This is a genomic window from Bacteroides sp. 51, from assembly GCF_010500965.1.
GTDB lineage: Bacteria > Bacteroidota > Bacteroidia > Bacteroidales > Bacteroidaceae > Bacteroides.
The window spans coordinates 1-57,671 of sequence record NZ_QVMI01000021.1; the positions used below are offsets into that span (position 1 = coordinate 1).

At 41.4% G+C, this 57,671-nt stretch carries 38 protein-coding genes and 1 pseudogene (1 of these 39 running past the window's edge); 16 read left to right on the top strand and 23 right to left on the bottom strand.

Features of this window, described 5'->3' with window-relative positions:
• Positions 1–201: 201 nt before the first annotated feature.
• The 3 genes from D0T87_RS15680 to D0T87_RS15690 all read right to left on the bottom strand — a co-directional run bounded on the left by D0T87_RS15680 (position 202) and on the right by D0T87_RS15690 (position 2,371).
• A complete protein-coding gene (locus D0T87_RS15680; RefSeq protein ID WP_163176088.1) occupies positions 202–873 on the bottom strand; it encodes a bifunctional 4-hydroxy-2-oxoglutarate aldolase/2-dehydro-3-deoxy-phosphogluconate aldolase in 672 nt (223 codons plus the stop codon).
• 61 nt (positions 874–934) lie between these two features.
• A complete protein-coding gene (locus D0T87_RS15685) occupies positions 935–1,294 on the bottom strand; it encodes a four helix bundle protein (protein WP_163176089.1) in 360 nt (119 codons plus the stop codon).
• Positions 1,295–1,327: 33 nt separating this feature from the next.
• Positions 1,328–2,371, bottom strand: coding sequence for a sugar kinase (locus D0T87_RS15690; protein ID WP_163176090.1), 1,044 nt, complete (start codon positions 2,369–2,371; stop codon positions 1,328–1,330).
• 356 nt (positions 2,372–2,727) lie between these two features.
• Between D0T87_RS15690 and D0T87_RS15695 the strand changes: the two genes are divergently transcribed.
• The 3 genes from D0T87_RS15695 (at position 2,728) to pelA (ending at position 7,687) form a co-directional block, all read left to right on the top strand.
• Positions 2,728–3,795, top strand: coding sequence for a LacI family DNA-binding transcriptional regulator (locus D0T87_RS15695; RefSeq protein WP_163176091.1), 1,068 nt, complete (start codon positions 2,728–2,730; stop codon positions 3,793–3,795).
• A gap of 15 nt (positions 3,796–3,810) precedes the next feature.
• Entirely contained in the window at positions 3,811–5,301 is a 1,491-nt protein-coding gene (locus D0T87_RS15700; RefSeq protein ID WP_163176092.1) for a UxaA family hydrolase, read from the top strand.
• A 340-nt stretch (positions 5,302–5,641) separates the two neighbouring features.
• Positions 5,642–7,687, top strand: coding sequence for a pectate lyase (gene pelA / locus D0T87_RS15705; RefSeq protein WP_239063712.1), 2,046 nt, complete (start codon positions 5,642–5,644; stop codon positions 7,685–7,687).
• Between the two features lie 158 nt (positions 7,688–7,845).
• On the opposite strand, the gene D0T87_RS15710 is transcribed toward pelA, so the two are convergent.
• From D0T87_RS15710 to D0T87_RS15745, 8 genes are all read right to left on the bottom strand, one after another.
• Positions 7,846–11,877 (bottom strand): hybrid sensor histidine kinase/response regulator transcription factor, encoded by a 4,032-nt coding sequence (locus D0T87_RS15710; protein ID WP_239063707.1) that lies wholly within the window; start codon positions 11,875–11,877, stop codon positions 7,846–7,848.
• A 112-nt stretch (positions 11,878–11,989) separates the two neighbouring features.
• Positions 11,990–13,165: an Ig-like domain-containing protein gene (locus D0T87_RS15715; RefSeq protein WP_163176094.1), complete on the bottom strand. Its 1,176-nt coding sequence runs from the start codon at positions 13,163–13,165 to the stop codon at positions 11,990–11,992.
• Positions 13,166–13,187: 22 nt separating this feature from the next.
• The gene (locus D0T87_RS15720; RefSeq protein ID WP_239063709.1) at positions 13,188–15,158 is read right to left on the bottom strand and encodes a RagB/SusD family nutrient uptake outer membrane protein; all 1,971 of its coding nucleotides are present in this window, start codon (positions 15,156–15,158) and stop codon (positions 13,188–13,190) included.
• A 42-nt stretch (positions 15,159–15,200) separates the two neighbouring features.
• Entirely contained in the window at positions 15,201–18,506 is a 3,306-nt protein-coding gene (locus D0T87_RS15725) for a TonB-dependent receptor (protein ID WP_163176095.1), read from the bottom strand.
• A 573-nt stretch (positions 18,507–19,079) separates the two neighbouring features.
• Positions 19,080–20,474: a Gfo/Idh/MocA family protein gene (locus D0T87_RS15730; protein ID WP_163176096.1), complete on the bottom strand. Its 1,395-nt coding sequence runs from the start codon at positions 20,472–20,474 to the stop codon at positions 19,080–19,082.
• 77 nt (positions 20,475–20,551) lie between these two features.
• Complete coding sequence (locus tag D0T87_RS15735; protein ID WP_163176097.1) at positions 20,552–21,994, bottom strand: alpha-L-fucosidase; 1,443 nt, start codon at positions 21,992–21,994, stop codon at positions 20,552–20,554.
• Between the two features lie 90 nt (positions 21,995–22,084).
• Entirely contained in the window at positions 22,085–24,208 is a 2,124-nt protein-coding gene (locus D0T87_RS15740; protein ID WP_163176098.1) for a glycoside hydrolase family 2 protein, read from the bottom strand.
• Positions 24,209–24,227: 19 nt separating this feature from the next.
• Positions 24,228–25,385 carry a glycoside hydrolase family 105 protein gene (locus D0T87_RS15745; RefSeq protein ID WP_163176099.1) on the bottom strand — a complete coding sequence of 386 codons (1,158 nt, stop codon included), beginning with the start codon at positions 25,383–25,385 and terminating at the stop codon, positions 24,228–24,230.
• Between the two features lie 163 nt (positions 25,386–25,548).
• Between D0T87_RS15745 and D0T87_RS15750 the strand changes: the two are divergent.
• The 5 genes and pseudogenes from D0T87_RS15750 to D0T87_RS15770 all read left to right on the top strand — a co-directional run.
• A pseudogene (locus D0T87_RS15750) lies at positions 25,549–26,007 on the top strand (Na+/H+ antiporter NhaC family protein); the annotation flags it as partial.
• A 159-nt stretch (positions 26,008–26,166) separates the two neighbouring features.
• Complete coding sequence (locus D0T87_RS15755) at positions 26,167–26,733, top strand: 30S ribosomal protein S16 (RefSeq protein WP_163176100.1); 567 nt, start codon at positions 26,167–26,169, stop codon at positions 26,731–26,733.
• A gap of 433 nt (positions 26,734–27,166) precedes the next feature.
• The gene (gene nhaC, locus D0T87_RS15760) at positions 27,167–28,594 is read left to right on the top strand and encodes a Na+/H+ antiporter NhaC (RefSeq protein WP_163176101.1); all 1,428 of its coding nucleotides are present in this window, start codon (positions 27,167–27,169) and stop codon (positions 28,592–28,594) included.
• A gap of 63 nt (positions 28,595–28,657) precedes the next feature.
• Positions 28,658–29,227, top strand: a complete 570-nt coding sequence (locus tag D0T87_RS15765) for a DUF4251 domain-containing protein (RefSeq protein WP_163176102.1) — start codon at positions 28,658–28,660, stop codon at positions 29,225–29,227.
• Positions 29,228–29,326: 99 nt separating this feature from the next.
• The gene (locus D0T87_RS15770) at positions 29,327–30,700 is read left to right on the top strand and encodes a S41 family peptidase (protein WP_163176103.1); all 1,374 of its coding nucleotides are present in this window, start codon (positions 29,327–29,329) and stop codon (positions 30,698–30,700) included.
• Positions 30,701–30,708: 8 nt separating this feature from the next.
• Here the strand turns inward: D0T87_RS15770 and D0T87_RS15775 are convergent, their stop codons facing one another.
• Complete coding sequence (locus D0T87_RS15775) at positions 30,709–31,518, bottom strand: alpha/beta hydrolase family protein (RefSeq protein WP_163176104.1); 810 nt, start codon at positions 31,516–31,518, stop codon at positions 30,709–30,711.
• A 157-nt stretch (positions 31,519–31,675) separates the two neighbouring features.
• On the opposite strand from D0T87_RS15775, the gene D0T87_RS15780 reads away from it, so the two are divergent.
• From D0T87_RS15780 to D0T87_RS15790, 3 genes are all read left to right on the top strand, one after another.
• Positions 31,676–32,476 (top strand): M48 family metallopeptidase, encoded by an 801-nt coding sequence (locus D0T87_RS15780; RefSeq protein ID WP_163176105.1) that lies wholly within the window; start codon positions 31,676–31,678, stop codon positions 32,474–32,476.
• A gap of 153 nt (positions 32,477–32,629) precedes the next feature.
• Complete coding sequence (locus D0T87_RS15785) at positions 32,630–33,925, top strand: hemolysin family protein (protein ID WP_163176106.1); 1,296 nt, start codon at positions 32,630–32,632, stop codon at positions 33,923–33,925.
• 246 nt (positions 33,926–34,171) lie between these two features.
• On the top strand, positions 34,172–34,726 hold the full coding sequence (locus D0T87_RS15790; RefSeq protein ID WP_163176107.1) for a hypothetical protein: 555 nt from the start codon (positions 34,172–34,174) through the stop codon (positions 34,724–34,726).
• Positions 34,727–34,739: 13 nt separating this feature from the next.
• Here the strand turns inward: D0T87_RS15790 and D0T87_RS15795 are convergent, their stop codons facing one another.
• From D0T87_RS15795 to D0T87_RS15845, 11 genes are all read right to left on the bottom strand, one after another.
• Positions 34,740–35,867 (bottom strand): metallophosphoesterase, encoded by a 1,128-nt coding sequence (locus D0T87_RS15795; RefSeq protein WP_163176108.1) that lies wholly within the window; start codon positions 35,865–35,867, stop codon positions 34,740–34,742.
• Positions 35,868–35,984: 117 nt separating this feature from the next.
• On the bottom strand, positions 35,985–36,911 hold the full coding sequence (locus tag D0T87_RS15800) for a hypothetical protein (protein WP_163176109.1): 927 nt from the start codon (positions 36,909–36,911) through the stop codon (positions 35,985–35,987).
• Between the two features lie 14 nt (positions 36,912–36,925).
• The gene (locus D0T87_RS15805; RefSeq protein WP_163176110.1) at positions 36,926–38,680 is read right to left on the bottom strand and encodes a RagB/SusD family nutrient uptake outer membrane protein; all 1,755 of its coding nucleotides are present in this window, start codon (positions 38,678–38,680) and stop codon (positions 36,926–36,928) included.
• 18 nt (positions 38,681–38,698) lie between these two features.
• A complete protein-coding gene (locus D0T87_RS15810) occupies positions 38,699–42,229 on the bottom strand; it encodes a SusC/RagA family TonB-linked outer membrane protein (protein WP_163176111.1) in 3,531 nt (1,176 codons plus the stop codon).
• Between the two features lie 15 nt (positions 42,230–42,244).
• Positions 42,245–43,429: a FecR family protein gene (locus tag D0T87_RS15815; protein WP_163176112.1), complete on the bottom strand. Its 1,185-nt coding sequence runs from the start codon at positions 43,427–43,429 to the stop codon at positions 42,245–42,247.
• Positions 43,430–43,832: 403 nt separating this feature from the next.
• Positions 43,833–44,378, bottom strand: a complete 546-nt coding sequence (locus D0T87_RS15820; protein ID WP_163176113.1) for an RNA polymerase sigma-70 factor — start codon at positions 44,376–44,378, stop codon at positions 43,833–43,835.
• A gap of 125 nt (positions 44,379–44,503) precedes the next feature.
• Positions 44,504–45,265: a 1-acyl-sn-glycerol-3-phosphate acyltransferase gene (locus D0T87_RS15825; RefSeq protein ID WP_163176114.1), complete on the bottom strand. Its 762-nt coding sequence runs from the start codon at positions 45,263–45,265 to the stop codon at positions 44,504–44,506.
• Between the two features lie 69 nt (positions 45,266–45,334).
• Positions 45,335–46,198, bottom strand: coding sequence for a DUF1573 domain-containing protein (locus D0T87_RS15830; RefSeq protein WP_163176115.1), 864 nt, complete (start codon positions 46,196–46,198; stop codon positions 45,335–45,337).
• Between the two features lie 347 nt (positions 46,199–46,545).
• Positions 46,546–46,920 carry a DUF3244 domain-containing protein gene (locus tag D0T87_RS15835; RefSeq protein WP_163176116.1) on the bottom strand — a complete coding sequence of 125 codons (375 nt, stop codon included), beginning with the start codon at positions 46,918–46,920 and terminating at the stop codon, positions 46,546–46,548.
• Between the two features lie 177 nt (positions 46,921–47,097).
• The gene (locus D0T87_RS15840) at positions 47,098–48,828 is read right to left on the bottom strand and encodes a tetratricopeptide repeat protein (RefSeq protein ID WP_163176117.1); all 1,731 of its coding nucleotides are present in this window, start codon (positions 48,826–48,828) and stop codon (positions 47,098–47,100) included.
• Positions 48,829–49,074: 246 nt separating this feature from the next.
• Positions 49,075–49,830 carry a DUF4369 domain-containing protein gene (locus D0T87_RS15845; RefSeq protein WP_163176118.1) on the bottom strand — a complete coding sequence of 252 codons (756 nt, stop codon included), beginning with the start codon at positions 49,828–49,830 and terminating at the stop codon, positions 49,075–49,077.
• 565 nt (positions 49,831–50,395) lie between these two features.
• Here D0T87_RS15845 and D0T87_RS15850 point away from each other — a divergent pair.
• The 5 genes from D0T87_RS15850 to D0T87_RS15870 all read left to right on the top strand — a co-directional run.
• Positions 50,396–52,561, top strand: coding sequence for a S46 family peptidase (locus D0T87_RS15850; protein WP_163176119.1), 2,166 nt, complete (start codon positions 50,396–50,398; stop codon positions 52,559–52,561).
• A gap of 2 nt (positions 52,562–52,563) precedes the next feature.
• On the top strand, positions 52,564–54,729 hold the full coding sequence (locus D0T87_RS15855; RefSeq protein ID WP_163176120.1) for a S46 family peptidase: 2,166 nt from the start codon (positions 52,564–52,566) through the stop codon (positions 54,727–54,729).
• Between the two features lie 198 nt (positions 54,730–54,927).
• Complete coding sequence (trxA, locus tag D0T87_RS15860) at positions 54,928–55,224, top strand: thioredoxin (RefSeq protein ID WP_163176121.1); 297 nt, start codon at positions 54,928–54,930, stop codon at positions 55,222–55,224.
• Between the two features lie 2 nt (positions 55,225–55,226).
• Complete coding sequence (locus D0T87_RS15865) at positions 55,227–55,694, top strand: co-chaperone YbbN (protein WP_163176122.1); 468 nt, start codon at positions 55,227–55,229, stop codon at positions 55,692–55,694.
• Positions 55,695–55,880: 186 nt separating this feature from the next.
• Positions 55,881–57,671, top strand: partial view of an NAD(+) synthase gene (locus tag D0T87_RS15870; RefSeq protein ID WP_163176123.1) — the 5' portion only. 132 nt of this gene lie beyond the right edge of the window; 1,791 of the gene's 1,923 nt are visible here — the first part of the coding sequence; it begins with the start codon at positions 55,881–55,883; the stop codon falls past the right edge of the window.

Here is a 57,671-nt window from a genome sequence, read left to right on the forward strand (position 1 = left end):
CGCGATGGACACCCTTGCCGAAGGCTAGACACTTCCCGTTGTTAGGGCGTGTGAGGGACTTGCACCCATTAGAAGACACCCATGCTGGGCGAACAAAAAACAAACCACCGGATAAAAATCCGATGGTCTGTCCCCTTTAAACACCTTTAAACAAAAGAGAGCATGCCCCCTTACTAACTAACCCTCTGCGGGGGCATACTTTTATTTTCGAGCTTCGGCAATATAACCGAACGCCTCTTGACATTTAGCAACGATCCAAGCCCAATCTTTAGCTGCAACAATATCGGCAGGGAAAAGGTTAGAGCCCATACCTACACAAGTTACACCGGCTTTAATCCAGGCAGTCAGGTTTTCCTTAGTAGGTTCTACCCCACCGGTAACCATCAACATAGACCAAGGCATCGGAGCTTTCACGTTCTTCACGAATGAAGGTCCACCGACATTTCCAGCAGGGAACACCTTGCAAAGATCACATCCTACTTCCTGAGCGAAACCGATTTCAGAAACCGAACCACATCCCGGAGTATAGGGGATTAAACGACGATTGCAAATCTTAGCGATTTCAGGATTGAACAATGGACCAACAATGAAGTTTGCACCCAACTGAATGTACATAGCAGCAGTAGCGGGGTCTACGATAGAACCAATACCCAGAATCAAATCCGGACATTCTTTTGCTGCCCACTTCACTAATTCTGCAAATACTTCCTGAGCAAAGTCACCACGGTTAGTGAATTCGAATGCACGAACACCACCATCATAGCAAGCCTTTACCACATCCTTTGCTACTTCTACATCTTTATGATAGAAAACGGGAACCATCCCTGTGCTCGACATTGCACCCAGCACTTGTATCTTATTAAATCTTGCCACCTTGAAATTTACAATTTACCATTTACTATTTACCATTTGATAGTATAGTAAATGAGGTTATTTATTTGTTTATCTTATCTCGCATAGTCAATATTGTTTTGACTATGATTCGCAATAGCTCTTTATTTTCTTTATATAAGTCTTGCAATAACTCAGGTTTTACCATTTCCAATTCCATAATAAGCTCTAACCAATATGCAGTTTCATCAAGCTCCTCTTCTACCATTTTTAACTTATTTAGAAAATCCTTATTCGATTTTCCCAATAAAGCAGCTCTGTAATTTGCTCCGGGAGAAGTTCCTGAACGAACAATCTGATTTATTATAGCTCGACTAGCCGGAGTTGAAGGCTTTTTATCTACTAACTTAATAATCCGTATAGCAAATACCTTTAGCCTTTTAGATAACTCATCAGCAGTCATTCAAATGGTAAGTTGTAAATGGTAAATAGTAAATTACCTAGAGACGCGTCCTGAACCATCACCCTTCATCAAATTCTCCACCTCAGCAACAGTAACTAAGTTGAAGTCACCATAAATAGTGTGTTTCAAACAAGAAGCTGCAACAGCAAATTCAAGAGCCTTCTGGTCATCTGATGGATAAGAAATCAAACCATAGATCAAACCACCCATGAAAGAGTCGCCACCACCTACGCGATCAACGATGTGAGTGATATCGTAACGTTGAGACATTTTCAAGGAACCATCAGAATAAAGAACACCACCCCAGGTATTATGATTAGCGTTGATAGCACCACGCAATGTTACAATCATCTTCTTGCAACGTGGGAATCTCTTCATCATCTGAGTACATACCGATTCAAATTCAGCAGCATTCACTTCGCCACCGGTAGCAGTTACGTCGAAACCTTCCGGTTTGATGCCGAATACTTTCTCGCAGTCCTCTTCGTTACCCAGAATCACATCACAACCTTCTACTAAAGCAGGCATTACCTCATCGGCTGTTTTGCCATATTTCCAAAGGTTCTTGCGGTAGTTCAAGTCAGTTGAAACAGTTACACCCATTTCGTTAGCCACTTTGATCGCCTCCAGACAAGCGTCGGCAGCACCTTGCGACAAAGCAGGAGTAATACCCGTCCAGTGGAACCACTGAGCATCTTTAAATACCTCTTTCCAGTTCACCATTCCCGGTTCAATAGTAGAGATAGAAGAATGAGCACGGTCGTAAACCACTTTAGAAGCACGAGCCACAGCACCGGTTTCAAGGAAGTAGATACCTACGCGTTCGCCACCAAAGATAATTTCATTAGTACCTACGTTGTGCGAACGAAGATCCATGATACACGACTGTGCAATATCATTTTTAGGAAGACGGGTTACAAATTCTGTATCCAAACCATAGTTTGCCAGCGATACGGCAACGTTAGCCTCTCCACCGCCAAAGGTTGCAGTAAACTCTTTAGCCTGTGAAAATCTCAAATAACCAGGAGTAGCCAGACGAAGCATAATTTCTCCAAAAGTAACGACCTTTTTTCCCATAATTCTGCGTTTTAATCTAATAAGTTATTAATATTATTAAGTTTCAATTTCTTATTTCAAAGCAAAAACCAGCTTAAACAACTGATTACTTGACACTTAACGGACTTTTATCAAAAACTTGACTAGCTCCGTGTGCGGGCACAAAGATACAATCAATTTTCATAATAACAAAAATTGTTATATATTTGTGCCAAACTTTTTTCATTTACTATTAGACGATTTACTATTTACGATTGAAGTAACTCAGTAAATTTAAACCCGTAATTATAAAACGGTAATTCCAAGTACATTGGTTCGCCTAATAGTAAATATGAAATAGTAATTTCAATCGTAAATAGTAAATCGTCTAATAGTAAATGAACAAGTTGCCTGAAAGAATCAGAATCAAAGATATCGCGCGTCTGGCAGATGTATCTGTCGGAACAGTAGACCGCGTTATTCATGGACGGAGTGGAGTATCAGAGGCGAGTCGCCTGAGAGTGGAAAAGATACTCAAACAGTTGGACTACCATCCAAACATGTACGCCAGTGCATTGGCTTCCAATAAAAAGTATGCATTCGCCTGCCTTCTGCCCATGCATCTGGAAGGCGAGTATTGGACAGATATTGAAAAAGGAATCCATGAAGCGCTCGAGAACTATTCCGATTTCAATATATCCGCTACAATCAGCTATTACGACCCATACGATTATAATGCGTTTGTAAAAGCAAGCCAGGTTATTTTAGACAGTGAGCCCGACGGGGTACTCTTCGCCCCCACTATTGCAGCGTATACGCAAGGCTTTACAGATGAGCTAAAGTCTAAAGATATACCTTATATATATATAGACTCAAATATCAAGGACATTCCTGCCCTCGCCTTCTTCGGACAACATTCCGGACAAAGCGGGTATTTTGCAGCGCGTATGTTGATGATGCTTGCCGGAAATCCGAATGAGATTATGCTCTTCCGCAAAATCAACGAGGGTATTGTTGGGTCAAATCAACAGGAGAACCGGGAAATCGGTTTCCGTAAATATATGCAAGAACACCATCCGGACTGTCAGATTCTGGAACTTAATCTACATGCTAAGCGCCCTGCCGATGACAATAAAATGCTGGATGACTTCTTCCGTGAGCACCCTACAGTAAACAGTGGCATTACATTCAACTCCAAAGTGTACACAGTTGGAGAATATCTTCTGGAAAGAAACAAAAAGCAGTTCAACCTTATTGGCTATGACTTACTGGAACGCAATGTGGCTTGTCTGAAACAAGGTAGTGTCTCTTTCTTGATAGCCCAACAACCGGAGGTACAAGGATTTAACGGTATAAAAACATTATGCGATCACCTCATCTTTAAGAAAGAAGTTACCGCTATAAACTATATGCCAATAGATTTGTTGAATTCAGAAAATATAGATTTTTACTTAAAAATATACTAATAAGATTAGACTATCATGAAAACAAAGTTCTTACAGATAAATCCTGCTGATAACGTAGCAGTAGCTATCGTAGATCTACCTGCAGGAGAACAAGTTACCATTAATGGAGTAACTACTACGCTTAACGAAGATATACCTGCCGGACATAAATTCGCACTGAAAGATTTTGCCGAAGGAGAAGATATAATTAAATACGGTTATCCCATCGGGCATGCTACAACTGCCAAGAAACAGGGTGACTGGATGAACGAGAACAACATCAAGACCAATCTGGCAGGACTTCTGGATTATACATACCACCCGACTTCAGTTTCTTTAGATATCCCACAGGAAAACCTGACATTTAAAGGATATCGCCGGAAGAATGGCGAAGTGGGCATCCGCAACGAAGTTTGGATTATCCCTACCGTAGGTTGCGTAAACGGCATCATTAATCAGTTGGCCGAAGGTCTTCGCCGTGAAACCGAAGGTAAAGGTGTAGATGCTATCGTAGCTTATCCACACAACTATGGCTGTTCGCAATTGGGAGACGACCATGAAAACACCAAGAAAATCTTGCGTGATATGGTGCTTCACCCCAATGCAGGTGCTGTGCTTGTAGTTGGGTTGGGATGTGAAAATAATCAACCGGACGTATTCCGCGAGTTCCTGGGTGATTATGACCAGGATCGCGTATCTTTCATGGTAACCCAGAAAGTAGGTGACGAATACGAAGAAGGAATGAAACTGCTTCGCGAGTTGTACGAAAAAGCCAGCAAGGATGTCCGTACCGATATTCCATTGAGCGAACTGCGTGTTGGTTTGAAGTGTGGTGGTTCCGATGGTTTCTCGGGTATTACAGCCAATCCATTATTGGGTATGTTCTCTGATTTCCTGATTGCACAAGGCGGTACCAGCGTATTGACCGAAGTGCCTGAAATGTTTGGAGCTGAAACAATCCTGATGAATCGTTGTAAGAACGAAGGTTTATTCGACCAAACTGTGCATTTGATTAATGATTTCAAAGAATATTTCCTTTCTCATGGAGAGCCTGTAGGCGAAAACCCATCGCCAGGCAATAAAGCCGGAGGGATCTCTACATTGGAAGAAAAAGCATTGGGATGTACTCAGAAGTGTGGCAAGAGTTATGTATCGGGTGTACTTCCTTATGGAGAACGTATACAGGTAAAAGGTCTTAATTTGTTGTCTGCTCCGGGTAATGACCTGGTAGCCTCAACTACTTTAGCTGCTGCCGGATGCCATATCGTATTATTTACCACTGGTCGCGGAACTCCATTCGGTACTTTCGTTCCAACCATGAAAATTTCAACCAATACGGCTTTGTTCAACATGAAACCCACCTGGATTGATTTCAATGCCGGAGTCATTGTAGATGGTGAACCAATGGAAGAAACCTGCAAACGTTTTATCAGTTACATCATTGGAGTAGCAAGTGGTGAACTTGTTAACAATGAAAAGAAAGGATATCGCGAGATTGCGATATTTAAAACTGGGGTAACGTTGTAGAATTACAACGATATTTGAACTGTCCAAAAATCAATATTGTAGGGGCGGTTCGTGAACCGCCCACGGCAACATGCCACATAAAAATCGGGCGATTCGCGAATCGCCCCTATGGTATCCTCCAACTCTCCCTTTATCAGAAACAAAGAATGCACCCAAACGTATTCTGACTAAAAAGTCCCCCAAAAGCACCAAATATTAGAATACAAAAGCAAAATAAAAGGTTTTATTTGTATCTACAAAATTGTATCTAAAAAGTGGAAGCATGAAACAATTCTTTATTTTCAGAAAGATGTATGGTGTCGTCATCCTGATATGTTGCCTGATGACATCTCTATTAGCAATGGGACAGCAAATGCCGAGAAGAAACCCTTTGCGCGAAACAAACAATGAGTTTTTTAAAACTGAAGAAGCATGTCGTATTGGCGATCAGGTATTGGCCTATCAACGTTGTACAGGTGGATGGCCTAAGAATATAGACATGGCCCGGAAAATGAGTGGTGAAGAATTGGCGCAGGTATTAAAAGATAAATCGCGCCATGACGACTCGACAACCGACAACAATGCAACATCAATACAGATGACCTATCTGGCTCGTCTGTACCAACAAACAAACGATGTACGTTATCGCGACGCTTTCCGGTTGGGGATAGAATATTTATTGAGTGGCCAGTACGAGAATGGCGGCTGGCCTCAATTCTGGCCCGAAACACGCGGTTATCAAACGCATATCACGTTTAATGATAATGCCATGGTGAACACATTGGAGATATTGCAAAACGTAATGGATGCAAAACCTCCCTACGATGGTAACCTGACCGATAAAGCAATGCGTCAACAACTCTCGAAGGCTTTCGACAAAGGGATTGAGTGTATATTAGCCACACAGATTATAGTAGATGGCCAGCGCACCATATGGTGTCAGCAGCACGACCGAGAAACACTGAAACCAGCTCCGGCACGCGCTTTCGAGCTGCCATCGTATTGCCCACCGGAAACTGCTTCTATCATACGCCTGCTTATGAGTTTGCCAAAGCCCAACGCAAATGTAAAACAGGCTATTCACGGAGCGATGAAGTGGTTCGACACTTATAAACTCACCGGTTTACGCTACGAGCGTACGGGACAGACAAGAGAAGAGCGCAACGTCCGTCTGGTGGAAGACCCGCAAGCTGGTCCAATATGGGCCCGGTATTATGATTTGGAATATTGCGAACCATTTGTTTGCGACCGCGATGGTGTGCCACGGCGCAGGTTGGAGGAAATCGGAATAGAACGCCGTACCGGTTATAGTTGGTATAACAGTCGTCCAGCCGAGCTTTTCTCTATGTATGACACCTGGGCGGATAAATATGATCCGAAACATAAAGTGAATATAAATCTCAAGACCAAAGGAGCTAACGAAAATGGACTCATCCAAATGTATCGCCGACCAACTGTTCACCGCACAGACTTTGATGTGGTGGTAAAAACCGGAGAAAGTATACAAGCAGCCATTAGCAAAGCACCTGAAACACCAACCGAGCCTTTCAAAATCTTAATATCAAAAGGTACGTATAACCAAAAGGTCATCATCGACCGCCCCAACATTGTTCTCGTAGGTGAAGATCGCGACAGTACGATAATCGTACTGGCTGAAACGGCAAAAACACGAGCCATTACCGAATATCGCGGACGTCCTGTAGGCAATGGGGTAATCGTATTGCAGGAAGGTGCGGATGACTGTGTTATCAGCGGACTGACGGTGTATAATAACTACGGAACTACGATTGAGAACACCACTACGCACCAGATGTCTATCTTCGGACGCGCCACACGCACCATCGTTATTAACAGCAATGTATGGGCCGATGGAAACGATGCCCTCTCGCTTTGGGCTCCGGGAAGTAACGGAATGTATTATCATGCCGACCTCAATTTGCGTTGCCCGGGTGTAGATTTCCTCTGTCCTCGTGGATGGTGCTACGCCACACGCTGCCACTTCTACGGCGATAGCCGCGCAATGATCTGGCATGACGGCCGAGGCGAAAAGAGCAAGAAACTGGTAGTCACCAACTCATTTTTTGATGCAAAATCTCCTACTCTTCTCGGTCGCTATCATCACGATTCGCAATTCTTTATTCTCCATTGCAAACTATCGGACAAAGTACTTGATAGCAACATCAGTTATGCATACTCGGATAAAGTGCTCGATCCTTGTCCGTGGGGACAACGCACTTACTACTACGATTGCAGCCGCGAGGGAGGTCACAGCGGTTGGCTTAACAATAACCTGCAAGAGGCTGAAAATGCTCCCGAGTTTCATGGTATCACCGCCCGGTGGACATTCAATGGTAAGTGGGACCCAGAACAACGTGTTCGGGATCTTTGGTATGTGTTGGCTTATTAGAAATTTATAGATAAAATAAAGGATATCCAAAAAGTCAATGATATTGTAGGGGCGGTTCGCGAACCGCCCGATAACACACTGAAAGCTATTTCCTCCGGCTTGGGCGGTTCACGAACCGCCCCTACAGCAAATGGGAAACCTTTCTGAGAGAACCTATCTCATTTTTTCTTCTTGTGTTTCGCCGCAAAAGAAGTAGGTGTTTCGCCAAACATTTTCTTGAAAGAATTAGTAAAATAGGGCTGACTTTCTATTCCGATTTGCATCATTATTTCCCTCATAGTCATATTCTCTTCAATAATCAGCCTTGCAGCTTTTCGTAACCGGTAATTTAAAACAAATTCTACGACTGATTTACCTGTGAGTTTTTTTACTTTAGTATATAGTTTACTTCTGCTCATAGAAAGCTCACTGGCAATCAGATTCACATCCATTTCGGATTGGTCCAGATTTCGTTCCAGAAAATCAGTAATATGTTTTAGAAATTTATTGTCCTGCTCGTTAGATGACAGTTCACTGCTATCAGCATAATAATTTTTTGCGTAATGCTCTTTAAGCAGCTGTTGGTTTTTAAATATATTATGTATGGATAATCTAAGATAGTCAAGATCGATTGGTTTTTCAAAATACAGGTCAGCCCCAGAGTCAACCCCTTCAATTCTACTTTCAAGACTGGTTTTTGCAGTGAGCAGAATAAAAGGTATATGGGATGTATGGATATCTTTCTTTACATCATTACATAACGAAACGCCATCCTTATGGGGCATCATGATATCACTGATTATAAGATCAAAGTCTATTTCGGCAATCAGCTTGGAAGCGTCCAATCCATCCGGTGCCTGAAATGTATTAAAATCATCGGACAATGATTCCACAATAAGGGTTCTCAGGTCTTCATTATCTTCTGCTATAAGAATCTTTTTTTTAGTTGAAGTCAAAATATTCTCACCCATTTCCTCCGCATTGATAATTTCCTCGTTTTCAGTTTGATAGTTTATATCCTCTTTTTCGACTTTAAAATCAGACTCGGCAAAAATAGTTGAATCAACAGGCAGATCAATGACAAAATCAGTTCCACAATTTCTTTCACTATAGATGGTTATACTTCCTTTATGCAATAACACCAAACTTTTTACCAGTGCCAATCCGATACCCGTTCCCAGATGCGAATCGGTATTCACCGTATTTACTTTATAGAACCTTTCGAAAACACTACTAATGGATTCTTTTGATATCCCTACCCCGGTATCGCTAACAATCATACTGAATGTTTCATAACCCGAAACGTCTCCTATCTTATAGCTGTTACCATATTTTGAAACATATTTCTCTGCTCCGGACCGGATTTCTATTGTAATACATCCTTTTTCCGGACTGTATTTAAATGCATTATTCAGCAGATTCATAACCACCTTTCCCAGCACATTTTTGTCCAGATAAATATCATTAGGTAACCGGATATCACATTTTACCTTGAAATCAATGTTCCTTTGTTCCGCATAATCGGTAAAGTCGGCAGCTATTTCGGTAATAAAGTTATTGATATTAATAGGTTCCAAAGATAGTTTCATCTTGCCGTTTTCCACTGTTCTGAAATCCATTAATTCATTAACCAAATTTAGTAATCGCTGTGCATTACCATTTAATATCCTGTAATAATATTCTTTAAGCCCCTCTTTCCTCAATTTATCAAGTGCAGCAATAATCAGAGAAAGAGGTGTTCTGAAATCGTGCGAGATATTGGTAAAAAAGCGAAGCTGTGTCTGATGAATCTGCTCTTGTTTGTCTTTCTCTATGGCCTCCAGATAGAGTTGCATCTTGAGTCTCTTTTTTTCGATATAATAGCGGATAATGATAAATGCAATACTTATAACAATCAGGAAATATACAACATATGCGGGCCAGCTAAACCATGGAGCTGGTTTTCTTATTATTTTAAATACACTGGGAGTATCTCCCCATATACCGTCATTATTTGCTGTATAAACTTCAAAAGAATACGTACCTGCAGGTACTTTAGAATACATGGCGGTTCTGTTTGAAGCAGTGGTTTCAATCCAGTTCTCATCATACCCCAGAAGCCTGTATTTGAAAAGATTCTTTTCGGGTATGTGGTAGTTGTCGGAAGAAAACCGGAAACCAAAATTAGACTGATCATAATCTAATGTTATCACCGGAAGGGAATCTTTCAGCGTATAATCGGCATGAACTGATTTATGATCAATATAGAAGTCGGAGATAATTACTTTGGGATTGTATCTATTGCGGGATATTTCGCGGGGTTCAACTATAGTAAACCCGTTTGTTCCGCCAAAGTATAGTTTATTGTCCTGTCCTTTCATCACAGCCAATGGATAGTAAACCTGTCCTTGAGTACCTTCCCGCTTATCAAACTTTTGAAGATTATTTTGGGTTATATTATAGGCATACAGACCATCATCTGTACCCATCCATATAATTTCGTTATCATAACATATACTGTAAATTGAATAGATTGTATTTGATATATAATCTTTCAAGAAAACAAAAGAAGATGTGTTGGTATCAAATTTTATCAATCCATTGGCAATCGTTCCGATCCAGATATTTCCCGAATCATCCAGACAGAATGTATAAAGCCCCATATAGATAGCCCCATTGAGTGCCATTTTTTCTACCTGTTTATCTTTTGTATCTACCCTGTAGAGATGTTTGTTGGTAATTACCCACAAATATTTCTCTCCTTGCTTTAAAATATCGAATATAAAACTATCACTATTATCTTCTATCAGGTTAATGTGTTCGAATGTTTGGGTATCAAATGAAAAATAAGATATTTGAGGCTTGTAGTGTTGATAGGCAATCCATAAGCCTAAATCATTGTCGAGGATAACTTTACGGATATCATTTACCAATAAAGAATTGGGATTATCTTTTATATTCTGGAAATGATGTATGGCATTCGTTTTCGGCTGGTAATAATCCAATCCACCTTTGAACATCCCGATCCATAGATTCTGATGATTATCAACCACCATAGACTTTACATTGTTGTAGCTTAGTCCATTATTTATAGTAAGATGAAAATAACTGCCGGTTTCTTTATCAATACGGTTAATTCCCCCACCTTCTGTGCCTACCCATAAATACTTCCGATCTTCGGCAAATGAGCTTGCCAGTACATGGTTTAATTCACTATTTTGCGGAGTGTACGATTTAAAGGCATGGCTTTCATTGATATTAATATAACAGATTTTCCCCGAATATGTGCCTAACCATACATTACCTTGCCTGTCATCATTAATGCACCAGATGGAATTGTTTGGTAAACTAAACGGATCTGTTTCCGAATGGGTGTAATGAGTAAGTTTTTGGTTTTGGGGGTTCAATATATACAAGCCGTTAATCGTAATGAACCATAAGTTCCCTCTCTTGTCGATAAAAAGATTTCTTCTTCTGGTATTATTGTTCACTTCGGGAATTAATCCATAATAATCTTCTATCTGAAAGGTGGAGAGGTCTATTTTATATAGTCCGTATTTATCGGTGTTTACCCATAATTTCCCTTGATGAGCATAGGCTTGCACAATGCCGGAGTCATCATTGGGTAGCGACTGACATATAGTAAATTCATGTTTTGCCGGATTGTACCTATATATTTTATGTCGAATAAAAGCATATACTTCACTATTGTATATGCAGATGTTGGTGTTCATAAAAGCTACTGAATCGCCGTCAACGAGTGGTTCATCAAAGGTTCCATCTTTTTCCAATAATCCCCATTTGCTGTTTTTCCGCACCCATATGTTACTATTTTTATCAATTTGTATATCTGACACTTTGTCGGATAAGCGTTTAAAAGTATCGGTAATGGGCGTATAACTGTAAATACCATTGTCGGTATTGACATATAAATTACCATATGAATCGGATGCCATAGTATCGAAAACCCATCGAGTAGTATCGCTGATGGCAGCAAAGTAGGGATAAAACCTTTTGTATTCGAATCCGTCAAAACGATACAGTTCATAGTCCATCATTATCCATACAAACCCATTTTCATCCTGTTCGATAGCTTTTACGCCATCATAGTAAAAACCACCATCGGGCGACATGGTTCGGAATTTATAGTTCTCGGAACTATAAATGGATTGACATGTAAACAGAAGGATGAATGAAAGAAAGAAAATAGAATTCAGATTCTTTATACACATAAGCAGGTTGTATTAAAATGGTTTAGGCGACTCCTTTATGAAACGGAATAAGCAGGATACATACATTTTTAGTAGTATCCTGCTTAAAATTAATCAAATTTATTCGATTTTCCTATCTATTATATACATAGACTTTGATATCGCCTACTGAAACGTTACCATCTTCTTCGTAGTTCCAGTCTGGTTTACCAGCTCTGAGATGCCCCTTGACAAAGTTGATTCTCAGGTATTGAATTTCTTGGAATTTCTCATCCTCCGGTTCTCCGAGGCCAAATACCTGGTATTTTTCGACTTGCAGCTCCTGGGTTTCATATGTACCTAGATCAATCCATGCATCAGATGCCGATTTCTTGCCTTGCAAGGTAAATATGTAACATTGCAAATGTCCATAGTTTAGGCTTCGGTGCCTGTAATATAACTGTGAATATTTTATCACCTCTCCAAAGTCGATATCCAAATAACATGCCGGGCTATAGTTTGGACGTTTCAAAATATCAGGCGCCCAGAAGGTTGAGTTCTTATCGTCCAACAATGCTTCCAATGAACCTTCTTTAGTTTCCAGATTGGAAGACAACATACCAGCATTCATCGGCATTTCAACATACATAGGAGCTTCAGCAATAATTGTCATTTTGGATTCGGCCGTTTGTTTACCTCTGTCATTGGATGTAATAAAGATACTGGTCGATTCTCCGATTTCACCAACAGCTGTTATCACCCCATTTTGATCTACTGTTGCAATTGATTCATCTTCTGAATAATAGGACACTGTTTTATCAGAGGCATTACTTGGATTGATTGTTACGAATTTACTAAGATCGAACGTTTTTCCTACCTCAATTTCAGAATACTGTCCTGACGACCCCAGGTTAATGCTTGATACCAAAACGATATGACTGTAAACCCTCACAGGATATTTCACATATATATTGGGATCTTTTTCCAAAGATACTATTATTGTATCTATTCCCAAAGGCGATGGAATTTCACCTTCGGCTGGTGTTTTTACCAGTGGCGTAATGAGCCCATCAGGAGTAATTTCAATTGCTCCTGTCGTAGTTCCGGTCAGTGAATATTTTACTTTGGATGTCAAATCCTGTGGCATAACAAAAACCTCTAGTTGAAGCGTTTTATTATCTTCCATCCGAATGAATTTCTTGTCGCTATCGGCCTCAACTCCTTTCACTGAGATATTTCCATTTCTTACATCATCATAATCATTACTACATCCATAGAATGCCAGTGATAATGAGATGATACTTATAAGTAAATATATATTTTTCTTCATTGCAATAAGTTTTAATTATCTATCAATTCTTTTTCCAGCCCGGGTTTTGTACCAGATTTGGATTCAGTTGCAATTCTTTTAATGGTATAGGGAAATAATACCTACGGTCATCCCATGGCAAGACTCCATCAATTACGCGGGGGGATTGTGCCCAAGGTACGATAAACCCTTCAGAATCGACAAATGTATTTATATTCTTCTGATACTTAGGCGCTGCCGTTTCTTTAATTCCGGTTACAGGATTTACCTTATCAATTCTTCCGTCATACAGTGCTTCTTTTACAGCAGTCATTTTCATACCCCTCAACGGTACTGTAAATAACTTACCTGCTTTCCAACGCATCAGGTCTTCGTATCTTTTGCCCTCCATCATCATTTCAACACGACGTTCACGTCTTACCTCACGAACGATAGGCGGAACAGAGTAATCCAGTTTTTCGGTATAAATAGCATCGAGACGCGGATCGTTTGGAATATTACTTAAGCTCAATTTAGCTTTCGGATATTTAACGAAGTCAAACCCGGCTCTTTCTCTTAAAGCATTTACAGTTAGGTCTAAATCGCCATCTGTTATTGTTCCAAGTTCAGCTTTGGCTTCGGCATAGATCAACAATAATTCTCCATAGCGGAATATGTGTGCGGTTTGCTTTCCTTTAGGGTTATCATCCCATATCCCTTTATTGGGAAGAAAGTGTTTGATAAACCGATAACCAGTCACTGTTGAATTATACTTTTTATCTGGCGACCCTCCTCCTGTATCTTGAGTGATACGAGGATATATAATTCCAACCTCTTCAATTCCATATTTACCTCCTGCATCATAGTCAAATACGGAAGCATATTCTCCTGGTCTGCAAATGGTTTGGGTTAAACGGGGGTCGCGGTTATCCAGTTCTTCCCACAAGCCATCATATCCTTTAAACAATGGGTTACTAACGTAACTGCCGGGAGCGCCGCTGGTATAAATAGGTTGTCCGTCTATACACAAGTACTCCTCCAACACACCTAGCGGGGCTCCACACGGATAACGGGTATGGTTGTTCATTCCCCAATAACGAGCCACATTTGTTCCTACTGTAGCACCATCGTATACACGAGCCAAAATGGTTTCTTTATTTCCATACTTGCTAGGATGGTCGGTTTGAGAGAAAAGTTGCCAATAAGAATCTGTCGCACTGGCATCTTTGTAAAGTTGATAACGCCCTTTGCTTATAATCTCGTTGGCGGCTTTCGCACTTTCTTCCAGGAATTTGGCTGCGGTGGACTGCAAATTCAGTTCCGTATGGTATTTACGGAATGTGCCTTCGAACAAACAGAACTTAGCTTTCAGGAATAACGCCTGATCTTGGTTCACACGGTCGGCTGGCTCAGCGTTGTCTAGTAAATTGTCCACCGCAAAATTGATACAAGTCATTATACTATCAACCAACTCAACACGTGGTGTTCTGGCTCCGTACAGTTCTGGTGAATCCAAAGATAATTCTTTGGTAAGCCATGGCACTTCGCCCAACGCCAATAGTTTGGTATAATAATCCATTGCTTTGAAGAAATAGGCTTCCGCCGCCCATTTTTTCAGGTCATCGGGATTTGTTACGCTAATTTCCTGATAATGATTCAGGAAATAATTGACTTTTCTCAAGCTTTTCCACTCCCATGGGGCATCATAATACGCAGGAGCAGTATTAGGCGTTTCGTAAGTTCCTGCCAATTTACCATCCGGAGTGGTTCCGGCATAAACAGCATTATCGCTGAATATATCGCTATAAACGATAGGACTTCCACCTCCGGCTAAACCCAAGAAAGTTTTTATTGCGGTAGTTACATTTGTTTCGCCCCTACCATGTCCAATTATATAATATTGGTATAGTCCATCTAAATACAAAGACAAGTCGTCTTCTTTCGTAAAGAATGTCCCATCGGCCATCTTATCTACCGGATCTTGCTGCATAAAATCATCATTACAGGCGGTGAATACCGTTGTAATTATGAACATTGCCAGTAAAATTTTATATATATTTTTCATTTTTGTATTGTATTAAAATCCAACTTGAACACCTAAAGCCACAGTACGCTTGGCTGGATAAGAACTCCTTATATACTCCGGATCAAAGTATTTTGGTATGTCTGATATGGTAAACAGATTATAACCTGATACATGTATCCTTACCTTATTGAGTTTGATTTTACTTATAAGCGATTTAGGTAAGCTATATCCCAATACGGCCTGACGCAAGGATATATAAGATGCATCCAACAGATATCCGCTTTGTGTCCTTCCGGCCACTTCGCTACCGTACATCGGATACTTGGTATTGGTTCTATCGGGCATCCACGAATTGTTATAATATTCCCATGAGCCTGCACCTTTTCCCCAATACATTTCGGTAGATTCAACCCAGTAATCTCTTTTTCCTACACCCTGGAATAGCAAATCGAGGTCAAACCCTTTATATTGAAGTCCCAGGTTGATAGAATAGCGGTAACGGGGAGTATTATTTCCAATGATACGCCGGTCTCCCGGATCATCTACCGTGCTTTGTCCTGCCGTAATAATACCATCTCCATTTATATCGTGGTACCATAAGTAGCCAGGATATACTATTTCGTTATTGAATACCGGACCATGATATATTGGACTTGTGCCATTTAATACCAGATTACCTTCACTATCCAGTTCAAAGTCTTCTTTCTGCAAAATTCCTCCGGTTTCATATCCCCATATTTCGCCCACATACATGCCTGCATATGTTTTTCCGTCTCCGATTGTTTTTTTCTCGTTAGAAGGGTCTTTTGTAACCTTTGCTTTATAATCGGATATAGATAAACCGATATTATAGTTAAGTCCACAAGAAAGCCTGTCTCTCCATTTAGCTTGGAATTCCCATCCGCGGTTTCTTAATTCTCCACCATTTTCCCAAGGTAGTGTTCCTCCCACCAATGCGGGGTATTCCTTACCACCGGCCAACAAGATATCGGATGTTGTTCTTTCGTATATATCAAAAGAGGCTTCTAATCTATTCTGTAAAGCTGCTACATCGACCCCAATGTTTGTTGAGGTGGCTTTCTCCCATGTTAACCGGGGACTCGGAATGTTTGGTGGCGTAATACCCGTACCAAAACGTTCACCGCCAAAATAATAGTAAGCATTTTCCTGACCAAATACAGACTGATATGGATATTCACTGCCCGGCTGACTTCCGAGTTCGCCCCACGATCCTCTGATTTTCAGGTTATCGAGCCAGTCTTTTGTTTTTTGCATAAACTTCTCTTCCGAGATTCTCCAACCTAGTGAGAATGTAGGATAGGTTTGAAAACGATTTGATTTCGGGAACTTGGAGCTACCATCGTAGCGAATATCGAATTCAAATAAATAGCGACTTCTATAATCATACATCAAACGTCCGAAAATGGCTCGTGCTGTGGTTACATAGTTGCTTACGGAAGAAGTATTCTTAGTTGCATCTTCCACCAAAGCCGGATTCAGGATGTATGGATCAAGCATTTTCACCAGACCGATATAGCTTTGTGAGTATTTATTTCTTTCCTGGTTTACGCCGACCAAGGCAGAAACATTATGGTCGTTTGCGAATGTCTTTGTATAATTGGCATACAAGTTTATGGCATACCGGTCGGTGGTCGACTTAGTAATATTTCCTGTATTCTCTTCAGCCCATCTGTACTCAAGTTCTTGCCATGAATTATTTACCCTACCTTGTCTGGGTGATGTTGACTCTCTTTTATAGGTAATAGGTGTCAAAGAGAGATCGGCTTTAATAATCAGCTCATTCGGTATGATTATAAATTCGGGCGATATAGACAGGATCGTTGACCTTCTGGAGGTGGAAGTACGTCCGCTCGAGTAAAGGAAACTTGCCTGATTTTCTGTAGGTGTATTGGGCACTGGATCATCCGCTGCCGTAATCAGGGGTTGATATATGTTCAGTTCAGGATAATATTTTCCTACCGATCCCCAAAGGTCACCATCGCTTCTTTTGGTTGGCGACTTGTAGTTAAAAATATTATAGGCCGCTTTCGTAGTGACTTTAAATCGGTCGGTTACCTTAGCTGTAAGGCTGAGCGACATATTATAACGTGTCAGATCATCAGGATTTATTTTATACATTCCTTCCTGATTCTGCGCACCTACCGAAATGTTATAGGCAATCCTGTCGCCTCCACCGTTGATACTGAAATTATGCTTTTGTGTTGGGGTCCAATCTCTTACAAGTTCTTTATAAGGATTCGTATTTCCAACCCACTTAATGGAACTATTAAGTCCGTCTGTCATGTAATATGGTTTGTTATTTACAGGGTCATTGATATATGCCTGCATATGCTCCAACATCGTTTCATTTTCATCGGTATATTGGGTGCCTTTGGTCCACAATTCCTTATCCAGTCCGGCTTTGTATATATGATATGAGTCTAATATATCGGGGCGGCCTACCGGTTTATCCCATGATATGTCATAAGAATAGTTTATTCTTGCCTTCTGGTTGAAGGTTCCCGATTTAGTTTGTACCAGAACAACACCATACGTAGCCCGGGTACCATAGATAGCGGCTGCCGAGGCATCTTTCAGTACAGATATATTATCAATATCAGCAGGGTTGATCTGGTTCAGGTCTTCGTTCGTGATTTCGATTCCATCTAAAAGAATAAGGGGTTTACCCGAAATAACATCCATTTTATCAGCGTCGGCCGTAGCTCCGGTTTTATCTTTCCGGGAACGGATAGTGGTAGCTCCACGTATATTCAGGTCGGGAACCTTGTTCGGATCTCCTCCTTCAATATTGATATTCAAACCAGGGGCAGCTCCGATCAGTGCCTGACCAATATTGGATACAGGTCTGTTTTCGAATGATTTAGCATCGACATTGGATACAGCCGCCGTCAGGTTTACTTTCTTTTGCGACTGAAATCCAATCACTACCACTTCTTCCAACAGTTCGGCATCTTCACTCATTATAACATTAAGAGTGGTTTGGTTGCCTACCCGTACTTCCTTATTGGCATATCCTACATAAGAGAATACCAAAACAGAGTTAGCATTTTCTATCGGAAGATCAAATCCTCCATCCATGTTAGTTATGGTTCCATGAGTGGTACCTTTTACAAGTACCGACACACCGATAAGAGGTTCACCAGTGTCATCCTTAACTATACCTGTAACGCGTTTATTCTGATCAATACCAGTAACAGACTTATCTACATCAGGACTATTACCGGCCGATGCCGTTTGAACAATCCCGATAGTTGCAAAAAGAACACATAGAATGCCTATCAGGGTTTGACAGGTTTTTCCACGTTGAATCTTAACATGTTTCTTTGCATTTTTCATAAAATTGATTGCTTAATTAGTGTATTAGTTTAACTTTTAAGAATTCTCTAGCCTAGTTAAATTTTTCAGGTTACATATTTCATAATTATTATTCGGTTTTTAATTAGTAATAGATTAATATGGTATTTCCCAAAGGGAATAAGGTTTAAATTACACTATACAAACGTACAATATCGGCTACAAAGCATCTTACTGCATTAAATTTTTCTTTTACTCAAATTCAGTTAAATGATTATGGCAATTGGGTACGTTACTTGTTTGACTATTCCGTTATTCTTAGTGGAAAAAGGGTCGGACCATCGACTATAAATCATCCGACCTTTTACTGTAAATCATCCGATGTTTTTAATCAAAGGTCCGGAGCATAATTTTCTGACCATCCTTGGGTTGATTTTCCCGTATTCTTCCTGGAATTTCCCCTGTCACTCTCCAGGTTTTACTTTGTTTGATTGAGGTGATTGTGATGCCTAGGGCATACCACTATGATACCCTAGGCATCACAGTGGTATGCCCTAGACCTTTTCCCTCCCCTTGCCAACTCAGTGGTAAGGCATTGGCGAATTGTATACTTTATTACTGCGCAAACTCCAGTTTCTCCAACTTATCCCATGCTCCGCGGGTGAAATCCGGAATTTCGACTGGGGCAGAACCGTTATCCAGAGAGAGAGCTGTCAGCGGAATCAAACAACACCATTCTGCCAGGTCATACACATCCATATCCAGATACAGACCGTTCTGCAAACAGTGGATCAAACGGTAGTCCATGATAAAGTCCATACCTCCATGTCCACCTACCTTTTTGGCAGTAGCCACCAGTTCATCATTTACAATGGGGTGTTGGTATTTTGTCATCAGTTCTTTTCTCAGGCTGTCAGAAACGAAGCGATGCGCATTCAGGTTTTCATGATTGCTGTCTTCTTCGCTCAAACTACCTTTTGCAAAAGCATATCCCTGGGTAGGATATTTATTGGCAAAACCCTTTGTACCTGTTAGCTGATACATACGACTGTAAGGACGTGGAGAGTTTACGTTGTGCTCGATAAGAATTGACTTGCCTTTTTCTGTGCTGATCAATGTAGAAGTATGTTCGCCATTCTTAAAATCCGTAACCACTTCGCCGGTTTTCTCTTTGATATGGTTAATGCTTGAATATTGTTTGGCATCTACCGAAACCAAATAATTCAATTTGTCGCCGCGATGGATATTCATAGCTTGGCATACGGGACCTAACCCATGGGTAGGATAAAGGTCGCCCCGGTGATGTCTGTTATACTCCATACGCCAGTTTTCCCAGTATGTATCCCAGAAAGATTTTAGCTCGTGGATATAAGCACCTTCGCCATGCACTAATTCTCCCAGCAAACCTTGCTGAACCATATTGAGTGTGGTCAGTTCGAAGAAATCATATACACAGTTTTCGAGTTGCATACAATGTTTGCGTGTTTGCTCGGAAGTATTGATCAACCCCCAGATTTCATCCATTGTCATAGCAGAAGGTACTTCAATAGCTACATGCTTACCGTCTTTCATGGCCTGAATGCCAATAGTGGCATGGCTTTTCCAATCGGTTGCCACATAGATAAGGTCTACATCGGGTAAAGCGGTGACTTTACGCCATACGGAAGTATCACCGTAAAACTCCTGGGCTTTGGGCACCCCCAGTGTTTCCAACCGGGCGTTTACACGCTCCACGTTCTTTTGCTCAACATCGCAAAGTGCTACAACTTCTACACCGTCCATATGTGTCATGCGATAGACGGCTCCCGGACCTCGCATGCCCAAACCAATAAAGGCCACACGTACTGTAGGAATAGGATCACAACGTAATCTCAAGACATCGGTTTGCCCAGCCGGACGGGCAGGAACCGGTGTTTTTATCATTTTTACAGAAGATGAATCTGTACGACAACTACTTATACCCAGAATAAGGCAAAGGAGGAGAATAAGAGAAAGATTCTTGTTTTTCATTATATTTATTGTTTATTGAGTTTTTGGTATTTTTATACAGTAAATCACTCCTTTTCAATCCGTTTTACGCATTTCAATTATATTTTAGCTTGTTGGTATTCATCCTTATCACTACCCTTTTGCTCCGTATCAACAACGATCACAAAAGGGCGGACAACCTGATATGAATCCGGCAGAACCACATGATACAACGAACTATTACGTTTGTTCCGGCCTGCACTCTTAATTTCCACTTCTTGATTATTTTCAAGGAAACAGGCTTTCAGCAGATCTATACCTCCCTTAGGGATTTCTATCATCAATCGGTTGTTGATGGGTTTGTTGAATACACACAAGTAGAGTTTATTGCCTTTTTGAGTAAAATATCCCCAATCTTGTTTCTTCACATTCGAGTGATGCGTACCATAAATAGCTTCTTTGTTTACCTTCATCCACTCCCCTATTTTCTGCGCCAGTTCGGTTTCCTCGGGACGGATATTTCCTTTTCCATCGGGTCCGAAGTTGATCACAAAGTTACCATCCATAGAAACAGCTTTAACCATCATCTCTATCAGATCATAGTCGGTTTTAACATAACCTCTCCATTCGGAATGGTATCCCCATTGATTTTCGGGTACTGTCATTACACAATCCCAGTCGCTACCGTTCAGATCTTCGATCGAATTAGGCAGATCACGTTCCCAGGTCTGGTCGTAATCGTCAATCAGATCCCCGTTAGTATCATAATGGCGCTTACCGAATTCGTCGGCACGGAAACGGCTACCGATAACAAGACCTGGATGCATGGCACGCAGTTCATTACCCAATTGATCTACCCACGCGGCTTCGTTCATCCATGCTTTATCCCAACTTCCGTCAAACCACAAGCCTTTGATGGTTGGGTAGTTGGTGAGGAGTTCTATAAGTTGGTTGCGGGTAAACTGTTTAAATGACTCGTAGGAGATACTGTCTTGCCTTGTCACTGGTGGAGATGAACGGTATCCCTGATAGTTCCAGTCGATAATAGAGAAATACAAGTGTACATCAATACCTTCATTGGTATAAGCATCTACCACTTGCTTAACAATATCTTTCTTATAAGGAGAACTTGCAATGGTATAATCTGTATACGCACTTGGCCACAGGCAAAAACCATCATGGTGTTTTGTAGTAAAGATCATGTAGTTGGCACCCATCTCTTTGGCTTGTTTGGCCCATTTTTTTGCATCGAAGGCGGTGGGATTGAACTGCTTGTACAAGTTATCATAAGCATCTTTAGGCATTTCTTTCCATGAACGTATCCATTCGGCTGCTCCCGGATAGTATTTACCTTCCCAAGTACCACCAGGAATGGCATATACTCCCCAGTGAATAAACTGTCCGAGTCCGTGCTCGCGCCAACGTTGCATCTCGGCATCCGTGCGCTTACCTATGCGGTGTGCTCCATGCTTTAAAGGTATGGAAGAACGTTTGTTCTGTGCCTGAAGTGCTGTAACAGTAAACAGGCAGAGGAATAGGGTTAAAAAAAGGTTCTTTTTCATTTGTATCTTTTATTTTATGATATTTGTAGGGGCGGTTTGTGAACCGCCCGAAAATTGTTTTCTGCGTATTGGGCGGTTCGCGAACCGCCCCTACAACCCGATGTGCTCTTTGGTTTTCTCAACCGGCTTGCTCCAATCGCGCTTGTTATCGGGCGAATAGTTCCATGTTATCCTATCTTCAAGAATTTCACCTTTATGTTCTATTTTTGCCTCAACAATGTTCTCACCGTTTATGAGTTGAACATCCTCAAAAATATAATGTACCGGTGTTTCTCCTATTTTATAATTCTTCAATTCTGTTCCGTTTACATACAAGCGGGGAACACCTACGTTACAGTAAATAGTAACAGGAGTCATTTGATTTTCGCGTTCAGTAGCCCTCCGCTGGGTTAAGTACAATACAGGCTCCTTGCTCCAATTGGCCTTATACCAGTAGAAAGGATCTTTTTTAATTTTCCGGTCGAAGGTGACCAACCCCTTCATATTACGTGCCCTTACTCCTCCTTGCGCCGTAGCAGGGGTGGCAAAGTCAAAAGTATTCCAGATATAGGAAGAAAGCAGGTAAGGATGGCGGGATATTACACCCCATTGTATTTCATGGAATTTGGTAGCAAATGTTTCCGGATAGAATTGGGAGAAGTAACGCCCCACTTCGCCAACCACTTCTTCCTGCTGGTGGATATTGGCTTCGGCACCATACTCGGAGAACATAATCTTATATCCCGGAAAATCCTTTTCCATTCCTGTAACCCATTTCTCAATGTCACTAATCTTGCCGCCATACCAACCGAAGTAGTGGTTAATTCCCTGGACATCGGCATTGAGATTAGAAGCCTGATCCACTTTAGAATATCCACTTACCGAAACAGTATACCGGTATGGATCTTCCGACTTGGCCAGATCGTTCAACTCGGCTGTAAGTGCCAGCGTATAATCATAAGGGGTATACACCTCGTTATGCAATCCCCATATATAAATAGATGGATGGTTGTAGTTTTGGCGGATTAGTTCTGTCAACTGCTGCTTGGCGTTATTGGCTTCTTCGGTACTAACTCTGTTTACAAAAGGAATTTCTGCCCAAACCATAAAACCCAGACTATCACTTTTTGCATACATATATTCGGCTTGTTGGTAATGTGCCAGACGGATGGTGGTAGCTCCGATTTCTTTTATGATCGACAAATCAGTTTCGTGCTCGCGGTCGGTCAGTGCGCTACCCATTCTCCACCAGTCCTGATGACGGCAAACACCGTACATAGGCACTTTCTTTCCGTTCAGATACATACCATCTTCGGCTTTTAGTTCAAAATGCCTCACGCCCAAGGGTTGGACAACTTCGTCGATGACCTGTTCATCCGAAAGAATTTGGACAACAACCTTATACAAATAGGGATCTTCCAATCCTTGCCACAGGTGCGGCTTTTTGACCACGAAGTTTTGCTCAAAAGTTTGGCGTCCTTGTGGTAAAACCTCAACCGGGGTTTGTTGTTGTGCCTTTATTTTTCCGTTAGTTTCATATATGGTAGTAGATATCCGGAGGTTTTCTGACTGTTTCTGTTTGTTTTCCACTTTGATTTTGACATTTACATCGGCTGATTTAGCTGTTACGTTTTTCTGGCTGATATATATACCGGGGGAAGCATAATCAGTAACAGTAATATTTATAGGATTTGTGACTATGATTTCGATCGGGCGATAGATGCCGCCATACACCGGAAAAAGTGTATTATTGACAGGCACGACATCCGGACGGGGGGTATTATTGACTTTTACAAGTATCTGGTTCGACTGTCCGTATTTGAGTAGTTTGGTAATTTCTATGGCAAAGGCAGAGTAGCCTCCTCTGTGGTTTCCAGCATAGGCATTGTTCACATAGACTTCGGCCACCGAGCCGACTCCCTGAAAGCGCAGAAATATACGTTTGCCATTGAGTGAAATATCGGGAGTATATTCTTTCCTGTAATATGCTTCACCTGTATAATAGTTATTCTTATCATCCTGCATATCAATTGCATTCCAGGTATGTGGAATTTTCACTTCCGTCCATCTGGCATCGAAACTTGTAGAGAACAGGATGGGATCTTTCTGGAAAGGTCCTTTTTTGAAAGTCCACCCATCATTAAAAGAGGCGACTTCACGGGCGTACAATTCGTTGCTCTTCCCCAGGAAGAAGCATAGAAATAGAATTAGAAATAAGAGATGTCTGTTAATCATTGTATGGGTTATTTATTGGTTACTTGGCACCGGCATCTTGCTGGTGGAGTTTAATGATCTCTTTGCCCGCCATAAGGAATGCACCAACACCGTATACGGCGGTCATATCGCGGGTAACTTTTTTGGGGTCGGCTCCGATGGGTTGCACCCAGCCTACTTTACCATTTTCATCGACTACAGAAGTCAGCGCATTCCAGGCTTTGAGGATGACAGGCAGATAGGAATCGTCCAGCAGTCCGTTGTTTACACCATAAGCAAGCCCGTAGGTTATTAATGCGGTAGAACTTGTTTCGGGCGATGGATAACTGTCGGGGTCCAGTAAGCTGGCATGCCAGAATCCGTCATGGCTTTGCAGCTCGCACAAGCGGGAGGATAGTTCCACGAAAAGCGTTTCGTAGAATGGCCTTATTTCCGAATGGGCAGGAAGCAGTTGCAGAATGTTGGCTATACCTGCCAATACCCAACCGTTTCCGCGTCCCCAGAATATTTTTGTTCCGTTGGCTTCGAATTTATCGAAGTAACTGTCATCGCGGAAGAATAAACGGTTTTCGGGATCATACAAATGTGTATATGCACGCAGATAGTTATTGTGCATATAAATAAGGTACTTCGGATCGCCGGTTATCTGAGACAGGTGGGCGTATACCGGAGGGGCCATGAATAGGGCATCGCACCAGCTCCAGGCTTGCTTATTACGATAGTTCATGCTGGTGTCAGGTGGGTTTGACATGATCCAGTCTGCCCTTTCACGAACCGAAGTCAGCATGGTTTCGGACTTATATTTATCGTACATATAAAGATAGAACTGTCCGATACAGAGTTCGTCAGCGTGATAATATTGGTATTTGGGATATTGAGCGAAGTTTGCAGGAATAGCCCAGCGACTTTCTGTACCTGTTTTCATAAGCCAATCTTGTATCTGGTCCGGATGGTTGGACATTTCCATCCATTGAGATAGCCCTAAGTACAGTACCCCGTTTGTCCAGGCATCAATACCATAATCGTGGTGGTTCCCTTTTTCCCCGGCGGGTAAATAAGTGAAGTTCTCTAGTTGATAAGCGGTAATCTTATCTAAAAGGTGGATTACCTGGTTCTTATCTGTCAAATTGCCTTTGACGCATCCAACTGATAAGGTCAACAAAATGAGTGAACAAAGATATTTTAAATGTGGTTTCATAGGCGAATGTTCTCTTTGCGATTAAATTCCGACGGTAAAATTACGTTCTGGCCCCTAAAACGTCTTATTGTATTTGATTTATCTTTTTCTCTATTCGTTAAAACAGCAAAAAACACTGCAAATCTTTATCTTTGCAACTTAAAAATCATAGCGCTAGTATATAATGAAGGAAATAAAGCCTCAAAAGATATCCGGATGGTGGGCGCTGAGCCCGCTGTTTGTTTTCTTATGCCTGTATCTGGTCACTTCAATAATTGTCAATGACTTCTATAAAGTACCCATAACAGTAGCTTTCCTGGTTTCATCCTGTTATGCCATTGCCATTACTCGTGGGCTGCCTCTGGACAAACGGGTATATCAGTTCTCGGTTGGTGCATCCAATAAAAATATCATGTTGATGATATGGATATTCATTCTGGCCGGAGCTTTCGCACAAAGTGCCAAGGAAATGGGAGCCATAGATGCCACAGTAAACCTGACTTTGCTACTTTTACCGGATAACCTGTTGATTGCAGGCATATTTATTGCTGCTTGTTTTATTTCATTGGCCATTGGTACCAGCGTGGGAACCATCGTTGCGCTTACCCCTGTAGCCATCGGACTGGCTACAAAAACCGGGATACTCATAATGAATTATAATACTAAAAAGATAATCAAAAAGCTAAAGGTCAAACAAATAATTCATAATTCATAATTCATAATTCAAAATTAACCCCTACCTTTGCGCCGCTATTACGAGATAATAGCAATTAATTCAAATCCATAATTAAAACTTTATTAAATGGCAACTAAAATCAGATTGCAAAGACACGGACGTAAAAGTTACGCGTTTTATTCAATTGTAATTGCAGACAGCAGAGCACCACGTGATGGTAAATTTACAGAGAAGATTGGTACTTACAACCCTAACACCGATCCTGCTACAGTAGATTTGAATTTCGACAGCGCACTGGCTTGGGTACTTAAAGGTGCACAACCTACTGACACTGTACGTAACATCCTTTCTCGCGAAGGCGTTTACATGAAGAAACACCTCCTTGGCGGTGTGGCTAAAGGCGCATTCGGCGAAGCAGAAGCTGAAGCTAAATTCGAAGCTTGGAAGAAAAACAAGCAATCAGGTCTTGAATCTTTGAAAGCTAAACAAGAAGCTGACAAGAAAGCAGATGCTAAAGCACGTTTGGACGCTGAGAAGAAAGTAAACGAAGCAAAAGCTAAAGCGCTGGCTGAAAAGAAAGCTGCTGAAGCCGCTGCCGCAGCACCAGCTGTAGAAGAAGAAGCTGCACCGGTTGAAGAACCAGTAGCAGAAGCTCCTGCCGCAGAAGCTGCTCCTGAAGCTGCTGCCGAATAATTCGGCACACTCATTTAGAATGAGATCATAAAAAATAGAAAGGAATATTTCGTATGAAGTATTCCTTTTTTTTATACCTTTACCTTTGTATAACAGTTATAACCAGGAAATGAGGCACTGGCTCAGTGATCTTTATCCAGTGCCTCAGCTGGGCTGAGGCACTGGATGAATCCGACTCGCGCACTGGATCAATCTCCCCGATGCACTGGATCAATCTAACCAATGCACCGGTTAAATCCGGTTGACCTACTGCATGCACGAGATTGCCCTACTGGCTGAAAGAGATTGAGCCAGTGCCTGGGAGAGATTGACCTACTGCCCGAAACTCAGTAAGCCAGTGCTCTATTCGCTAAAAACAATTCTCTGCCCGACCCGTTATAAGAGTTATACATTAACCATTTGAATCACCCAATCGTAAATCGCCTAATTGCAAATGAATAAAGTACCTTCACCATTCATATCTTGTATTCCGATTATTATACTGGTTCTTTTACTCTTCACCACTATCCGCATTTTCGGTTCCGATGCTTTAAGTGGGGCCAGCCAGATATCCTTGCTGACGGGTACAGCCATATGTGTATTCATCGGCATCGTATTCTACAACATTCCCTGGAGAGACTTCGAACTCGCCATAACAAACAATATAACCAGCGTTATCAGCGCCATTATCATACTATTAATTATCGGAGCACTAAGCGGAAGCTGGATGATCAGCGGCGTAGTCCCCACATTAATATATTACGGCGTTCAAATCATTCACCCCAGCCTCTTCCTGGCCTCCACCTGCATCATCTGCGCCATCGTTTCTGTCATGACAGGCAGCTCCTGGACCACCATTGCCACCATCGGCATTGCTTTAATGGGCATCGGCAAAGCACAAGGATTTGATGATGGCTGGATAGCCGGAGCCATTATATCGGGTGCTTATTTCGGCGACAAAATATCCCCGCTCTCGGAAACAACCGTTCTGGCCTCTTCCATAACAGACACTCCCCTATTCCAACATATCCGGTATATGTTGATCACCACCGTTCCATCCATTCTTATCGCCATTCTTATATTCGCCATAGCCGGATTCTCGCATGAAGCCAGCAACACCGGACAAATCGCCACCTTCCTGACCGCACTCGACGGCAAATTCAATATTACCCCCTGGTTGCTGATTGTCCCCGTTGCCACTGCCATACTGATAGCCAAACGCATCCCCCCCATCATCACCCTGTTCCTATCCGCAACCATGGCAGGGATATGCACCGTGATATTCCAACCCGATTTATTACACGAAATATCCGCCTCGGGCACTACCGACGCCTCCTCCACCTTCAAAGGAATGATGATGACATACTACGGCAGCACCAGTCTGGAAACAAACAATCCGGCACTCACAGACCTCGTTTCCACCCGCGGGATGAGTGGTATGATGGACACCATTTGGCTAATCATTTGCGCCATGTGCTTCGGAGGAGCCATGACAGCAACCGGCATGATAGGCAGCATCACCTCCGTTTTCGTACGCTTTATGAAGAAAACCGTAAGTATGGTAGCCTCCACCGTTGCTTCCGGATTATTCATGAATCTGGCAACGGCCGACCAATACATATCTATCGTCCTGACCGGCAACATGTTCCGCGACGTGTATAAAGAAAAAGGCTACGAAAGCCGGTTACTTAGCCGTACCACAGAAGATGCCGTAACCGTCACCTCCGTGTTAGTTCCCTGGAATAGCTGCGGTATGACACAGGCCACAGTGCTCAATGTCCCCACGCTGACCTACCTCCCCTATTGCTTCTTTAATATCTTAAGCCCCGTGATGAGTATTATCATCGCAGCTATCGGATACAAAATAGTCAGGAAGAAATGAACATTCTCACCACCCCTGCTGTTCTGGCAGATAATCAACTATTTAATAAAAAAGAAATCTGTTATGAAAAAGATTATAATCCCAATGCTGATTCTGCTTATGGGCACAGGAACAACAACAAAACTGAATGCCCAGGAACCTCAATTGAGCAAAAAAGAACTAAAAGCGCAAAGAAAAGCGCAAGAGGCAGCCGAAGCCACATATCGCTATGAAACAGCAATGAACGCCATTAAAGAAGGAAAGTTTGTACTCGAAGCCGACAAAATCACCTTCAAACGCGGACAATTCGTGTACGTAACCTCATTCACCAATTTCATTATGGTAAATGGCGAAAAAGCAACCGTACAGCTAGCATTCAACACCATGCGCTCCGGCCCAAACGGAATTGGCGGAATCACGGTCGACGGTACAATATCAAACGCTAAGATCAAGACCACCAAAAGAGGAGATCTCACCTATACATTTGCAATACAAGGAATCGGTATCTCCGCCCAAGTCAGTATGAGACTGAACGAAGGCGACAACACAGCCGAAGCCGATGTCAATCCGAACTTCAACTCCAACCGCACAACCATGTCGGGTGTTATTGTTCCATTAGAAGAATCAAGCGTTTTCAAAGGCCGTTCCTTATAACAGGAACGTGCCATAGCGAAGCTTATTCTTTTTTATGACTTTAAATATAGCACATAAACGCCTAATTTTGTAAGTTTGCAGTTCCAAGATTAGAACGTAATGAAGAACAAAAATATTGTAGCCATACTAATATGTATGATCCTTGTATCATGCGGTGAAGATCGCAGGTTGGAGTACGTCGGCCTGACAACCCCCAATAAAGCAATAGAAAGCGTTATGCGCCAAAACTATTACTGGTACGAAGACATACCCGAAAGCAAATCACTTAATTATTTCACAACCCCACATGGCGATTTCTTCAAAAGTCTGCTCTCAAAACAAGATTTAAACTACTCTTACTTTGAAGATCCCGCAGACATAGAGAGTTTAAGGAGCTACGGCATCGAATTCGAGACATCCATTACATTCAACAATGACACAGCCCATGCAGTGCGGGTATTATATGTTGACTCCGATTCTCCTGCCGACGATGCCGGTTTGATGCGTGGCGACTGGATCATCAAAAGAAACGATAGATTCATCGTCAAAAGCCGGATCGACTCCCTATATAAAGGAAGCGCCATCAAACTAACTTTGGGAGAATACGCTCCTTTTGAGAATGAAAATGGACAAATAGTGAATGACTTCAAAGAGAAAGAAACCATTCAACTAGGAGCCGCACGCCCTACATCTGATAATCCGATACATTACTCAGGAATGTATACTACCCCAAATTCCAGAATAGGCTATTTGTTTTACAGCAATTTCACGTCCGGAAAAGACGACAATGATGAAACGTATGACAACGCTTTGCGTACAGCATCCAACTGGTTTTACTCTCAGGGCATAAATGAGTTTATTCTTGACTTAAGATATAATACCGGAGGCAATTTAAAATCTGCACAACTACTGGGCTCTATTTTAGTTCCACAAAAAGCACTGGGAAGTCCTATGTGTTATTTAAAATACAACGAACTGCAATCATCCCAGAAGGAAGAGTGGCTCTTTAGCCAGGAAATACTAGGCAGTGGTTCTAATCTGAATCTAGAAAAGCTGTATGTTATAACCGGGTCCATAACAGCAGCAACCTCAGATGTACTGATCAATGCGTTAAAGCCTTATATAGATGAAATTATCCTGATTGGGCAAACAACTAAAGGAAATCATACAGGTACCCACCCATACGAACACGAGGAATTCTCCCCCTACATTCTACACCCGGTAGATTGTATGATTTACAACTCAAAAGATGAATTGCCAACCGGCGGATTGGCACCAACTCATGCATTTAATGAGTTAACTTATGAGTCACTCCCCATCGGAAACCAAAAGGAAGTTTTATTGTCCCTAACACTAGGACTTATAGAAGAAGGAAGTGTGCCGACAGAAGAAGATGATAAAGAAGAAGGAGAAACCAGAAGCGTATATATGAAGAAAGTTCCGGGATTTAATACGTTAAATAACAAACCAATCCGCGGAACTTCTATCCGGTAAGCGTTTAACTACCTCTTAAAGAACTTGCTAAAAAACAAAATCTGGTAATCTACAGCATTACTCCAATACACCCCGTTGTGTACTCCGGGACGGAGGATGAAATCATGGTTGATCTTCCGGGAAACCAGGGCGTCGTGCATATCCTTATTAACCTGTAGGAAAAAGTCGCCCAATCCACAATCAATGATAATAGCCAAATCATCATTCTGGATTTTATCCAATTGATTAATCACGGTATACTGGTTCCACAAATCTTCATTCGAAGCTTTCTCGCCCAGCTGCTTGCTCATTTCCCAGTTCTTTGGGAAAGGACGAATGTCCAGTCCGCCACTCATACTTCCGGCTGCTCCAAACGTATCTTTATTCCGTATAGATAGCCACATTGCTCCGTGACCGCCCATACTCAAACCAGTTATTGCACGTCCTTTGCGGGAGGCAATCGTTTTATAGTTCCGGTCCATGTAATTAACAAGTTCCTTAGCTACAAACGTTTCATACCGGTAGGATGGATTTTTAGGGCTATCCCAATACCAACTGTTCTTTCCATCCGGACAAACAAAGATAATCCCTTTCTCATCTGCAATCTGCGATAGTTGAGGCTTAAGTTCTATCCACGAACGCGCATTGCCGCTATATCCGTGCAACAGATAAATAACAGGGCAAGACGTAGCGGTAGCTCCCAAAGCCCTATCCGGTGTAACAATCACTACTTGCACCTCTTTATTCATAGAAGGGCTTTTTACCATTACCGTGTCTACCTTTGCTGCAAAAGCCGACAGCGGTAATGCAAAGGTTAATACCAAAAGAAGTTTTCTCATATACAATGTATTTTAGTTTAACTAACAAATATTTCGAGAAGCAAAATTAAATGATTAAATGTGAAAATAGAAATCATTTTGTATATCTTTGCACACCTTGAATACTAAAATAGATCACACATAACAAGAACTCATATTAAAACTTAACAGTAGAAAAATGAAGACTAGAATTATTTTTGCAATGTTGCTCATCTGTGCGATGTCAACCACAGTTCATGCACAAATCAAAATCGGTGGAAAGAAAATCAATGTAGACAAAGCCGTACAAGCCGGTACAGATGCTGCCAAAGCGATAACGTTATCCGATGCCGATGTCATCAGACTCTGTGGCGAATACATGGAATGGATGGATGCACATAACCCGTTAACCTCGCCCGATAGCGAATACGGCAAACGTCTGGCAAAGATGGTAGGCCACATTACAGAAGTTGAAGGCGGTTTTAAAGTAAACTTTGGTGTTTACGAAGTAATTGACGTTAATGCATTTGCTTGTGGAGACGGAAGTATCCGTATCTGCGCCGGGCTAATGGACGTAATGACCGACGATGAAGTGATGGCTGTTATCGGACATGAGATTGGTCACTTGGTAAATACCGACGTTAAAGATGCATGGAAGAGCGCTTATCTTCGTTCAGCAGCTAAAAACGCAGCTGGTGCAGTAAGCTCAACCGCAGCTAAACTAACCGATTCTCAATATGGTGAATTGGCCGAAGCATTTGCCGGAGCGCAGTTCTCTCAAAAGCAAGAAAACCAAGCCGATGATTATGCTTTCAAGTTCTGTATTGAAAACGATATTGATCCTTATGCAATGGCTAAAGCCCTGAATAAATTAGTTGAATTGTATAATTCCGGTGGTGAGAAATCATCCAGAATCCAACAAATGTTCTCTAGTCACCCGGATAGCGAGAAGCGTGCAAAACGCATGACTGAGAAAGCCGACAAGTATACAGGAAAATAAGAGATAAAAATGTTTAATATAAAAAGAGGCTATTCCAACATTTCTTGGGATAGTCTCTTTCTTTTTGGCACAGATTGCCCGATTTTCTGAATATATTCTAAACTATTAGTTTAGTTACTTGTTTATATAAAATATCCACCCATTTCATCATATATGGAATTTTTAATTATTCTTATTCTTTTAGTCCTTAACGGCGTTTTCGCCATGTATGAAATCGCACTTGTATCGTCGAGTAAAGCCCGGCTCGAAACACTGGCAGGGAAAGGAAGCCGCTCGGCGAAAGGTGTATTAAAACAGTTGGAGGAACCCGAAAAGTTCCTCTCCACCATTCAAATAGGAATCACACTTATAGGTATCGTATCGGGTGCGTTCGGAGGAGTAGCTCTTGCCGATGAGGTTGCACCTCTTTTTGCTAAAGTTCCTGCTTTGGAACCACACGCAAGGCAGTTGGCTATGGTAACAGTAGTGGCTATCATTACTTATTTATCACTTATTGTAGGCGAGCTGGTGCCGAAGTCTATTGCCCTTAGCAATCCCGAACGGTATGCAATCATGCTAAGTCCGGTGATGACATTCTTAACTAAAGTATCCTACCCTTTTGTGTGGTTGCTTAGCGCTTCAACTAAACTTTTGAATAAAGTTATCGGGTTATCCGGTGATGAAGAGCGGATTATGACATCGGATGAACTCAAATTCATCATACGCGAAAGTACCCAACAGGGAATTATAGACCAGGAAGATACGGATATGTTGTATGATGTATTCCGTTTCTCTAATAAGAAAGTAAATGAACTGATGACTTACCGGAAAGATCTGGTTAGCCTGCACCCCACCGATAGCAAAGAAGAGGTGCTGGATATTATCGAAAACAGGCGGTTCAGCAAATACCTGTTGGCCGACAGGGTGAACGACGAAATCATCGGGGTGGTATCCGTTAAAGATATTATTCTGATGATAGGCGGAAACGAAGAGTTCGACCTGAGTAAAATCGCCCAAAAGCCTCTATACATTCCCGAAAGCTTATATGCCAAGAAGGTACTCGAACTGTTCAAAAAGAATAAGAATAAGTTTGGTGTAGTGGTCAACGAATACGGCGGTATAGAAGGTGTTATTACCTTGCACGACCTAACCGAGAGTATATTCGGCGATATTCTGGAGGAAGACGAGGTGGAAGAAGAAGAAATTGTAACCCGCAAAGACGGTTCGATGCTTGTAGATGCCACGATGAATATCGGAGATTTCATGGAAGAAATGGATATCTTCTCTTATGATGACCTGGAGAACAAAGATTTCACCACACTGGGCGGTATGGCTATGTTCTTCATCGAACGCATTCCCAAAGCCGGAGATACGTTTGAATATAAAAACCTGAAATTCGAAGTTGTTGATATGGATCGCGGAAGAGTCGATAAACTACTTGTTATCAAAGAGAAGGACGTGGACGAATAATTATTATTAAAAAAAATTGCTCCCCCTTGTGAACCAAACCGAAATTCATTTGTTATATAACGCAAGGGCTACTATACCATAGTCCTAAAATAAGTCCTATATAGTGATAAACAGCTTTACCTCATAAGGTAAATACGCGATTCGTGAAGAGTTGATATGGCAGAAATTATTGGATTAATTGTTTTTCTACTATGCATTGTGGTTTGGGGCGTTATCTTAATGAATGACATTCGAGACAAGAAGAGAATGAAAAGAAACGACCAACAATCACTTAAAAAGCAAGAAGAGGTAGAAACTCGCATCAGGAAAATAGAAGATGTATACGGTGAGAAAGCCACACTGATTATGTTTCAGGAGCTTAATGCCCCCAATATATGCGAGTTACTTGTCATTCTGGAAGAAGCCCAGATCATCCTCATACTTGGCGAGGCATACAACTTCTCAGAGATTCTGAATCTCAAAATGGGTCAGCTTGACTACATACGGTTAAAGTATACAGACAAGTCGACCGCACCGACCAGTATACTGGAACAGGCTGCTACCGGTTTGTTTTCTACGAACACCATAAAAGGAGCTTTGAAGCGGCTCGAAGATACACAAGAAGCCGTCACCTCCCCCCTATCCGAAGAAGCTGTTAAAATAGACATCATGACCTCCCGCCTGGACGAACCCGTTATCACAATATGCCCATCTTGCCACACATTAGACGAAATCATTGTTGCCCTATCTATGATCATCGACAAGAACGAAAGTAAATGGACGTCTGTCGAGATCTCCCAGAAACAAAAAGGAAGAGGTTGATTTTTAAGGTTTGTTACCATGCAAAAAAAATCCCTTTATCATTAATCACATAAGTTTTCTCATCTTCAATCAGGATTCCTCTTCCTAAAACAGCATCAAAATTCTTTTTGTTATCAACATTAACCGCTATTACTTTCCCATTATAAAAACTTCTGACGTCTGGAAAAATTGTATGCCCAACAATAATCCGATTCACTTTATATTTTTCTAGAATCCGATTCAAAATATTGATATGCAATGGACTATATTTTTCATCATTCCTAACCATGCCTCTATACCATATTGGTCCCTGATTACCATAAAGGAATTTTGTTAATGGAGAAAGGCTATTCCTTTCCTGCTTAGTCATAAATAAGCCACGGCTAACTTCTTCATTCACCTGAGATATAGTCAGATTCTCTTTCAGAAAGTCCTCCCCTATTCCTGCATGCACAAAAAGATCATCACCAATAATCTGCATTGTATTGCGTGTAGCCAACCAACGCCCCAGTTCTGTGTCAGGACCAAATAAATTCCGATAGTCCACTTCAAGTTTTTTAGCCAGTTCTTCGTACATTTTGTCCATATACCTGTAATCACCAGCCAATATCATTGGTTCATGGTTGCCCAATAAAAAGGAAAGTTGTCCGCCGGCATCCTCCGCCTCTTTTTCCAGTTTATAAATTAACCAGAAAATAGGCAATACATCTTTACCGCGATCGAACACATCACCGATAACCACCAGGTGATTTCTGCCATAAACCCATTCATAATTCTCATTGATTATGTTATTCCCTCGCAATACACTCACGAAGCAATCGAGATTACCATGCGGATCGGAAAGGACAAAAAGCTTAGAAGGTTTGGATGTTTTCCACGACTGCCGCCGGATGGGGTGTAATCTAACCTCAAACTTATGCCTATCTGAATGGGAAGCGACTTGTAAGGCAAAGCCTTCCGGCATACCATCCAATACTACATCCTTTAGTTCACCATCTGTATGGGTAGAAATCACTCTAATCTTTCCATCAGGTAGGTAAGAAAGATAAGGACCATCTGCATAATGTTTTGATTCAGATTTAGTTTGTTCTTGTGCATATATGCCACCACCAAAGAGTGTAAAGAACAAACTAAATAATATATAAAAACGGAGTTGCTTCATGTTCTATTTGATATTAGAATTATAAAATCATCCGCAGAGCTCATAAAGTCCCTGCGGATAATTAAATAAAGACATGTTAATGTAAAGTCAAGTTAATCTATAAATGCTGTCGGTTAATTACCAGGTAAAGTTGAACGTTATAACCCCTGAAGATGATACCGAATAGCGCGAGTATCCTACCATTTTTCCTGTACGGGTTTCTTTATCAAGCCAGAAACCTTCCGACTTATTCCCCTTCGTATAGAAGTAGATATAAGAAACATTGTCACTCGGATTCGCTCCCGGAATGTAACACGGTATGTAGTTACTGGACGAGCTGCTGTTGGCCGAATAGAAATACCACCTGTTGTCCGAAGTACTGTGATAACCACATTCCGGATCGGGTATAATCTTATTGTCATCATCTACGCTAAATGTGAAACTAAACCCGGCATTGTTGTAGAGGAAGTTCTTAATCGTGTACGATCCATCCAGGTTATCATAGATTTTATGCACAAACGGGGTAAACTGAGGCTTAGTACTTCCACCGTATTCGCCCGGCACAAAGGTAGCAGTACCCAGTAGGCAAACCACTTCCATTTTGGCATCGTAACGGCTGCTTCCGCCATCCGTATCCGTATACAATTTATAAGGATCAGCGTACTCTTCGCTAATATCGATGCAGAAATCATAACGCGTACTCACCTCCCACTCACCTAATTTTATCTGCAATTCAGCAAACTCCTGGCCTGCGGCAAACTCCACCGTTTGAGGAATCGTGAGGTTGGATGCCGCGCGGCGCACAATAATAGGAACTTGAAGTGCCGAAGCTGTTTTGTTCTTATCACGACCCATCAACACTGTTATATGGTCGGCATCCAATATCATTTGGTTGCTACACCCCAACTCTGTAATATACGGATTGCTTTTATCGAAGTAAACACCCGGGTTATTGGCCGACACCTCTGGTCCGGGGTTCCATTTATCGTCGTCGCTGCAAGACATGAACATCGTTATCCAAAGTCCCGCCATTAAGAAGGCTGTTATTTTAGCTATTTTATTCATAATCGTTACGTTTTTTAGTTACCTGTCCATAATCCATAATTATCTTGCACCCGCGGGTCCGGATTCAACTCAATTGCACTGTTCAACGTAGCCTCTCCCTCTCTCGGAACATAAAGATTCAACCATGCCGGAGCGTATCCTGATTTAGAATTATAACGGTTGGCTGGTAAATAGTTTGTATCCACATACCCATGTGTCAGTGCCAGTTCGCGTCTCTTAATATCAAAATAGGCTAAGCCTTCACCCCAAAGTTCTATTCTCTTTTGTGTAATCAGGTAGGTATCAACAAAATCTTCTATTCCATCGGGCGTTACATTAAAGGTTCCACCTTTATAGCGATGTGTATTCAGGAACGATGCCAATGCATTCATACCCGAAGCTAGTCCTTCCGAATACGTTTTGGCTTCAGCCTCAATAAAATACATCTCTTCTACGCGTATTATTGGGTAACTCACCTGCAATGCATTGGTATAGTTGTCGGATATATCACCGTTGTTCGGACGGAATTTAAAACCTACATACGCATCGCGCAATGCCCACTCATCATCATCCAAAAGCGTGTGATACTTGTCTGGCGTTGGTTTCTTTCCGGCATCATCCGGATCAATCCAGGTCACTTTCCGCCAATCGTCATCATCAATCTGATCGTACAAGCGCTTATCAATCATACGGTAGCAATGGTATTGCGAACGACTATATCCTCTCGAGTATTCTGTTACACAATTGGAGTGAAAATTATCTACACGGTTATGTACCGCATCCGCAGACCCAATAGTAATGGCAAAAACCCACGATTCTGAATCGGAGTTATTAAATCCGTTATTCACATCATGCCATTGCCCTTCCGTGAGCGGTGTGTACTTATTTATAACCAGGCGCGCATATTCGGCAGCTTTTTTATAACAGTCTGCTGCACTGGACACTCCCAGTTTATCAAGATGCGCAAGTTCCTCATCGTCTTCGTGGCTCAACTGCGTTTGCAGGTCGGCCGGATATTTTTGGAAGCGAGTAGCTATTTCTAACCAAAGACGTGCTTTGTATGCATGTGCCACCGACAAGTCGGCACGGATTTTAGCTTTGGCAGGACGTTCGTACGTTGCTAAGTATTTTTCGGCTTTGTTCAAGTCGTTCATAATAAACCTGTACATGTGATAGAAAGGAACGCGAGGGTTGTTTCTTGCATCCGAAGGATTGAAGAATTCATCAACAATTACAGTGGTAAGTCCGAATACTCCGTTCTTTTCGGCCTCATCGTCCAAATCCGGAACGTTTGTTCTTTTATATTCGTACATACGAGCCAAGTCCATATAAGAGAGTGCGCGGTATATAAGTGCGTTTCCATAAAAAGCCTGAATGGCCTCTGTAGCTTCCTCCGGATCTCCGATAGCAATAAGCGTCTTATTCGCATTCATACTCATAGTATAGTAGTAACGCCAAGGCTGCCGCATACGTGCCGAAGTAAAATCGGCCAACGTACCCCAATACGTATTGAAGTGATTATAACTGGTCGCTACATATGGACAGTCTGTTAGGATGTCCCGGATAATCATCATAGCCGGATAACCAAATTCCTGTGACGATACAGAACCGATATAGTTATAAGCATACATAAAAGCTGCCGTACTGTTGGAAAGCGCATTCAAACCACTCTCCGATCCACCGATCTGATCTGCCGTAGCATATTCCGTCGGGATTGCTTCGTCCATACATCCTACAAATATCAGCATCGGTATATATAATAAAGCTAAGTTGCGTAATATTCTTTTCATAACTTATTCCTCTTTTAATTAAAAATCAAACTTCAGATTCAACAGATATCTCCGGGTATTCGGATAATATCCCACATCCAGGTTACCATCAAAATCGCGACTTGGAACAAATCCTTTCCGCTTCGACCAGAAGAAAAGGTCATCGGCTCCAACAGAAGCAGTTAATCCTTCGATTCCGAATCTGCGAACAATCTTCTTAGGTACAATATAACTCAGTGATATATTTTGCAAGTTCAGATAATCGGCTTTCGTTAACCAGCGGTCGGAAGTCGACACAAAATAAAGGTCGGCATATTGCCAGCGCGCGTTGTCTGTACTTGGATTCTCGGGAGTCCATGAATCCTTAACATCCTTATGAAAGTTATATCCCGCATATCTATTCGTCGGACGGGTCATCAATGATGCATATCCGCTATCGTATGCATAGCCACCTAAACGGTAAGCAAATTTAAATGACAGTTCAAGAGATTTCCAGGCGAAGCTTCCTCCGAAACCTCCAAGCATTTTGGGTTGCGAGCTTCCACAAGCTAGTTCTGTGGCCGAGCTATATGTAGTGGTGGTCGTAATTTCCTCTGTCGAGGAATCACGCGTGTACCACATCGGGAGTCCGTTTTCGTTGATTCCTGCAAACTTCTTCAAATACCAGGTTTTGTACTCTAATCCTTCGCCATAGAAATACTTACCCGAGCTGTAACCTTTGGCCGCAGCCGATCCGTCAACGTTATAAATTGTTTCACCGGTTCTTGTATCGGACAGTTTTAATACTTTCGCTTTATTAAACGAAGCATTGGCATACATCGTCCATCTGAAATCCCGTTTACGAATAATATCGCCACTGAATTCAAACTCAAAACCGCTATTGCGTACACTTCCCACGTTATCGTAAACAGACGAATAACCCAGTGAATAAGGAACAGCAACCGAAGCAAGCATATCGGTGGTTTTGTTATTGTAATATTCAATATCACCTCTTAAGCGTCCTTTGAACATTTCGAATTCAATACCTGTATTGATAGCTGTCCGGGTTTCCCATGTAATATTCTTGTTTCCGATGTTTCGGATAGGAGCACCCACTTCGTCCATCACGTTTTCAATATTATATGTATCTATATAACGGTGATAACCAATCTGGTCGTTACCGTTTTGTCCGTAAGAGAACTTAACTTTCAACATATCAATCCACGTAACTTTAAAGAAATCTTCTTTAGAGATCAAATAGGCTGCCCCGAAAGAGTAGAAATCGCCCCAACGATTATCGGGATGGAAGTGAGAAGAAGCATCCCGGCGGTACGAAGCGTCAAAACTATAGATCCCGTTATAATCGTACAATACGCGTCCACCATATCCCTCACTTTCATATCTTCTGGTGTATGAATTGACATCATTCATTATAATAGCCCCTGCAAGTTCTTGATTTTCATAATAGTTAAACATATTCGATTTATTACCATACAAGTAATAGTAATCATATTGATATGCTTCGTGTAGAATAGTTGCTTTCACGTTATGCGATCCGAAACTCTTGCTATAATTAAGAATCTGTTGCGTGTTCAACGACTCGTTTTTATAGGCAGTTACAGATACGGCACCGGTTGGGTTGGATGTTCCGTAGAATGGCTGGCTGGTCGACTTGTATCTTCTGTCACGCTCATCATAAGCCACGTTCAGGGTTGCAGTCAGTTCAGGAGTAATGATAAAATCGGCTGCTCCTTGTATACCCACTTTTACCGATTCCGTTTTACGAGTCTGTATAAGCGCCTCTTGTATTCTGTTTGAGCCTGTTCTTACCGGACGGTCAACACCATTATTGTAATCTCCATTTCCATAATCGTACATTTTACCATTCTTGTCATATAGAATATCACCATTCGCATCGCGGATATATAATGGATAGATGGGTGCTACCATATTCACGTTGGAGAAGATGTTGTTGGAGTTGTTGCTATAGTCGGTATTGCTATTGGTAGCCGATTTCGCCATATCCAGATTTGCGCTGAAGCGTAACCACTTATTGGCATGGAAAGTTCCTTTCAATCTACCGGTAAAACGTTCGTAACCGGACGCCTCCGTAATTCCTTCGTCTTTGGTGTAGCCCATTGATGCCAACATATTCAGCTTATCCGTTCCTCCTTTTATAGAAAGGTTGTAATCCTGGCGGATTCCGGTTTGATAGGTTGCATCTGCCCAGTCATCAGGAGTCTGATAATATTGTTGACCATCTCTACCTGTTACAAGTCTTCCCAGTGTTGCGTTCGGATTGAGTTTACCGTTATATCCAATAAGCCCTTCACCATTGGGGATAGTATACACCAGGTAACCTAGGCCGTAATAATCCGGACTTTTCGCCCATGCGTCATTAATAGCTTGATTTGCCTCGTATGAGTTTTTTCCCTCCACATTCTGCATGTAGTTATACAATGCATCATATTGCAATTCATAATATTCGCCTGGGGAGCTTATCACATCATACAAATCGCTCTTGCGTACTTTGGATATCGCCATCTTTGTATCGAGCGTAACCGAAATACGTTCCTGTTTGGTTGCTTTTTTAGTAGTAATCAAAACCACACCGTTACCACCACGCGCACCATAAATAGCTGTAGAAGCAGCATCTTTCAATACGGTAACAGATTCCACATCGTTCGGGTTGATATTATTCAAGCCACTTTCGTAAGGTACACCGTCTACCACGATCAAAGGATCTCTCCCTGCGCTAATGGAACTGGCACCACGGATACGGAACGATGGCGATGCGTCGGGAGCGCCCGAAGTAGATTGTACTTGTACACCCGGAGCCGAACCTTCTATCGCATTCATTACGTTGGTCACCGGTCGGCGGGCAATCGCATCGGAAGAGATAACAGATGCAGAACCGGTAAATGCGGATCTTTTCTGCTGTCCGTAGGCTACAACCACCACTTCATCTACCATTACGGCATCTTCTCTCATTACAATTTGTACGGTCTTTCCGGCAGTAACCTGAACATCCTGAGTGTCATATCCGATAAAAGAGACTGTTAGGGTTGCCGTTTTTCCGTCTATAGTTATGGTGAAATTTCCATCCACATCCGATATTGTACCCGTTTGAGTTCCCTTCACCAATACATTAACACCCGGCATCGATTCTCCATGTGTATCTACAATCGTACCTGTAATATTCACTCTTTGTTGAGGGGCAACTGATGCTACAATGGGGGCTTCGGCCCTCTTAATAGCCACTACACCATTGTGAACAGTATATGTCAAACCTGTATTTTCCAAACAATTATTCAACACTTCGGTTACTTCCTGATTATTGGCTCTTACATCTTTTACTTTAATGCCTTTTATATCATTTGTACTGTAAACAAAAGTAAAATCAGTTTGCTTCTGTAATTCCCAGATCACTTCATTTAGCGAGATATTCCTGAATGAAGCGGTAACTGTTTGAGCTAACAATTCATTATCTACCGCACGTATTATTCCGGTAGACATGAAAAGAAAAATAAAGCATACAATGGGTATTCTTTTGCACCCGTGCTTTTGCGTTTTCTTTAAGTGTTCTTTCATACAATGATTTTTTAGTTAATTATTATGCTTGAAGGTTATATTCTTTCCATCGATCATGATATCAACCTTTTCGGTTTTCTCAAGTAACTCCAGGAACGGAGTGATGTCTTTGTAACGGTTTACGTTACATCCAAAACGCAGGTTTTTTACACTTGGCTCACTATAAAACACCTGCATGTCATACCAGCGGGACAGCGTGTTCATGATATCTTCCAACCGCTCATCGCGGAAGTATATCTTTCCATCTATCCATGAAGTATAAATCGAAGTATCTACCGTGCGTACATTCAGATTGTCTGTTCCGGGTTTTACGTACGCCTGTTCGGAGGGTTTAAGAATGCAACTGGACCCTGTTTCCATTTGCACTTTTACCGAACCATTGACCAACGTTGTCTGGCAATCTTCACCCGCATAAGCAGAAATATTAAAAGCTGTCCCAAGTACTTCTACCTCCATATTTTTCATTTTGACGATGAAAGGAGTATTGTTTTTAGCTACTTCGAAATATGCTTCACCGGTCAGTTCAACCACTCTCTTGTTTGCAAGGAAACGAACCGGGAAGGACAAAGAACTCATAGCATTCAGGTATACCTTGGTTCCATCGCTTAACGTCAGCGAATATTCACCGCCACGTGGAATCTCTACTTTATTGTAGATTTCTTTTTCGGATTTAACCTGAGCCTGGGTTTGCTGATAGTTCAAAGCGGTAGAGTCGACAGTGATGGCTGTTCCATCCTTCTCTGTCATTGTTTTCCCGGATGTGGTTTTCAAATCTACCACTTCACCGCTGTCAAGTGTCAGTACTGCCCTTTTCTCGCCGGGAAGAATCTGAACGGTTTGCTTTTGCATCTGCTCGGCCACGGTTTCTTCAAAAGGAGTGAATGTAGTCATTAGTAATACACCGACAGCTAGTGGTAGTAATAAGACAGCAGCATACCGGCTGAGTTTTATTACAAGGCTACGGCGCTTCAGGAAGCGCATTCGTCGGTTTAAGTGCTCCCAGCCCACTTGTTTGTCGAACCTCTTGCTTTCTTCATAGTGACGGGCAAAATTTTCCGTATCGCATATCCGCTTGAACAATTCTTCGTTTTCAGGAGAGGCATCTCTCCACTGCTGCAATTCAATCTGTTCTTCGGGGGTAATCGTGTTGGATAAGAAATGAGCGATCAACTCTGCTATATGAAATTGTTTTTTTGCCATAGTATTACGGATTAACGTGGGTGTTTAATACAAATTTTAAGCTCCCTTATATTATGATAACAGGCGAGTCGAAAAACAGGGTGAATGGAAAATGATTTTTTTTCAAAAAAAGTAATTTTATCTATGAGGATACTACTCTGGCAATGCTACCATAGTACCCTGGCAATATTACCATAGTATGGTATTTAAATATCTCTTAGAGATAATTGCTTTAGGTTGCCTACATGCGTGCATTTCTTAAACACTCATAGAGTTTTTCCGGAAAGAAAGTATCACATCTGACACACCCCATTGGAACTCCCTATCCATGGGTGTTCCAATGGGGTGTGTCAGATGTGATACTTTCTTTGATATAAAAACACTTGTATGCAGATGGCTGAATCAGGTGTTCCCGGGGAAGAAATTAAATAAAAAACAGAAGATAATAATATTCCTTAAGAATAACACGCAGTTTACGGTAAGCGATTTTCTTCAATGAACGAACGGTTTCGGTAGATACATTCAATTGCTCAGCAATTTCGCCATTCGGCATTCCTTCAAGGGCCAAAGACATGATTGCTTTCATCTGTTTGGGCAACTGATCAATCGCACCGGTCAACATGCGATAGGTTTCTTCCTCGATCACGTAATCATGAAAAAAGCTATCCTTAAACTTAGCAGTTACTTTTTCGGCATATTCGCTCACAACCTTAGAGTGTTCAAGCACATTCAGGCATTTATTACGAACGGTGGTATAGAGAAAAGATTTAACCTGATGGAGAAAAAAGAAGTCGGAACGAATCTGCCAAAGTTTGATGAAGCTCTCCTGAACAATATCAGCAGCTATCGGCTCATCCTCTACATATTTATTAGCAAATACACACAAAGGAATATAAAAGCCATCAAACAGATGTCGAAACTCATCGTCATTATTCAGATTAACACTTACGTTAGTGTCATTTGTCTCCACAGATTCTTAATCTAGTATTGGTTTATACACAAAGATAGAAAAGATGCAAGAATTACAATGAAACAAGCGATATTATTGAAAGAAAAAAGGAACTTAAGACCTTTTCTACGACAGGGCCTTTAGTTTTATTCAACCTCCTGATCGTCATTCCGGACCATCCCCCTATACCTGTCGGGCAAGGCGCTCTCAACAGCAGCATAAGCCTCCTGCATCGTTGCTTTTATATTATCTGCACCTTGTCCTTTAGGAGGAATCGGATCATGAATAGTCAGAATCATACGATGGCGGTGAATCCACTTACCTGTACGTGGCAGGATTTCAAAAGAGCCATCAATCGTAACAGGAACAACAGCCAGCTGAAGGTCATCTGCCAATTGGAAAGCCCCCTTCTTAAAATACCCCATATGACCGGTAAAAGTACGGGCGCCTTCGGGAAACACAACCAGCGAAATCCCATCTTTCAGCGAGGACTTAGCCTGGCGAATGGTAGCAATTATTTTCTTTGGCCCCGAACGGTCAACAAATATATGGCCGGCACTCTCACACGCTTTACCAACAAATGGAATTTTACGGAGACTCTTCTTCATCATCCACTTGAAATTACGACCCAAAAAGCCATAAATAAGGAAAATGTCAAAAGCACCCTGATGGTTGGGGACAAAAACATACGATGTTCTCTTCTGGACCTTTTCGCGTCCGCGAACCTTTACCGGAATTAAAAGAAATAAGCAAATGAGTTGCGACCAAATCTTACCCGGATAATACCCCCAGATATGAGCACCTCCCAATAAAGAACCGACAATCGTAGTCAATGCTGTAAGAATGGTTAACACCAATAGAATAGGGAGTGCAATGCAAATCTGATAGATATAATATAAAATTCTCATATAGCTTAATTTTCTATATGCAAATGTAAGCTATTGAATTGAAATTTAAAAATTGATTATATATTAATCTCATTTTGCATTTCCTCTGACTTTAAAATTCAAAGGAGCTTCCGGAACATTGCAGTAGATTGTAATATCACGATTGAAAAATTCAGGACGTTCGGCTTTATAGCGGATATACAAGTCCCACTTCTTGCCAGGCATAACCGGTTCACGGCTGTACTCTACATATATACAACTGCATGACGTGATCACGTCTTCAACAACCAAAGGCTTATCGCCTGTATTTCTTAAGGATACTGTTATGTGGTGAGGATGTTGCCAGTCAAAATCACCCATTTCAAAAATATCACTTTCATAACTTATTTCAGTTATAATTTCCTCCGACTTATTAAGTATACCACCCCCTCTTATTATTTTTGAGTATTCCTTCTCTACCAAAACATCAAGAGCTGGGTTTCCAATGGCAAGCACCTGCCTGTTAACATCTAATAGAAACGAACGAAAGTCTGTTTCCTCGGGAAATTTATTTAAAGCCTGCAACCTACCCTCCAAATCATAACAAATAGGATGAGTAAACTTCTCTTTATGGAAGATATAACGCATCTCATCTATATCAATAGGATTAAGAAAGAACATAAAGGAAACCTTTCCTCTGGTCAAAGAATCGGATTTGGCGATCAATCTTTTCCAACTGGATATATTTCTTCTTAAATTAACACAGCCTATGGAGTCAGCATATGTTACAACTAAAAAGTCTGCATAAGGAACCTTATAATCTAAAGTGTCTTCGCCCGAAACACATAAGATATTAGCAGGAAATGCTATTTCTTTTCCACACCACTCACTTACAAGGCGTTCCTTTTTTTGTTGATCGGACTCTTTGCATGCACAAAGAATCAATAATAGAAACAGATAATATAAAACTTTCATTTCATAGTTAGCCTAAACAGGCATTTTTTAGATAGAAGACTAATAGATAATAGGATAAAATTAGATTGTTCCGGATTGGTTTAGCAAACTCACTCTCACTAAGAGAGTGAGTTGCTAAACTGTGAACAACCCAACCATGTTAATTCACCTTTGTTAGCACCTAGAAAACAAAATCCTACTAAGTAGAAGTTCTTAGGAATTTCACCGTCATTACCACAGAATCCACTATCAAATCGTTTTGTACAATTGTCAGAAATAACCAAACTACTGTAACCGTATTCCCTCACTACGGTTACAGAGTTATTAGTTTTACTGTTAATTAATTAACTATAGCAGTATAGATTTACTTATTCTACACTGAACTCTCCATAGACACAACCACCACCAGTTGCAGTCTGAGTTAATTTCAATAAATAAGTTCCAGACTCTAAATCGCCTGTATAAACCGAGAACTGAGTTGCACCTGTTACATTTAATGTAGTTGTGTATACAACATCACTTCCTTCATTTACAGTAATCTTAAGATTTCCTACTGCGCGATTGAAAGTTAGAACAACTGCATTATCTGTTTGTATTGCTGTTACAGCAGGTGGAACTACGGAGCGAGGAATTAAAGATTCATCAAATTCCCCATTAAGTTCTACAGCTTTACTATTTACTTTAGAGTTTACAGCAGCAAATAAACAAATTAGTGATAAAAATAAAAATGATTTTAATTTCATAATTTTTTAGTGATTATTTCTCTAATTATTATTTCCCAAAAGTACGGGTTATCTATAAATAAACAAAGAATCAGGGTGGGACAAATTCAATCAAAAATTAATTCATTATCACACTGGTTATCAACAAATTAAAAACAAAGTTACATCCAAACCGTGGACATGAAATATTTTTTTTAATTAAAATCTCACCAAAAACTCTTCTAAAGTTTCATCGGCGGGAACACCTAAAGCAGACTTTAGTCTTGTTTTACTTTTACGAACAGATTCTAACGTTGCATTTGATACATTACATAAATCCTGATTTGTAAACTGCAACTTCAACAAGCAACACAATTCTATTTCATGTTTTGTTAATCCCGGAAACTTCTCAATAAGACGATCTATATAACCATTATATAGAAAGTTGAATAACTTCACTAATTGATCAATATCATGATCAGATAACTTTCTATTCAAAGTTCCATTCTTTATAGACAATAAAGTACGAAGTGCAACAGTGTATGCGCCTGATTCTGTTTCTGATTCTTCCAACACAACTTTATCATGCCCTAAAACAAGCAACCGTTCTGTTAAATCCCGATTTTGATTGGTTAACAAGGTTATCTTTCCGATAAGTTCTCCCATCTCGTTTTGGCGATCTGCTTTTGATTCAGTATAACCAGATAACTCTATTTTATAGTCTTCTATTTCCTTGTGATTCTGACTAATCGTTCGTTCGATATCTTCAATTCGCTTTTTATTGTGATAATTGCGATAATAATAGTATATCGCTATAATTAAAACTATAAGTATAAATATAACCCCAAGTAATGAAATAGAGTTCCTATTATTACGAATTTGCAGGTTTTCATTTTTTAATTTCTCATTATCATATTTCTTCTGTAATTCTAATGCATAGCTCCAATTCTTCCGATCCATCAATAAACTTCTTATAGAATCACATTTCTCAAAATAGTTTATAACATTCTCATAATCCCCTTTCTGAAGACTTATTTTATAAAGATAACTATAGGCATTTGAATGGTTCTCTGGTTTAGGGCTAATCAAAGATTTATTTAAAAATTCCTCAGCCTTATCATATTTCCCCATTTGAAAATACAAAATACCCAAAGATAAATACCTTGTATATATCTCCCCAATCTCCAGTTTATCTATAGACGTAAGCATTAAAGATTCTGCTTTTTCATAGTTACCTGTTTTTCGACTGATTATACCGAGATCATGAAGTATAAAAGACTCAGACTTCAATTCTTTATCGCTAGCTATTTTCAAAGCAGAAGTATAATAATAAAATGCACTATCAACTTCATTCTTTAAGAAATATGTCCACCCAATACCACGCATGGCAATAGTAATCGAAAGTGTATCATTAATCCAATCATAATACTCTAACGATTCTTTATAATTTAACAGAGCTTCATTATATATGTGTCTATGCCTATTAACACTACCAATTAAATATGCCAGTGATCCTAATAATTTATATTCTTTACTATTATCCAACATCCTCTTTGATTTCAAAAACACATCTAATGATTCTTCATACTTCCTTGAATCATACAAATAGCGCCCATAATAGAAGTACGCCTTACCTTTAGACACATTGTCACTTGAGTTCTCATAATACCGAATAGCCAACTGTATTAAAGAGTCCGACTCCAAAGGCTTATAGTTTTTGTCTAATGCCTGTGTCATCAGTAATCCATAGTCTGCTTGATTTTTACCTTGTAATTCCTGTGGATTTGGAATACGTTGCAAGATTGATAAAGCACTATCCGGTTGTGCTTCCATACATTGTTCTGCTTTTTGCAAAAATTCTGTAATTTGATCAACCTTCTTCGCACACGAAAGCAATGCCAAAAAGAAAAAGAGGCATACTATAGTAGTACATACTTGTTTCGTCTTCATTTAGATGGTATTTTAATTATCTGAAAAACCAATCTATTATTAAATAAAATAAGATATTGGACGGATCTGGGACAAAAATACCAAAAAACATATTCATATAAGATTTTCTGCGTGTGTAAAAAACAACAAATATGCGGTTTTTTACACATAAGAAAAGTTGTATTTCTCAATACAACTTAAAAAGGAGAATATAAGTAGCTGATTTTTAACCTAAAACAAGGCGAAAGTTCAATCCTACCGTTGTAATCATCTTCTGTTTTTTACAGGTGCTCCCTGTTCGGCAGCCTGATTTTCTTGCATGCGTTGATGCTCTTCAAACAACTGCATATTCTCTTTGGCCTTGTTGGTGAATTCTTTCACTAACCTATGACTCTTAAAAGTATATGGAGCATCCTTAAGTATTTCTTCAATCTGGGGAGTAATGACCGGATAAGGCAAACTACTACAAAGCATTACAAAAACATTAGGGCCTAATATTGTTTCATAGTTATTTGAGATAAACTTTTTCACATATTCGCCAGATGCCTTGGTAAGTGCCTCACCTTCTTTATTTATTTCCTCATATATATCTTTCAATCCAACTCCATCCAGCACCATACGGGCTTCCTTGCTTTCCAGCTCTTCGATCTTCATATCAAAATCGCTCTTTTTGCCGATAAACTCATATAGAGCATCATTCAATGGAGTGCCGCTGGCCTTTACGTTATCATAGCCAATGGAAACTTTTATATTTCCACTTTCTACCACCAAAGGCATGACATTATCATCGTTCATAAACAATGAAGCAAACACCACAGAGTCAACTTTACCTTTCATGGTGAACATTCCATGAATAATTTCAGCAGAGTCGACTATCGCCCACTCACCGTCATGCTGAAGTGTTTTTATAAATAACATTTTTCCGTCTAATCTATTAATAGCAGACGAACCTTCAATTTTATACTGCTTGCCACAAGATGTCAGCACAAACAGTGAACATAGAAATGGTAAAAGCTTATTCATTCAAAAGCACACATTTATTCTTTGTTCCACAAAAATACAATCTAATCATCATCCTAGGAAACATTTTATCAATATTTAAATCTTCCACGCGGGTTTTTCTTCATAATTATACAGAAAGTTTGCGAAAGCTCTCTGATAATTTCAATTAGTTTACTTATTTTTGCATTCAGTTAGGATTGGAAATTAACGTGAGTTCTATATAAGAGATAAAGTAAAAAGATGTATCTGTAAGGCTGAAAGCCTGTTATACCTTAGCCTGGGGTCAGGGAGCGGAGCGACCGCAGCCCCAGGGCGGCAACGTGCCGCAGCGAGGAGTGCTGAAAGCACGATATATAAAAATGTGTGGCTTGTATATCGCTCTTACAGAGCTCTTTGCCCGCGGTGGTTCACCGCCCTAGGGCTGCGTTCGCTCCGCTCACTGACCCTAGGCTAAGGTATAACAGGCTTTCAGCCTTACAGATAGATTAGATGGATGATTTTTATATTGAATTCACGTTAATTAGAAATACTCAAAACCCTACAGAAACAATCATAACCAACCAGAAACAATCAAATTAATATAAATATGAATAAGATTAAAATCTACCTATCGGCAATCATTTTGCTGATTACATGCTCCGTAAGAGCGGATGAAGGAATGTGGTTATTGCAACTTATGCAAGAGCAACACTCCATTGACATGATGAAAAAACAAGGATTAAAGCTGGATGTACTGGATTTATACAATCCGAATGGCGTTTCTCTTAAAGACGCTGTGGGTATCTTTGGCGGGGGATGTACCGGAGAAATCATTTCGCCGGAAGGTTTGATTCTAACCAACCACCACTGTGGATATGGTTTTATTCAGCAACACAGTTCCGTAGAACATGACTACCTCACGGATGGTTTCTGGGCTACATCAAAAGATAAAGAATTGCCTACTCCGGGGCTGAAGTTTACGTTCATCGAACGTATAGAGGACATCACCGACCTGGTAAATAAAAAAATCGCCGATAAAGAGATCACAGAAACCGAATCACTTTCAAGAGAATTCTGGGGAAAACTGGCCGCCGAACTACACAACCAAAGCGATTTGAAGGAGAAAAAAGGAATAAGTCCGCAGGTTCTGCCCTTCTATGCCGGAAACAAGTTCTACATTATATATAGGAAAGTATACTCCGATGTACGTATGGTTGCAGCACCTCCATCTTCTATCGGTAAGTTTGGAGGCGAAACCGACAACTGGATGTGGCCACGCCACACGGGGGACTTCTCTATGTTCCGTATCTATGCCGATGCAAATGGCGAACCTGCCGACTATGATGCAAGCAATACGCCTCTGAAAACAACGAAACATCTGCCCATCTCTATCAAAGGTATCAATGAAGGCGACTATGCCATGATCATGGGATTCCCGGGCAGCACAAGCCGCTACCTGACTGTATCCGAAGTTAAGCAACGCATGGAAGCCTCAAACGCTCCACGTATTCAGATCCGTGGTGCACGTCAGGAAGTGCTGAAGGCTGCGATGAACGCCAGCGATAAAACGCGTATCCAATATGCCAACAAATACGCAGGCTCGTCCAACTATTGGAAAAACTCGATTGGTATGAATAAAGCGATTGTTGATAATAATGTACTGGGCACCAAAACGGAACAAGAAGCCGCTTTCCTCAAGTTTGCAAGAGAGCAAAACAATGAAGCCTATCAAAAGGTTGTCGACCAGATAGATCAGGCTATTACCAGCACTCAGCCTTTGACGTATCAACGTACTTGCCTTTCGGAGGCATTCTTAATGGGTATCGAATTCAGAACATCTCATTTGTTGCTGGATAAAATGAAAGAAGCTATTGAAGAAAAGAACACAGCAGGAATCGATTCTTTGAAAGATTCCTTCCAGAAGGTATTTGACCGTATCCATAATAAAGATTACGATCACGAAGTAGACCGCCAGGTGGCTAAAACCCTCTTCCCTCTTTACGCTGAAATGGTTCCATCCAGCGAACATCCTGCTATCTATACTGTTATTGCCCAGGAATATAAAGGCGATTACAACAAATTTATTGATGACATGTACGATAACTCTATCATGTCCAATCAGGAAAATCTGGATAAATTCCTCAAAAAGCCAACAGTCAAAGCGTTGGACAACGATCTATCTGCACAATATAGCAAATCTACTTTAGATAAATTCCAGGAGTTAAACAAACTGATGACTCCGCTGCAAGACGAGTTGGATATTCTACATAAAACATACATCCGCGGTTTGGGAGATATGAAGCTCCCTGTTCCATCGTATCCGGATGCAAACTTTACGTTACGCTTAACTTATGGCAATATCAAGTCATATAGTCCACGCGATGGTGTACATTATAAATATTACACCACTGCTAAGGGCGTCTTGGAAAAAGAAGATCCGACCAACCGCGAGTTCAACGTACCCGCTAAACTAAAAGAGTTGATCGAGAACGCCGATTATGGCCAATATGCACTACCAAACGGCGAAATGCCCCTGTGTTTCCTTACTAATAATGACATTACCGGCGGAAACTCCGGCAGTCCGGTATTGAACGAAAACGGCGAACTGATCGGTTGTGCGTTCGACGGAAACTGGGAATCGCTAAGTGGTGACATCAACTTCGATAACAATATGCAGCGTTGCATCAACCTGGATATCCGCTATGTGTTATTCATCCTTGAAAAGCTGGGAGGCTGCGGACACCTGATCAATGAAATGACTATCGTTCAATAAGTATGAAGAAAATATTATTTGCAATAACTTCCTGCTTCATCGCTACCTTGTCGGCCAATGCCGATGAGGGTATGTGGTTGCTCCCCGACCTGAAAGCGCAAAATGAGGCAGCAATGATGGAATTGGGCTTACAGATTCCGATGGAACAGGTATATAGTCCGGATGGAATCTCCATTAAAGATGCGGTTGTACACTTCGGCAGAGGATGTACGGGCGAAGTCATCTCCGCCGAGGGCTTGGTATTAACCAATCATCATTGCGGATACGGAGCCATACAGCAGCTCAGTTCGGTAGACCATGATTACCTTACCGATGGTTTTTGGGCGATGAGTCGCGAAGAGGAGTTGCCCTGCAAGGGACTCACCATCACCTTTATCGATAAGATTCTGGACATAACGGCCTATGTTACCGAACAATTGGCTACGGACAATGATCCAAACGGTACCAATTACCTGTCGCCGTCTTACCTGACTAAAGTGGCGAATCGTTTTGCCGAGAAAGAAAACATCATCGTTTCTCCGGCAACAACATTAGAGTTAAAGCCATTCTACGGTGGAAACAAGTACTACTTGTTCGTCAAAACAACCTACAACGACATCCGGATGGTGGGCGCCCCTCCTTCATCCATCGGGAAATATGGCGCGGATACGGACAACTGGATGTGGCCCCGCCATACCGGTGATTTTTCCATCTTCCGCATCTATGCCGACAAGAACGGTAAACCGGCCGAATATTCCAAGAACAATATCCCATTGCAGGTTAAGAAACACCTGACAATCAGTCTGGCGGGATACAAAGAAGGTGATTTTACTTTCGTTATGGGATTTCCCGGACGCAACTGGCGGTATATGATCTCGGACGAAGTAGAGGAGCGCATGCAAACCACCAATTTTATGCGCCACCATGTTCGCGAAGCCCGCCAGAATGTATTGATGGAGGAAATGCTCAGCGATCCGGCCGTACGCATTCATTACGCAAGCAAATATGCATCATCTGCCAATTACTGGAAAAACGCCATCGGCATGAACGAGGGACTGATTCGTCTTAATGTATTGGCAACGAAACGCGCCCAACAGGAACAACTCCTTGCCCGCGGAAAAGAGACAGGAGATAATGCTTACCAGCAGGCATTTGATGAGATACGCTCCATTGTAGCACATCGCAGAGATGCCATGTACAACCAGCAAGCGATAAATGAGGCGTTGGTTACGGCACTCGACTTTATGCGAATTCCATCGACCTCGGTTCTGGAAAAGGCATTAAAGAACAAAGATGACGCTAAAATCCAGGAAGAAACAGAGAAACTAAAGGAAAAAGCGGCGGAATATTTCGAGTCCGTCCCATTCCCCGAAGTAGAAAAGAAGGTGGGTAAACAGATGTTGAAAACCTATATGGAATATATTCCAAAGGCGCAAAGAATCAGTATTTTCAAGGTCATCGACGGGCGTTTTAAAGGAAATGCCGACGCCTTTATTGATGCTTGTTTCCATTATTCCATTTTCGCCTCGGAAGAAAACTTTGAGCGTTTCATCAAAAAGCCGTCACTCAATGCCATAGAGAAAGATTGGATGATATTATTCAAATATTCCATCACAGACGGACTGTACACCACTGCTCTGGACATGAAAGAAGCCAATCAGAACTATGATGCCGCTCACAAAATATGGGTAAAGGGCATGATGGATATGCGGAAAGACGCCGGCATTCCCATCTATCCGGATGCCAACTCCACATTAAGGCTTACATACGGGAAAGTGCTCTCCTATGAGCCGGAAGACGGGGTAGTTTATGACTATTACACCACTTTAAAGGGAGTAATGGAAAAAGAAGATCCTACCAACTGGGAATTTGTGGTTCCCGAAAGGCTAAAACACCTGTATCAACGCAAAGACTACGGACGTTACGCGATGGAAAATGGCGAAATGCCTGTGTGTTTCATTGTAGATACGGACAACACAGGAGGAAACTCCGGTAGCCCGGTACTCAATGGCAAAGGCGAACTTATCGGCACCGGTTTCGACCGCAACTACGAAGGCTTGACAGGAGATATTGCTTTCCGCCCATCTTCTCAACGTGCCGCATGTGTTGATATTCGCTATACCTTATTTATTATAGATAAATTCGCCGGAGCTTCTCACATCATCAATGAGTTGACGATTGTAGAATAAACGGTCTACGAGATCCTATATAAAGGTCTACGAAATACCATTGGGATACCTACGAGATCTCAATGGTATCTCGTAGACCTTTTTTGTCGTACCATAATGAAGCCATAGAACGTGAACAAAACCCTTCGTTAATCGTTATCTAAGAAAATAATAGTATCTTCGTACCCGTAAGGGACGATTAACAGAAAGGAGTTTTTTATGAGAAAGTTCGAAGAATTAATAAAGTCCCCCATACCCGTTCTTGTTGATTTCACCGCCCAATGGTGTGGTCCGTGCAAAGCCATGAAACCCGTCCTGGAAGACGTAAAGAAACAATTAGGAGACAGGGTTCGTATTATAAAAATTGATGTAGACCAGTTTGGCGAGTTAGCCCAACAATATCGCATTCAATCCGTGCCGACTTTTATCTTATTCAAAAACGGAGATAAACTATGGAGGCAATCGGGTTTGATGCAGGCACAACAATTAAAAGAAATGATAGAACAAAACGAATGAATATGAAAAAATACTTATTAAGTATCGCCTTAGTATTCGCTGCCATGACAGCCTATGCTTTTGATGAAGGAACTGAAAATACGGAAACGAATCAAAACAATTCAAAAGGTGAGGTCGTTGTCATGAACAAACAACTCTTCCTCTCGGATGTTTTTGATTACGAAAAAACGGCCGAATGGAAATACAAAGGCAACAAACCTGCCATTATCGACTTATATGCCGATTGGTGCGGACCATGCCGCACAGTGGCCCCCATCATGAAAGAACTGGCCAAAGAATACAGCGATAAAATCACTATATATAAGGTAAACGTAGACAAAGAGAAAGAACTTGCCGCATTGTTCAATGCAACCAGCATTCCTCTTTTCGTATTTATACCGATGAATGGTGAGCCTCAACTGTTTCGTGGCGCCGCCGATAAAGCTACTTATAAAGAAGCCATCGATTCTTTTCTATTAGGAACAGAATAGAAGTAGGGGCGGTTCGTGAACCACCCACCCGATAAGCCTTGTACTAGGGCGGTTCGCGAACCGCCCCTACAAAAGTGGCATCCGGTACCTCCAATCTTTATTATCAAGATAGAGTCCTGCGATGCTTTTTTTGTGTTCCTATTATTTATTTCCTAATTTTGCAAACTAACCAAAATCATTGTTCAAATGAATTACGGATTCGTAAAGGTTGCAGTAGCAATCCCTCAGGTTCGCGTTGCCGATTGTAAGTTCAATGCCGAACAAATTGAAAACCTGATCGCAATAGCCGACGGTAAAAATGTGCAGATAGCCAGTTTCCCCGAATTGTGTATAACCGCTTATACCTGTGGCGACCTATTTGCCCAACCCACCCTTCTTGATAGTGCAGAAGCTGCTTTACTCCAGATATTAAGCAACACCCGGCAGTTTGACATTACCACCATTCTGGGAATGCCCATCGTTGTCAATTCAACCCTGATCAACGCTGCCGTAGTGATTCAAAAAGGCAAAATCCTCGGAGTTGTACCCAAAACATACCTACCCAACTACAAGGAATTTTACGAAAGACGCTGGTTTACCTCCGCATACGACGTAACCGAGAAAGAAATCCGCCTTTGCGGACAAACCGTACCGCTGAATACAAACATGCTGTTCGAAGCATCAAATGTGACTTTCGGTATTGAAATCTGCGAAGACCTCTGGTCGGTTATTCCCCCCAGCTCCACATTGGCCATGAAAGGTGCAGACATCATCTTCAACCTCTCGGCCGATAACGAAGGCATTGGAAAGAACAAATACGTTCGTTCGCTCATCGCCCAACAGTCCGCCCGCTGCATAGCCGGTTATGTATTCGGCTCCTGTGGATTCGGCGAATCCACCACCGATGTTGTCTTTGGTTGCAACGGCCTTATCTACGAAAACGGCAATCTGCTGGCAGAAAGCGAACGCTTCCTACTGACAGAACAACTCGTTATCTCGGAAATAGATGTTGAACACCTGCGTACCGCACGATTAATGAACACCACCTTCGCATCCAACAAAGGTAAATGCCGTGTGGATGAAGTTGTGCGCATCCCTGTAGAAACAAAAGAAAAAGAATTCAAACTAAGCCGAACCTTCTCCCCCTCCCCGTTCGTTCCATCCGGAAGCGAACTGGACGAACGTTGCCGGGAAGTGTTTTCCATCCAGGTCATCGGCCTGGCCAAAAGATTATTGCACACCCACGCCGAAACTGCCGTTATAGGTATCTCCGGCGGACTAGACTCCACCCTTGCCCTATTGGTATGCATCAAAACATTCGATAAGCTGGGACTTTCCAGAAAAGGCATCCTGGGTGTTACCATGCCGGGATTCGGAACCACCGACCGTACCTACAATAATGCCATTAGCCTGATGGAGAATCTGGGTATCAGCATACGCGAGATCAGCATCAAAGACGCCTGCATCCAACATTTCAAAGACATCGGCCATGACATCAACGTTCACGATGTCACCTATGAAAATGCACAGGCACGCGAACGCACACAAATCCTGATGGACATAGCCAATCAAACCAACGGCCTTGTCATTGGAACGGGCGACTTATCGGAACTTGCACTGGGTTGGGCCACATACAACGGAGATCACATGTCTATGTACGGCGTCAATGCCAGCATCCCCAAAACATTAGTGAAATATCTGGTCGAGTGGGTAGCCAACAACGAGATGGACGATATCTCCAAAACCACATTATTGGATATCGTCAACACCCCCATCAGTCCGGAACTCGTTCCTGCCGATGAGAATGGAGAAATCAAACAAAAAACCGAAGACCTGGTAGGCCCCTACGAACTACATGATTTCATTATGCACAACTTCCTGGGGTGCGGTTTCCGCCCAGCCAAAATATTCCACCTGGCTACGTTGGCATTCAAAGGCAAATACGATGATGAAACCATAAAAAAATGGCTATACACCTTCTTCCGCCGATTCTTCAAT

Coding starts and splice junctions, on each gene's coding strand:
- D0T87_RS15685 (WP_163176089.1), bottom strand. CDS start 1,294: ATGACTGCTGATGAGTTATCTAAAAGGCTAAAGGTATTTGCTATACGG.
- D0T87_RS15690 (WP_163176090.1), bottom strand. CDS start 2,371: ATGGGAAAAAAGGTCGTTACTTTTGGAGAAATTATGCTTCGTCTGGCT.
- D0T87_RS15695 (WP_163176091.1), top strand. CDS start 2,728: ATGAACAAGTTGCCTGAAAGAATCAGAATCAAAGATATCGCGCGTCTG.
- D0T87_RS15700 (WP_163176092.1), top strand. CDS start 3,811: ATGAAAACAAAGTTCTTACAGATAAATCCTGCTGATAACGTAGCAGTA.
- pelA (WP_239063712.1), top strand. CDS start 5,642: ATGGGACAGCAAATGCCGAGAAGAAACCCTTTGCGCGAAACAAACAAT.
- D0T87_RS15710 (WP_239063707.1), bottom strand. CDS start 11,877: ATGTGTATAAAGAATCTGAATTCTATTTTCTTTCTTTCATTCATCCTT.
- D0T87_RS15715 (WP_163176094.1), bottom strand. CDS start 13,165: ATGAAGAAAAATATATATTTACTTATAAGTATCATCTCATTATCACTG.
- D0T87_RS15720 (WP_239063709.1), bottom strand. CDS start 15,158: ATGTTCATAATTACAACGGTATTCACCGCCTGTAATGATGATTTTATG.
- D0T87_RS15725 (WP_163176095.1), bottom strand. CDS start 18,506: ATGAAAAATGCAAAGAAACATGTTAAGATTCAACGTGGAAAAACCTGT.
- D0T87_RS15730 (WP_163176096.1), bottom strand. CDS start 20,474: ATGAAAAACAAGAATCTTTCTCTTATTCTCCTCCTTTGCCTTATTCTG.
- D0T87_RS15735 (WP_163176097.1), bottom strand. CDS start 21,994: ATGAAAAAGAACCTTTTTTTAACCCTATTCCTCTGCCTGTTTACTGTT.
- D0T87_RS15740 (WP_163176098.1), bottom strand. CDS start 24,208: ATGATTAACAGACATCTCTTATTTCTAATTCTATTTCTATGCTTCTTC.
- D0T87_RS15745 (WP_163176099.1), bottom strand. CDS start 25,385: ATGAAACCACATTTAAAATATCTTTGTTCACTCATTTTGTTGACCTTA.
- D0T87_RS15755 (WP_163176100.1), top strand. CDS start 26,167: ATGGCAACTAAAATCAGATTGCAAAGACACGGACGTAAAAGTTACGCG.
- nhaC (WP_163176101.1), top strand. CDS start 27,167: ATGAATAAAGTACCTTCACCATTCATATCTTGTATTCCGATTATTATA.
- D0T87_RS15765 (WP_163176102.1), top strand. CDS start 28,658: ATGAAAAAGATTATAATCCCAATGCTGATTCTGCTTATGGGCACAGGA.
- D0T87_RS15770 (WP_163176103.1), top strand. CDS start 29,327: ATGAAGAACAAAAATATTGTAGCCATACTAATATGTATGATCCTTGTA.
- D0T87_RS15775 (WP_163176104.1), bottom strand. CDS start 31,518: ATGAGAAAACTTCTTTTGGTATTAACCTTTGCATTACCGCTGTCGGCT.
- D0T87_RS15780 (WP_163176105.1), top strand. CDS start 31,676: ATGAAGACTAGAATTATTTTTGCAATGTTGCTCATCTGTGCGATGTCA.
- D0T87_RS15785 (WP_163176106.1), top strand. CDS start 32,630: ATGGAATTTTTAATTATTCTTATTCTTTTAGTCCTTAACGGCGTTTTC.
- D0T87_RS15790 (WP_163176107.1), top strand. CDS start 34,172: ATGAAAAGAAACGACCAACAATCACTTAAAAAGCAAGAAGAGGTAGAA.
- D0T87_RS15795 (WP_163176108.1), bottom strand. CDS start 35,867: ATGAAGCAACTCCGTTTTTATATATTATTTAGTTTGTTCTTTACACTC.
- D0T87_RS15800 (WP_163176109.1), bottom strand. CDS start 36,911: ATGAATAAAATAGCTAAAATAACAGCCTTCTTAATGGCGGGACTTTGG.
- D0T87_RS15805 (WP_163176110.1), bottom strand. CDS start 38,680: ATGAAAAGAATATTACGCAACTTAGCTTTATTATATATACCGATGCTG.
- D0T87_RS15810 (WP_163176111.1), bottom strand. CDS start 42,229: ATGAAAGAACACTTAAAGAAAACGCAAAAGCACGGGTGCAAAAGAATA.
- D0T87_RS15815 (WP_163176112.1), bottom strand. CDS start 43,429: ATGGCAAAAAAACAATTTCATATAGCAGAGTTGATCGCTCATTTCTTA.
- D0T87_RS15825 (WP_163176114.1), bottom strand. CDS start 45,265: ATGAGAATTTTATATTATATCTATCAGATTTGCATTGCACTCCCTATT.
- D0T87_RS15830 (WP_163176115.1), bottom strand. CDS start 46,198: ATGAAAGTTTTATATTATCTGTTTCTATTATTGATTCTTTGTGCATGC.
- D0T87_RS15835 (WP_163176116.1), bottom strand. CDS start 46,920: ATGAAATTAAAATCATTTTTATTTTTATCACTAATTTGTTTATTTGCT.
- D0T87_RS15840 (WP_163176117.1), bottom strand. CDS start 48,828: ATGAAGACGAAACAAGTATGTACTACTATAGTATGCCTCTTTTTCTTT.
- D0T87_RS15845 (WP_163176118.1), bottom strand. CDS start 49,830: ATGAATAAGCTTTTACCATTTCTATGTTCACTGTTTGTGCTGACATCT.
- D0T87_RS15850 (WP_163176119.1), top strand. CDS start 50,396: ATGAATAAGATTAAAATCTACCTATCGGCAATCATTTTGCTGATTACA.
- D0T87_RS15855 (WP_163176120.1), top strand. CDS start 52,564: ATGAAGAAAATATTATTTGCAATAACTTCCTGCTTCATCGCTACCTTG.
- trxA (WP_163176121.1), top strand. CDS start 54,928: ATGAGAAAGTTCGAAGAATTAATAAAGTCCCCCATACCCGTTCTTGTT.
- D0T87_RS15865 (WP_163176122.1), top strand. CDS start 55,227: ATGAAAAAATACTTATTAAGTATCGCCTTAGTATTCGCTGCCATGACA.